The organism is Stenotrophomonas sp. K-6, from assembly GCF_056861555.1.
The window spans coordinates 967,668-1,024,343 of the sequence record NZ_JBSPUC010000002.1 but is presented as its reverse complement, the minus strand read 5'-3'; the positions used below and the strand labels follow the sequence as shown (position 1 = coordinate 1,024,343).

Annotated in this window: 49 protein-coding genes and 10 tRNA genes (2 of these 59 running past the window's edge); 40 read left to right on the top strand and 19 right to left on the bottom strand. The window is 66.2% G+C overall.

Annotated elements, in window-relative coordinates; genetic code table 11:
- The 4 genes from AC13F7_RS10195 to AC13F7_RS10180 form a co-directional block, all read left to right on the top strand.
- On the top strand, positions 1–26 hold the final stretch of the coding sequence (locus AC13F7_RS10195) for a malate dehydrogenase (protein WP_483000079.1). It extends 961 nt beyond the left edge of the window; the window shows 26 of its 987 coding nt (coding positions 962–987); its start codon lies beyond the left edge, outside the window; the stop codon is at positions 24–26.
- 162 nt (positions 27–188) lie between these two features.
- Entirely contained in the window at positions 189–2,066 is a 1,878-nt protein-coding gene (gene prpE, locus AC13F7_RS10190) for a propionate--CoA ligase (RefSeq protein WP_483000078.1), read from the top strand.
- A 213-nt stretch (positions 2,067–2,279) separates the two neighbouring features.
- Entirely contained in the window at positions 2,280–2,774 is a 495-nt protein-coding gene (locus AC13F7_RS10185; protein ID WP_481470552.1) for a hypothetical protein, read from the top strand.
- Between the two features lie 72 nt (positions 2,775–2,846).
- Positions 2,847–3,908: a suppressor of fused domain protein gene (locus AC13F7_RS10180; protein WP_483000077.1), complete on the top strand. Its 1,062-nt coding sequence runs from the start codon at positions 2,847–2,849 to the stop codon at positions 3,906–3,908.
- Positions 3,909–3,985: 77 nt separating this feature from the next.
- Here the strand turns inward: AC13F7_RS10180 and AC13F7_RS10175 are convergent, their stop codons facing one another.
- The 5 genes from AC13F7_RS10175 to AC13F7_RS10155 form a co-directional block, all read right to left on the bottom strand.
- A complete protein-coding gene (locus AC13F7_RS10175) occupies positions 3,986–4,597 on the bottom strand; it encodes a glutathione S-transferase N-terminal domain-containing protein (protein WP_483000076.1) in 612 nt (203 codons plus the stop codon).
- An 89-nt stretch (positions 4,598–4,686) separates the two neighbouring features.
- Complete coding sequence (locus tag AC13F7_RS10170) at positions 4,687–5,145, bottom strand: cell wall hydrolase (RefSeq protein ID WP_481470555.1); 459 nt, start codon at positions 5,143–5,145, stop codon at positions 4,687–4,689.
- Between the two features lie 290 nt (positions 5,146–5,435).
- Positions 5,436–7,469, bottom strand: a complete 2,034-nt coding sequence (locus tag AC13F7_RS10165; RefSeq protein WP_483000075.1) for a 2,4-dienoyl-CoA reductase FMN-binding domain-containing protein — start codon at positions 7,467–7,469, stop codon at positions 5,436–5,438.
- A gap of 105 nt (positions 7,470–7,574) precedes the next feature.
- On the bottom strand, positions 7,575–8,186 hold the full coding sequence (gene yczE / locus AC13F7_RS10160) for a membrane protein YczE (protein ID WP_483000074.1): 612 nt from the start codon (positions 8,184–8,186) through the stop codon (positions 7,575–7,577).
- Between the two features lie 98 nt (positions 8,187–8,284).
- Positions 8,285–9,310 (bottom strand): zinc-binding alcohol dehydrogenase family protein, encoded by a 1,026-nt coding sequence (locus AC13F7_RS10155; RefSeq protein WP_483000073.1) that lies wholly within the window; start codon positions 9,308–9,310, stop codon positions 8,285–8,287.
- 371 nt (positions 9,311–9,681) lie between these two features.
- Here AC13F7_RS10155 and AC13F7_RS10150 point away from each other — a divergent pair, with 371 nt between their 5' ends.
- The 4 genes from AC13F7_RS10150 (at position 9,682) to AC13F7_RS10135 (ending at position 12,950) form a co-directional block, all read left to right on the top strand.
- The gene (locus AC13F7_RS10150) at positions 9,682–10,767 is read left to right on the top strand and encodes an OmpA family protein (RefSeq protein ID WP_483000072.1); all 1,086 of its coding nucleotides are present in this window, start codon (positions 9,682–9,684) and stop codon (positions 10,765–10,767) included.
- Between the two features lie 365 nt (positions 10,768–11,132).
- Positions 11,133–11,642, top strand: coding sequence for a hypothetical protein (locus tag AC13F7_RS10145; protein ID WP_481470560.1), 510 nt, complete (start codon positions 11,133–11,135; stop codon positions 11,640–11,642).
- 20 nt (positions 11,643–11,662) lie between these two features.
- A complete protein-coding gene (locus AC13F7_RS10140) occupies positions 11,663–12,514 on the top strand; it encodes a pseudouridine synthase (RefSeq protein ID WP_481470561.1) in 852 nt (283 codons plus the stop codon).
- A gap of 91 nt (positions 12,515–12,605) precedes the next feature.
- Entirely contained in the window at positions 12,606–12,950 is a 345-nt protein-coding gene (locus AC13F7_RS10135) for a hypothetical protein (RefSeq protein ID WP_481470562.1), read from the top strand.
- 60 nt (positions 12,951–13,010) lie between these two features.
- On the opposite strand, the gene kbl is transcribed toward AC13F7_RS10135, so the two are convergent.
- The gene (gene kbl / locus AC13F7_RS10130; protein ID WP_483000071.1) at positions 13,011–14,222 is read right to left on the bottom strand and encodes a glycine C-acetyltransferase; all 1,212 of its coding nucleotides are present in this window, start codon (positions 14,220–14,222) and stop codon (positions 13,011–13,013) included.
- Positions 14,223–14,415: 193 nt separating this feature from the next.
- Here kbl and AC13F7_RS10125 point away from each other — a divergent pair, with 193 nt between their 5' ends.
- Positions 14,416–15,117, top strand: coding sequence for a TorF family putative porin (locus AC13F7_RS10125; RefSeq protein ID WP_483000070.1), 702 nt, complete (start codon positions 14,416–14,418; stop codon positions 15,115–15,117).
- A 186-nt stretch (positions 15,118–15,303) separates the two neighbouring features.
- On the opposite strand, the gene tdh is transcribed toward AC13F7_RS10125, so the two are convergent.
- A complete protein-coding gene (gene tdh / locus AC13F7_RS10120) occupies positions 15,304–16,326 on the bottom strand; it encodes an L-threonine 3-dehydrogenase (protein ID WP_483000153.1) in 1,023 nt (340 codons plus the stop codon).
- Positions 16,327–16,472: 146 nt separating this feature from the next.
- Here tdh and AC13F7_RS10115 point away from each other — a divergent pair, with 146 nt between their 5' ends.
- The 7 genes from AC13F7_RS10115 to AC13F7_RS10085 all read left to right on the top strand — a co-directional run bounded on the left by AC13F7_RS10115 (position 16,473) and on the right by AC13F7_RS10085 (position 25,456).
- Complete coding sequence (locus AC13F7_RS10115; RefSeq protein WP_483000069.1) at positions 16,473–18,635, top strand: S46 family peptidase; 2,163 nt, start codon at positions 16,473–16,475, stop codon at positions 18,633–18,635.
- Positions 18,636–19,198: 563 nt separating this feature from the next.
- On the top strand, positions 19,199–19,843 hold the full coding sequence (locus tag AC13F7_RS10110; protein WP_481470566.1) for a histidine phosphatase family protein: 645 nt from the start codon (positions 19,199–19,201) through the stop codon (positions 19,841–19,843).
- Positions 19,844–19,894: 51 nt separating this feature from the next.
- Complete coding sequence (gene folC / locus AC13F7_RS10105) at positions 19,895–21,172, top strand: bifunctional tetrahydrofolate synthase/dihydrofolate synthase (RefSeq protein ID WP_483000068.1); 1,278 nt, start codon at positions 19,895–19,897, stop codon at positions 21,170–21,172.
- Between the two features lie 98 nt (positions 21,173–21,270).
- Positions 21,271–22,299 carry an SPOR domain-containing protein gene (locus tag AC13F7_RS10100; RefSeq protein WP_483000067.1) on the top strand — a complete coding sequence of 343 codons (1,029 nt, stop codon included), beginning with the start codon at positions 21,271–21,273 and terminating at the stop codon, positions 22,297–22,299.
- 58 nt (positions 22,300–22,357) lie between these two features.
- The gene (locus AC13F7_RS10095) at positions 22,358–23,089 is read left to right on the top strand and encodes a CvpA family protein (protein WP_483000066.1); all 732 of its coding nucleotides are present in this window, start codon (positions 22,358–22,360) and stop codon (positions 23,087–23,089) included.
- Positions 23,090–23,119: 30 nt separating this feature from the next.
- The gene (gene purF / locus AC13F7_RS10090; RefSeq protein WP_019185825.1) at positions 23,120–24,586 is read left to right on the top strand and encodes an amidophosphoribosyltransferase; all 1,467 of its coding nucleotides are present in this window, start codon (positions 23,120–23,122) and stop codon (positions 24,584–24,586) included.
- Between the two features lie 9 nt (positions 24,587–24,595).
- Positions 24,596–25,456, top strand: a complete 861-nt coding sequence (locus AC13F7_RS10085) for a ferritin-like domain-containing protein (RefSeq protein WP_483000065.1) — start codon at positions 24,596–24,598, stop codon at positions 25,454–25,456.
- Here AC13F7_RS10085 and AC13F7_RS10080 read toward each other — a convergent pair.
- A complete protein-coding gene (locus AC13F7_RS10080; RefSeq protein WP_483000064.1) occupies positions 25,429–26,916 on the bottom strand; it encodes a phospholipase effector Tle1 domain-containing protein in 1,488 nt (495 codons plus the stop codon). The genes AC13F7_RS10085 and AC13F7_RS10080 overlap by 28 nt on opposite strands.
- Positions 26,917–27,152: 236 nt before the next feature.
- Here AC13F7_RS10080 and AC13F7_RS10075 point away from each other — a divergent pair, with 236 nt between their 5' ends.
- Positions 27,153–28,409, top strand: a complete 1,257-nt coding sequence (locus AC13F7_RS10075) for a zinc-dependent metalloprotease (RefSeq protein ID WP_483000063.1) — start codon at positions 27,153–27,155, stop codon at positions 28,407–28,409.
- A gap of 43 nt (positions 28,410–28,452) precedes the next feature.
- Here AC13F7_RS10075 and lpxH read toward each other — a convergent pair whose 3' ends face one another.
- From lpxH to AC13F7_RS10035, 8 genes are all read right to left on the bottom strand, one after another.
- Positions 28,453–29,196, bottom strand: a complete 744-nt coding sequence (gene lpxH / locus AC13F7_RS10070) for a UDP-2,3-diacylglucosamine diphosphatase (protein ID WP_481470573.1) — start codon at positions 29,194–29,196, stop codon at positions 28,453–28,455.
- Positions 29,197–29,242: 46 nt separating this feature from the next.
- Entirely contained in the window at positions 29,243–29,782 is a 540-nt protein-coding gene (locus AC13F7_RS10065) for a phosphatase PAP2 family protein (RefSeq protein ID WP_481470574.1), read from the bottom strand.
- A complete protein-coding gene (locus tag AC13F7_RS10060) occupies positions 29,763–30,902 on the bottom strand; it encodes a glycosyltransferase family 4 protein (RefSeq protein WP_481470575.1) in 1,140 nt (379 codons plus the stop codon). The genes AC13F7_RS10065 and AC13F7_RS10060 overlap by 20 nt, the downstream gene beginning before the upstream one ends.
- A 129-nt stretch (positions 30,903–31,031) precedes the next feature.
- On the bottom strand, positions 31,032–32,558 hold the full coding sequence (ppx, locus tag AC13F7_RS10055; RefSeq protein ID WP_481470577.1) for an exopolyphosphatase: 1,527 nt from the start codon (positions 32,556–32,558) through the stop codon (positions 31,032–31,034).
- 80 nt (positions 32,559–32,638) lie between these two features.
- On the bottom strand, positions 32,639–34,720 hold the full coding sequence (ppk1, locus tag AC13F7_RS10050; RefSeq protein WP_481470578.1) for a polyphosphate kinase 1: 2,082 nt from the start codon (positions 34,718–34,720) through the stop codon (positions 32,639–32,641).
- The gene (gene phoR / locus AC13F7_RS10045; RefSeq protein ID WP_346472727.1) at positions 34,717–36,057 is read right to left on the bottom strand and encodes a phosphate regulon sensor histidine kinase PhoR; all 1,341 of its coding nucleotides are present in this window, start codon (positions 36,055–36,057) and stop codon (positions 34,717–34,719) included. The genes ppk1 and phoR overlap by 4 nt, the downstream gene beginning before the upstream one ends.
- 98 nt (positions 36,058–36,155) lie before the next feature.
- Entirely contained in the window at positions 36,156–36,845 is a 690-nt protein-coding gene (gene phoB / locus AC13F7_RS10040) for a phosphate regulon transcriptional regulator PhoB (RefSeq protein ID WP_019185815.1), read from the bottom strand.
- 133 nt (positions 36,846–36,978) lie between these two features.
- Entirely contained in the window at positions 36,979–38,619 is a 1,641-nt protein-coding gene (locus tag AC13F7_RS10035; RefSeq protein WP_481470851.1) for a M48 family metalloprotease, read from the bottom strand.
- Between the two features lie 142 nt (positions 38,620–38,761).
- Between AC13F7_RS10035 and grxC the strand changes: the two genes are divergently transcribed.
- The 5 genes from grxC to AC13F7_RS10010 all read left to right on the top strand — a co-directional run bounded on the left by grxC (position 38,762) and on the right by AC13F7_RS10010 (position 42,700).
- Complete coding sequence (grxC, locus tag AC13F7_RS10030; protein WP_123728488.1) at positions 38,762–39,061, top strand: glutaredoxin 3; 300 nt, start codon at positions 38,762–38,764, stop codon at positions 39,059–39,061.
- Positions 39,058–39,450, top strand: coding sequence for a carboxymuconolactone decarboxylase family protein (locus AC13F7_RS10025; RefSeq protein WP_481470852.1), 393 nt, complete (start codon positions 39,058–39,060; stop codon positions 39,448–39,450). The genes grxC and AC13F7_RS10025 overlap by 4 nt, the downstream gene beginning before the upstream one ends.
- A 348-nt stretch (positions 39,451–39,798) precedes the next feature.
- Positions 39,799–40,806 carry an isocitrate dehydrogenase gene (locus AC13F7_RS10020; RefSeq protein ID WP_121042973.1) on the top strand — a complete coding sequence of 336 codons (1,008 nt, stop codon included), beginning with the start codon at positions 39,799–39,801 and terminating at the stop codon, positions 40,804–40,806.
- 208 nt (positions 40,807–41,014) lie between these two features.
- Positions 41,015–41,713, top strand: a complete 699-nt coding sequence (locus AC13F7_RS10015) for a cysteine hydrolase family protein (RefSeq protein ID WP_481470853.1) — start codon at positions 41,015–41,017, stop codon at positions 41,711–41,713.
- Positions 41,714–41,776: 63 nt separating this feature from the next.
- Positions 41,777–42,700: a LysR family transcriptional regulator gene (locus tag AC13F7_RS10010; RefSeq protein WP_483000057.1), complete on the top strand. Its 924-nt coding sequence runs from the start codon at positions 41,777–41,779 to the stop codon at positions 42,698–42,700.
- Between the two features lie 47 nt (positions 42,701–42,747).
- On the opposite strand, the gene AC13F7_RS10005 is transcribed toward AC13F7_RS10010, so the two are convergent.
- Positions 42,748–43,506 carry a Bax inhibitor-1/YccA family protein gene (locus tag AC13F7_RS10005; RefSeq protein WP_458233622.1) on the bottom strand — a complete coding sequence of 253 codons (759 nt, stop codon included), beginning with the start codon at positions 43,504–43,506 and terminating at the stop codon, positions 42,748–42,750.
- 178 nt (positions 43,507–43,684) lie between these two features.
- Between AC13F7_RS10005 and AC13F7_RS10000 the strand changes: the two genes are divergently transcribed.
- The 17 genes from AC13F7_RS10000 to AC13F7_RS09920 all read left to right on the top strand — a co-directional run bounded on the left by AC13F7_RS10000 (position 43,685) and on the right by AC13F7_RS09920 (position 54,496).
- A tRNA-Pro gene (locus AC13F7_RS10000) sits at positions 43,685–43,761 on the top strand.
- A 45-nt stretch (positions 43,762–43,806) separates the two neighbouring features.
- A tRNA-Arg gene (locus AC13F7_RS09995) sits at positions 43,807–43,883 on the top strand.
- A gap of 35 nt (positions 43,884–43,918) precedes the next feature.
- Positions 43,919–43,995, top strand: a tRNA-His gene (locus AC13F7_RS09990).
- Positions 43,996–44,075: 80 nt separating this feature from the next.
- Positions 44,076–44,151 (top strand) — tRNA-Lys (locus tag AC13F7_RS09985).
- Positions 44,152–44,311: 160 nt separating this feature from the next.
- Positions 44,312–44,387 (top strand) — tRNA-Lys (locus tag AC13F7_RS09980).
- Positions 44,388–44,598: 211 nt separating this feature from the next.
- Complete coding sequence (locus AC13F7_RS09975; RefSeq protein WP_483000055.1) at positions 44,599–44,874, top strand: hypothetical protein; 276 nt, start codon at positions 44,599–44,601, stop codon at positions 44,872–44,874.
- Positions 44,875–44,984: 110 nt separating this feature from the next.
- Positions 44,985–45,069 (top strand) — tRNA-Leu (locus AC13F7_RS09970).
- Positions 45,070–45,302: 233 nt separating this feature from the next.
- Complete coding sequence (gene tig / locus AC13F7_RS09965) at positions 45,303–46,595, top strand: trigger factor (RefSeq protein ID WP_481470856.1); 1,293 nt, start codon at positions 45,303–45,305, stop codon at positions 46,593–46,595.
- A gap of 66 nt (positions 46,596–46,661) precedes the next feature.
- On the top strand, positions 46,662–47,288 hold the full coding sequence (gene clpP / locus AC13F7_RS09960; RefSeq protein ID WP_019185804.1) for an ATP-dependent Clp endopeptidase proteolytic subunit ClpP: 627 nt from the start codon (positions 46,662–46,664) through the stop codon (positions 47,286–47,288).
- A 126-nt stretch (positions 47,289–47,414) separates the two neighbouring features.
- Entirely contained in the window at positions 47,415–48,704 is a 1,290-nt protein-coding gene (gene clpX, locus AC13F7_RS09955; protein ID WP_019185803.1) for an ATP-dependent Clp protease ATP-binding subunit ClpX, read from the top strand.
- A 142-nt stretch (positions 48,705–48,846) separates the two neighbouring features.
- Positions 48,847–51,312: an endopeptidase La gene (gene lon / locus AC13F7_RS09950; RefSeq protein ID WP_123728494.1), complete on the top strand. Its 2,466-nt coding sequence runs from the start codon at positions 48,847–48,849 to the stop codon at positions 51,310–51,312.
- A gap of 207 nt (positions 51,313–51,519) precedes the next feature.
- The gene (locus tag AC13F7_RS09945) at positions 51,520–51,792 is read left to right on the top strand and encodes an HU family DNA-binding protein (protein WP_019185801.1); all 273 of its coding nucleotides are present in this window, start codon (positions 51,520–51,522) and stop codon (positions 51,790–51,792) included.
- An 11-nt stretch (positions 51,793–51,803) separates the two neighbouring features.
- Positions 51,804–51,878 (top strand) — tRNA-Val (locus tag AC13F7_RS09940).
- A 28-nt stretch (positions 51,879–51,906) separates the two neighbouring features.
- A tRNA-Asp gene (locus AC13F7_RS09935) sits at positions 51,907–51,983 on the top strand.
- A gap of 83 nt (positions 51,984–52,066) precedes the next feature.
- Positions 52,067–52,143 (top strand) — tRNA-Asp (locus AC13F7_RS09930).
- A gap of 90 nt (positions 52,144–52,233) precedes the next feature.
- Positions 52,234–52,310, top strand: a tRNA-Asp gene (locus tag AC13F7_RS09925).
- A gap of 212 nt (positions 52,311–52,522) precedes the next feature.
- Positions 52,523–54,496, top strand: a complete 1,974-nt coding sequence (locus tag AC13F7_RS09920; RefSeq protein WP_483000051.1) for a peptidyl-prolyl cis-trans isomerase — start codon at positions 52,523–52,525, stop codon at positions 54,494–54,496.
- A gap of 119 nt (positions 54,497–54,615) precedes the next feature.
- Here the strand turns inward: AC13F7_RS09920 and AC13F7_RS09915 are convergent, their stop codons facing one another.
- Together AC13F7_RS09915 and gloB are read right to left on the bottom strand one after the other, a co-directional pair.
- The gene (locus tag AC13F7_RS09915) at positions 54,616–55,830 is read right to left on the bottom strand and encodes a lytic transglycosylase domain-containing protein (protein ID WP_483000049.1); all 1,215 of its coding nucleotides are present in this window, start codon (positions 55,828–55,830) and stop codon (positions 54,616–54,618) included.
- Positions 55,827–56,594, bottom strand: a complete 768-nt coding sequence (gene gloB, locus AC13F7_RS09910) for a hydroxyacylglutathione hydrolase (RefSeq protein ID WP_483000047.1) — start codon at positions 56,592–56,594, stop codon at positions 55,827–55,829. The genes AC13F7_RS09915 and gloB overlap by 4 nt, the downstream gene beginning before the upstream one ends.
- 11 nt (positions 56,595–56,605) lie before the next feature.
- On the opposite strand from gloB, the gene AC13F7_RS09905 reads away from it, so the two are divergent.
- On the top strand, positions 56,606–56,676 hold the beginning of the coding sequence (locus AC13F7_RS09905) for a class I SAM-dependent methyltransferase (protein ID WP_481470143.1). 574 nt of this gene lie beyond the right edge of the window; the window shows 71 of its 645 coding nt (coding positions 1–71); it begins with the start codon at positions 56,606–56,608; the stop codon falls past the right edge of the window.

The following is a 56,676-nucleotide window of genomic DNA, read 5'->3' as shown; positions in this document are numbered from 1 at the left end:
CCGGCGTCGCCCACCTGCTGGGCTGATCGCACGCCACGACAGGTGCCGGCCGCTGGTCGGTGCCTGATGGAAGAAACGCCGGGCATTGCCCGGCGTTTTTTTTGGGTCTCCCTACGACCAAGGTCGGACGGCCCGCGCCTTACCATCGGACTATGCTCGATCCCATGACTTTGTCTGGGAGGGCTGTCATGCGTTACGAAGATGTCTATCGACGTTCGGTCGATGAACCCGAGGCGTTCTGGGGCGAAGAAGCCCATCGCATCTATTGGCATACCCCGCCGCAGCAGATCCTCGACTACAGCAACCCGCCGTTCCGGCGCTGGTTCGTCGGCGGGGAAACCAACCTCTGCTACAACGCGGTGGACCGTCATCTGGTTGATCGCCCTGACCAACTCGCGCTGGTTGCCATCTCCAGCGAAACCGGCGTCACCCGCGAGATCACCTACCGCGAGCTGCACCGCGAAGTGAATGCTTTCGCCGCCGTGCTGCAACGGCTGGACGTACAGCGTGGCGACCGCGTGGTTATCTACATGCCGAACATGGCCGAAGCGGTGTTCGCGATGCTGGCCTGCGCGCGCATCGGGGCGATCCACTCGGTGGTGTTCGGTGGCTTCGCCGCGCACAACCTGGCGCTGCGCATCGATGACGCCGAACCCAAGCTGCTGATTGCTGCCGATGCTGGCAAGCGCGGTGGCAAAGTGATTCCGTACAAGGCGATGGTCGATGCCGCCTGCGCCGAAGCCGCCTCGCCGCCGCCGCACGTGCTGATCGTCTCGCGGGGGCTGGACCCGGCCGAGCCCAAAGTGCCCGGCCGCGACGTCGACTACGCCACCCTGCGTGCCGAAGTGGGCGACCAGGATGTGCCGGTGGTGTGGCTGGAATCCAGCGAACCGAGCTATCTGCTCTACACCTCCGGCACCACCGGCAAGCCCAAGGGCGTGCAGCGCGATGTCGGCGGCTACGCCGTGGCGATGGCGCAGTCGATGGAGACGGTGTTCGACTGCAAACCCGGCCAGGTGATGTTCTCCACCTCCGATGTCGGCTGGGCGGTCGGGCATTCCTACAACGTCTACGGCCCGCTGATCGGCGGCTGCACCTCGCTGCTGTACGAAGGGCTGCCGACCAATCCCGATCCGGGCATCTGGTGGGCCCTGTGCGAACAGTACGGCGTGCGCACGCTGTTCTCCTCGCCGACCGCGATCCGCGTGCTCAAGAAGCACGATGCGGACTTCATCCGCCGCCACGATCTGGCGTCGCTGAAGTATGTGTTTCTTGCGGGCGAGCCGCTCGACGAGCCGACCGCGCACTGGATCAACGACGCGCTCGGCAAGCCGATCATCGACAACTACTGGCAGACCGAAACCGGCTGGCCGGCGCTGACGCTGCTGCCGGGGGTGGACATGAAGCCGGTGCGCTTCGGCTCGCCCGGTTTCCCGAACCTCGGTTACCGGATGAAGGTCATCGACGAGAACACCGGCGAGACCGTCGCGCCGGGGCAGAAGGGCGTGCTGGTGATGATCCCGCCGCTGCCGCCGGGCTGCATGACCACCGTCTGGAAGGATGATGGGCGTTTCATCCAGAGCTACTTCAGCCACTTCACGGAGCTGCTGTACAGCTCGCTGGACTGGGCGATCCAGGACGAAGACGGCTACACCTTCATCCTGGGCCGCACCGACGATGTCATCAACGTGGCCGGGCACCGCCTGGGCACGCGCGAGATCGAAGAATGCATCGCCGGCCATCCGCTGGTGGCCGAGGCCGCCGTGATCGGGGTCAAGGATGAGCTCAAGGGCCAGGTGCCGCTGGTGTTCGTCACCCTCAAGCAGGCCCTGCAGGGAGACGGCAGTGCCGTGGCAGCCGAGATGATGCAGCGGGTGACCAATTCCCTGGGCGCGGTCGCGCGGCCAGCGCACATCCATATCGTCAACGCACTGCCCAAGACGCGTTCGGGCAAGCTGCTGCGGCGCTCGCTGCAGGCTCTCGCCGAGGAGCGTGACCCGGGTGATCTCTCGACCCTGGATGACCCGGCGGCCTTGGACGAGATCCGGCGCGCGCTGGGCACCTAGGGCGCCAGTAACCGCCTGCGCATCCCGGGCCCGCCCTCGTCGGAGAGGCGGGCCTTTTCATGCCCGCCGCGCCGACCAGCTCGTGCTGCAGCGCATTACAGCCGATGCGGAGGGTCGGGTAAGCTGCGCAGGTGATCGTTGCAAGGGGGCGCGCACGTAGCGGCGAACGGCCGGTGCCACGCGCGGTGATGCACCACGTGAAGGGGGGAGCACATGGCGTACATCCACGCCAAGACGGCCGCTGGCCGTCAGGAAATCGAGGATCGTGCACGGCGGCTGCCGCCGGCGCTGCGGTCCATGCTGCTGATGGTCGATGGTCAGCGCGATGACACCGCGTTGACCGCGTTGTTGCCGGGCTTGCGTGCACCGGACGATGCGCTGGCGCAGCTCTCGGCGATGGGCCTGATCGAGATCATCGGCGGCAGTGCGGCACCGGTGGTCCCCGCGGCACTGACCGCCGGTCGCGAGCAGGATGCGGAGCTGTACAAGCGGCTGTATGACTGGATGAGCGAATCGGTGCGCAGGCACCTCGGTCTGAAGGGGTATTTCATGCAGTTGAAAGTCGAGCGCTGCACCGATGCTGGCGGCCTGGAAAAGCTGTGGCCGGACATGGCGGCCGCGATCAGCAAGGCGAAAAGCCCGGCATTGGCCAACCGCTGGCTGGAAGAAACGCACGCGCTGCTGCAGACCGGGACCGTGATCGCCTGAGGCGATACGGCGACGCCAGCCAGACAGCACGCTGTTTAGAATGCGTGCTGTTTCGTGTGCGGGAGAATAGCGATGGTGGATGAGATCGAGGACGACGGCGCCCCTGGGTGGGATGCCATCGATGCCGCGTTGAAGGCGGTGTATCCCACGCAGGCGCCGCAGCATTACGGCCCGGTGTTGCGGTCGCTGCTGGGTGGTGACGATCCGCTGGACGGCATCAGCGCGTACTGGAACGATGCCCCACTACCGCACTGGCATTTCGTCAGCTATGGCTTCTCCGAGCTGTATGAAAAAGAGAGCGATGATCCGGCCACCAGTGGCTACGGCTTCGAGTTGAGCTTCCGCGTTGCCGCCGCGGCGGGTAGCGAGCCACCGCCGTGGGCGATGAACTTCCTGCAGAACCTGGCGCGCTATGTGTTCGCCAACGGCAAGGTGTTCCAGCAGGGCCACTACCTCAATGCCGGCGGACCGATCGCGGCCGACACCGATACGCTGCTGCGGCACATTGCCTTCATGCGCGACCCGCAGCTGCCACCGCGCGAGACGCCCAACGGTTCGCTGGAGTTCCTGCAGGTGATCGGGCTGACCGATGACGAGATGGATGCGGTGAAGCGCTGGTCGACCACCGGCGTGCTTGAGGCGCTGCTGCCGAAGATGCCGCTGTGGATCACCGATATCGCGCGTGGCTCGTTGCTTGACGACCCCGCGCTCGCTGCCGCGGTGGCGGAGGGCGCGGCACGCGAAGGCTCGCAGACGGCCTACCTGTTCCTGGAAAAGCTGGCTTGGGCAGTGCACGGCGAGGGCGCTGGGCAGCAGTTGACCCTGACGCTGGGCGCGCGCCAGGTGGAATCGCTGCTCGCGCTGCTGCCGGCGCGGTTGCTGTTCGGCCAGCCGTTGACGCTGGTCAGCAACGACCGGCAGATCACGCTGTCGCCAGCGGCGGTCAATGCCCTGGTGGTCCAGGCCGATGCGCTGCACTGCCAGTTGGCACCGGCCACGGTGCAGGCCCTGGTCGCCACGGTCATGCCCTGCCGTGGCACCTATGCGATCCCGGGCTGGCCGGCGCTGCAGGTGGTCGTGGAGCCTAGCGAACTGCGCGATGCCGAGGGCAATGTGGTCGAGGTTGTTGGCTGATCACCTCGCGCGCGCTGGAAACGAAAAAGCCCGGCACTGCCGGGCTTCTTCTTATCCGTCTACGTCAGCCGCACCGGTCAGCTCAGCCCTTCGGCCTTCAGTACCGCCTGCACGCCGGCATCTGCGTCCATCCGCTGCTTGAAGGCAGCGATGTTGTCCAGGCCGCTCAGGTCGATCTTCGCGCCCGCGGCCCAGCGCAGGGTGATGTAGAAGTACGGGTCGGCGAAGCTGCGGAACCCGGCCAGCCAGGGGCGGTTGGCCAACTGTGCATCTGCGCGCTCGAACAGGCCGCGCAGGCGCTTGCGGGCGGTGGCACGGAGCGCGTCGAACTGAGTGTCGTCTTCGATGAAGTTGCCGGGCCCGAACAGCGGCTTGAAGGCCGGGTGCAGGTCCGAGTTGACGAAGGACAGCCAACGGGTGGCTTCGGCGCGCTGCTTCGGGCTGCCGTCACCGGTCAGGCCGGCCTGCGGGTAGGTATCGGCAATGTAGCCCAGGATGGCCGCGTTCTGGGTCAGCACGAAATCACCATCGACGACGGCGGGAACGGAGCCGGCCGGATTGATGGCCAGAAAGGCGGGGGCCTTCAGCGTGTCCTTGTCGAGCAGTTCCACCTCGAACGGCTGGCCGGTCCACTGCAGGGCGATGTGGTCGGCGGTGGAGCAGGCTCCGGGCTTGCTGTACAGCTTCATGGGAACTCCGTTGCGGATGGGTGGAAGGTGAGCCGCCCACTATTCCAGAGCCGGCCCTTCATCCTCAACGGTATGGCCGTAACAGATCGTTACGACGCGCGTGGCTTGAGTTTCTGCACGCGGTAAAAGGTGTGATCGCCGATCGTGGCCACCTGGTAGGCATTGCGCCAGCTCGGGTTGGCGATCGACAGGGCGGCGAAGTGGCTCGCGCCAGGCACGATCTCCTTGCGCTCACCGGCCGGCAGGGCCCAGTTGCGCTCGGCATCGAAGGCCACCGTCATCGCTTCCTGCCAGGCATCGGCGTTGCCAAGCTGGGTGCCGGGCGCGACGATGGTCGGGGCGAACTGCTTGCGCGCGGTCACCACCTGGCACATCGAGTCGCCCCACAGGCCGCTGTCCAGGCGGCGCAGCGCCACTTCCGCGACGGCTTGCTGGCCGCGCAGGGTCTGGTCGCGCGCTTCGAGGTAGACGGTCGTGCTCAGGCACAACGAATCGGCGGCAGGCTGCGGCAACAACTGTGACAGCCAGAGAATCCAGGCCAGTTTCATAAATCTCCTTGCTCCGTGTGGGCCGCACCTGGCTGTTCCATCCGATCATGCGGACGGGGCGTGGGTACGACTTGGCGTCATGGGGAGGCGGCCATCGGGGCCGCCCGGGGGCGGACCCGAAAAGACGTGGGGTCCGCGCGCTCACTCGAACTGGGTGGTGAGCGGGAAAGTTGGCGCACGATAGGGGGGGATTTCCCAATACATCCTGAACCCTGAAACTTGACATTCAGGTTCGGAGATGGGGCTGAATCGGCGGTTCAGCCCCGTATTCAGGTCGGTTTCGACCCGGATCAGAGTGCGGCGGCGAGTCGGCTGCCCTGATCGATCGCGCGCTTGGCGTCGAGTTCGGCGGCCACATCCGCACCGCCGATCAGCTGTGCGTTGATGCCGGCGGCCTGCAGTGCCGCGTGCAGATCACGGCGCGGTTCCTGCCCGGCGCAGACCACTACATGGCTCACGGGAAGCAGCTGTTCCTCGCCGTCAACGCGGATGCGCAGGCCGCTGTCATCCACCCCCAGGTACTCAACGCCGCCCAGCATGCTCACGCCCTTGGCCTTGAGCGTGGCACGGTGGATCCAGCCGGTGGTCTTGCCCAGCCGGGCGCCAGGTTTGCCCGGACTGCGCTGCAGCAGCCAGACCTTGCGTGCCGGCGCCTCCGGTGCGGGCCTGGCGAGCGCGCCACGGCCCTCGAAGCTGGGGTCCACGCCCCACTCGGCCATCCAGCGCGCCGGGTCCAGTGCGGAGGAGGGCCCCTCGTGGACCAGGAACTCACCCACGTCGAAGCCGATGCCGCCGGCGCCGATGATCGCGACCTGCTCGCCCACCTGGACCTTGCCAAGCAGCACGTCCAGATAGGTGACCACCTTGGGATGGTCGGCACCGGGGAAATCGACCCGCCGCGGGGTGATGCCGGTGGCGATCACCACCGCGTCGAAACCGCGCAGCGCGGCGACGTCGGCAACGGTGTCCAGCTTTACCTCCACACCGGTTTCGTCCAGTTTGTGGCGGAAATAGCGCAGCGTCTCGTGGAATTCTTCTTTGCCCGGAATGCGTTTGGCGACGTTGAACTGGCCGCCGATCTCGCTGCCGGCATCGAACAGCGTCACCGCGTGGCCGCGCTCGGCAGCGACCGTCGCGCAGGCCAGCCCCGCCGGGCCGGCACCGACCACGGCGATGCGTCGCGGGGCGGTGGTGGGGCGGTAGACGAGCTCGGTCTCGTGCACGGCACGCGGGTTCACCAGGCAGCTGGCGGTCTTGTTCTCGAATACGTGGTCCAGGCAGGCCTGGTTGCACGCGATGCAGGTGTTGATCGCCTCTGGGCGGCCGGCACGCGACTTGTTGGCCCACTGCGGGTCGGCCAGCAACGGCCGCGCCAGCGAGACCATGTCGGCACCGCCAGCGGCGAGGATGCGCTCGGCCACATCCGGCATGTTGATGCGATTGGTGGCGATCACCGGCACGCGCACGTGCGGCTTGAGCTTGGCGGTAACTGCCGCGAAGGCGCCGCGCGGCACCGAGGTGGCGATGGTCGGGATGCGCGCCTCGTGCCAGCCGATGCCGGAGTTGATCAGCGTCGCGCCCGCCGCCTCGATGGCCTGCGCCTGCTGCACGATCTCGGCCCAGTTGCTGCCGTCGGGCACCAGGTCCACCAGCGAGAGCCGGTAGATGATGATGAAGTCCGGCCCACAGGCCTCGCGGATGCGGCGCACGATCTCCACTGCGAAGCGCATGCGCTGTACCGCATCGCCCCCCCAGCGATCGGTGCGCTGGTTGGTGCGCGGGGCGATGAACTCATTGATCAGATAGCCTTCCGAGCCCATCACCTCCACGCCGTCGTAGCCGGCCTCGCGGGCCAGCCGCGCGCTGCGTGCGTAATCGGCGATGTGGCGCTCCACGCCGCGCGCCGACAGCGCCCGCGGCGTGAACGGGTTGATCGGCGCCTTCAGCTTGGAGGGCGCTACCGAGAGCGGGTGGTAGGCGTAGCGGCCGGCATGCAGCAGCTGCAGGCAGATTTTGCTGCCGTTGTCGTGCACGGCGCGGGTGACCTGGCGATGCGGGCGCACCTCCCACGGCCAGGACAGCTTGCCGCCGAATGGCTTGAGCCAGCCGACCACGTTGGGCGCGAAGCCGCCGGTGACGATCAGCCCGACGCCGCCGGCCGCCCGCTCGGCGAAATAGGCCGCCAGGCGCGGGAAATCGCGCGCACGGTCTTCCAGGCCGGTGTGCATGGACCCCATCAGGACCCGGTTGCGCAGCTGGGTGAACCCCAGGTCCAGCGGGGTGAACAGGTGCGGATAGGCGGCGGATTCGGCGGCTGGCGACATGTGGATACGCTTGCGTACGGAAGCCCGCAGGGTGCCGCGAATGCCCCCGAAGAGCAAGGGGATGCGTCGCGACCGGCGCCCGACCACCAGTCGGTATCGGCCCTGTTAGGGCGCGGCGGCGACCGGGACCGGCTTGCGGATGCCGAACAGCGGCAAGGTGACACCGCACAGCGGGCCGATCAGCAACGCGAAGGCGAGAGTGCCCACGCCGACGTTGCCGCCCAGCCACCAACCGATCAGCAGCACGGTGCCTTCGATGCCGCTGCGCACGATCCAGATCGGCCAGCCGGTGCGGGCGTGCAGGCCGGTCATCAGGCCATCGCGGGGGCCGGGGCCGAAGCGCGCGCCGATGTACAGGCCGGTGGCCAGCGCGACCAGCAGCAGGCCGCAGACGAACATCGGGATCTGCCAGGCCAGGCCATGCACCTCCGGCAATAGCCACAGCCCGAACTGCGCGCTGGGGCCGATCAGCAGCACGTTGAGCACGGTGCCCAGGCCGGGCTTCTGCCGGATCGGCCACCACAGCAGCAGCACCAGCGCGCCGATCACGTTGGTGGCCACGCCAAAGGACAGCGGCGTCTGCAGCGCGATGCCCTGTGACAGCACATCCCAGGGCGCTACGCCGATCGCCGCGCGGATCATCACCGCCGCGCCGAAGCCGTACAGGAACAGACCAAGCAGGAGTTGCAGCAGCCGCAGGGGCAGGGAGGTGGGCATGGCGGATTCACCGGAAGGGCCACTGACTGTAGGCGGCACGGCGTACCGCCGACAGATACAGATACGCACGAAAGTGCGATGACACACCGGCGCGCGGTTTACGCCCAGCCGGACAGCACCAGCTTGCCGATCACGCCGCCCCCTTCCAGCCGGCGGTGTGCTTCGCGCAGGTTCGCAGCGTTGATCGCGCCCAGGTGCGTGTGTGCGGTCGTGCGCAGTTCACCGGCATCAATGAGGCTGGCCGCCCGGTTGAGAATGCAATGCTGCTCGATCATGTCCGCGGTCTGGAAGCGCGCGCGGGCGAACATGAATTCCCAGTGGATACCGATGCACTTGGCTTTATAAGGATCGCCGATGCGCAGCGCGCCGCGCGGTTCGACGATCAGCCCGACATGCCCCTGCGGTGAAAGCAGCTCACCCAGCGGTTCCCAGTAATGGTCGGTGTCGGCCAGGTTCAAGGCCACCTGCACCTGCGCAATCCCCAGTGCCTGCAACTGCGGCGCCAGCGGCTGGCGATGATCGATCACGTGGTCGGCACCCATCTGCATGCACCACGCGCGGCTCTCCTCGCGCGATGCCGTGGCGATCACCGTGAAGCCCGCATGCCGCGCGAGCTGGATCGCGATGGAGCCGACGCCGCCGGCCCCGCCGATGATCAACAGATGCTGGCCGCGATGACGGCAATCATCAAGCTGCAGTGGCATGCGCTGGAACAGCAGCTCCCACGCCGTCAAGGTGGTCAGTGGCAGCGCTGCCGCTTCGGCGAAATCCAGCGTGGTCGGCTTGCGCCCGACCAGACGTTCGTCGACCCACTGATACTGCGCATTGCAGCCCGGGCGTGTGACATCGCCTGCGTAATACACCTCGTCGCCGGGCGCGAAGGCGCTCACCTCCTCGCCGACCGCTTCAACAACGCCTGCAGCGTCATAGCCGAGCATCCGCGCAGGGTGCTCGTGTTGCGCACGCGGCGCGCGCTGTTTCGCATCGACGGGATTCACTGAAACGGCGTGTACGCGCACCAGCAGATCGCGTCCCTGCGGTGCGCCCGGCGGCGCAATATCCAGGTCCTGCAGGCTGGCGGGGTCTTCAATCGGCAGATACTGCGTCAATCCCACGGCTTTCATGGCGGCTCCTGAAGGGAGAATCACCCTCATCATACGGATCACGGCGCCGCTGTTTCTGCGCTGAATCCAGCCGTGCCGGGCATTTGAACGCTTCCGTGAAAAATGTGTCGGGACGCCGCCTGAATTGGGCAAAACCCTTGTCGCATCTGGGTCTTGCGGAATTTCATCAACCTGTATAGGGTGCCACCAGCTGGACCCGGTAGAGGTCTGGCGGTCGTCTTCACATGTTACGGGACTGTTAACATCACCTTCACTCGCCTGAGCATAATGTTCGCGGCGGTGGCGTGCTGAATCGGCAGTCTGAAAACGACGCAGTAGTGCTGGCCCATGCCTCTACCGGTTTCATACCCCCGAAATAGGAGCTGTACTCAATGAACAAGAAGATCCTTACTGCCGCGCTGCTGGGCGGTCTGGCTTTCGCCCAGGCTGCATCGGCGCAGGATTTTGACGACCGCTGGTACCTGACCGGTTCGGCCGGCTTCAACTTCCAGGATAGCGACCGTCTGACCAACGACGCTCCGTTCGTTACCCTGGGCCTTGGTAAGTTCATCAGCCCCAACTGGTCGCTGGACGGCGAGCTGAACTACCAGAACCCGAACTTCGATGCCAACCAGGATCTGAACTGGAGCCAGTACGGCGCGTCTGTCGATCTGCGTCGCCACTTCATCCAGGAAGGCCGCGGCTGGAACCCGTACCTGCTGATGGGTCTGGGTTACCAGAAGTCGGAAGAAGAGTACTCCGCGGTCAACGGCCCGATTGACCGCAAGGACGGCAACTTCGCCGCCAAGGTCGGCGTCGGTCTGCAGACCACCTTCGAAAAGCGCGTCGCCGTGCGTGCCGAAGTGGCCTACCGTGCTGACTTCGACGACAAGAGCGTTGCTGCTCCGAGCGAAGACTGGTTCGGCGACGTGCTGGCTTCGGTCGGTGTCGTGATCCCGCTGGGTCCGGCTCCGGTTGCTGCCGTGCCGGCTCCGGCTCCGGTTGCCCCGAGCTGCGCCGATCTGGATGACGACGGTGACGGCGTCAACAACTGCGACGACAAGTGCCCGAACTCGCAGCCGGGTCAGACCATCGGTCCGGACGGTTGCCCGGTCCCGGTGTCGATCGATCTGAAGGGCGTGAACTTCGACTTCGATAAGTCGAACCTGCGTCCGGACGCGGTTGCGATCCTGAGCGAGGCTTCGGAAATCCTGAAGCGTTACCCGGATCTGCGCGTTGAAGTGGCCGGTCACACCGATTCCAAGGGTACCGACGCTTACAACCAGAAGCTGTCCGAGCGTCGTGCTACCTCGGTGTACAACTATCTGACCCAGAACGGCGTCGACGCTTCGCGTCTGGTCGGTCCGATCGGTTACGGCGAGAGCCGCCCGATTGCGCCGAACGCCAACCCGGATGGTTCGGATAACCCGGAAGGCCGCGCCAAGAACCGTCGTACCGAGCTGAACGTCCAGAACTAATCCTTCTGGTAGCACAGTCTCAACAAGCAGGGCCCGGCATTGCCGGGCCCTGTTTTTTTTTGTCTTTTCTCCTTGCCACGTCGGCCTGGTCCCTGATGTTGCCCAGGGGCGTACCGGCCGCTACGAGGCTCGGCGTGCTGTAAGCCCACGTAACAACCTGGCCTTTCGGTGCAGCGCCAACTGGCTTGGCACGATGGGCCGCGCTGCGCGTGTGGGCGAACGCAAGCAGGAGGGCTCGGCCGCGGGCCTGAATCCCAAAAATCGACAATAATTCCAACAAGTTGCCGTATTCATTGAAGGTGGCGCTTGAAAGCCGTTGTGGCGCTGTTAAACTCGCCGCGTCGACCCCTTTCTGGATGCATCCCATGCAGCGTTTTGCACTGGCCGCCGCGCTTGGCCTGGCCCTGGTTCCCGCCGCCCACGCTGCCGTGGACTGTTCGGCACCTGCAAGCGCATCGCCGCTGCCGCTGCCGGCTACCGCGATCGCGCCGGTTGCCGAAGAGCTGTATATCCGCAACGTCCAGTTGGGCATGCCTGCCGGTGTGCTGACCTCCAGCTACGACCGCGAGCAGTCGCTGGACAGTGTGCTGCAGCGCCTGCGTATCGACGGCTGCCAGAACATCGCCAAGGCGATCCCCAGTGCACCGGTGATCAACCCGAACGATCCGGCCGCCTACAAGCCGCAGACCGAGTTCGACAACACGCCGTGGCGCTTTGACATGAGCCAGAACGGCAAGCGCATGACCGCCGAAGAGTTCGATGCCTGGATGAAGGCGCGCGGTGTGCGCGTGGTCAAGGCGCGCCCGGCCCCGGCAGCCGTACCGGCCGCCGCCGCCGAAGCACCGGCTGAGACCAAGCCGGCCGACAAGAAGTAAGCCGCCCTGAGCGGAGCACGATGACGACACGCCGGCCACCCGCCGCGACCGCGTCCCGACCACGCCGCCCCGAGCGGCGTGCGAGCCCCGCAACAGGCACCCGCACGACTGCGTCCAGCACCTCCCCGAGTGCACCGCGCCATGGTCTGGCGCGTGTGCTTTCCAAGGCCGGGCTGTGCTCGCGCACCGAAGCTGCGCGCTGGATCGCCGACGGCCGGGTCACGGTCGACGGCCGTGTCATCAACAATCCCGAATTTCCGATCATCGACGGTCGCCATCATGTGCGCGTCGATGGTCAGCCGCTGGATGCGCCCAAGCGCGTGCACCTGATGCTCAACAAGCCGCGCGGCCTGGTGACCACCGCGCAGGACGAGCGCGGCCGTGACACCGTCTACCGCTGCTTCGATGATGCCGGGCTGCCGTGGATCGCGCCGGTCGGGCGCCTGGACAAGGCCAGCGAAGGGCTGCTGCTCTTCAGCAACGATCCGCAGTGGGCCGCGCGCCTGACCGATCCGGCCACCGGCCCGGACAAGACCTATCACGTCCAGATCGATGCGATTCCCGATCCCTCTCAGTTACAGGCGTTGTGCGCGGGGATCGAGGACGAAGGCGAAGTACTGCGCGCGCGGCGCGCCACGCTGCTGCGCAGTGGCGACAAGACGGCCTGGCTGGAAGTCGTGCTGGAGGAAGGACGCAACCGGCACATCCGCCGCCTGCTCGCCGCGTTCGACATCAACGTGCTGCGCCTGGTGCGCGTGGCGATCGGCCAGTTGCCGCTGGGCGAGCTGGGCAAGGGCGCCTGGCGCGAGCTCAGCCAACACGATCTGGATCTGCTTTATGCCGTGGCCGACAGCGCCGCGGCCACGCCGTGACTTTGTGGCCTGCCGGCCTATGGCAGGCCAATCGACCCTGGCAATGGATGGCCTTCGAAGGGACGTTCCGTTCAACACCGGGAGTAAGACCATGCACGTCAGTATCCTCACCCGTTCCCTGTTCCGCAGCGCCTGCCTGGTGTTGCCGGCCGCACTGCTGACCGCCTGTGGCGGCCACAAACAGATTGCCAAACAGGATCCGCCGGTGACCGACAAAGTAGTGGAGATCAAGGTCCCCGAGCTGGACGGCCGTGGCAGCTACCGCTTCATGATGAGCGATGGCGACAAGCGCATGAGCGCCGATGAGTTCGATGCGTGGATGAAGGCCAATGGCATCCGCGTGGCCAAGGGCAATGGCCAGGATGGCCCGATTGCTGCACCGGTGGTGGTGGCCAGCAAGGAAGAGGCCAAGGACAAGAAGAAAAAGAAGAAATAAAAAAACGCCGGGCATGGCCCGGCGTTCTGTGGGGACGGCGCGCCAGGCGCCGCCGTCCGGTCAACCCTTGATCACGCCCAGTTCCAGACCGATCCGGGTGAAGGCATCGATGGCACGGTCCAGGTGTGCACGCGTGTGTGCGGCGCTGATCTGGGTGCGGATGCGGGCCTGGCCCTTGGGTACCACCGGGAAGAAGAAGCCGATCGCATAGATGCCTTCCTCGAGCAGGCGCTCGGCGAACTTCTGCGCCAGCGGCGCGTCGTACAGCATCACCGGGCTGATCGGGTGCACGCCCGGCTTCACATCGAAACCGGCGGCCGTCATCTTCTCGCGGAAGTAGGCGGTGTTCTGCGCCAGGGTATCGCGCAGGTCATCGGCGGCGGCCAGCATCTCGAAGGCCTTGATGCCGGCCGCGACCACGTGCGGCGGCAGCGAGTTGGAGAACAGGTACGGGCGCGAGCGCTGGCGCAGCAGTTCGATCACTTCGGCACTGGCGCAGGTAAAGCCGCCCAGCGCACCGCCCATGGCCTTGCCCAGGGTGCCGGTGATGATGTCGATCTTCTCCAGCACGCCCTTGACCTCGGCCGAGCCGCGGCCCGTGGCGCCGAGGAAGCCGGTGGCATGGCATTCGTCGATGTGCACCAGCGCGTTGTACTTGTTCGCCAGCGCGGTGATCTCATCCAGCGGGGCGATGAAGCCGTCCATCGAGAACACGCCGTCGGTAGTGATCAGCTTGGTCTTGCAGCCGGCCGCATCGGCCGCCTGCAGCTGGGCTTCCAGATCGGCCATGTCGCAGTTGGCGTAGCGGAAACGCTTGGCCTTGCACAGGCGCACGCCATCGATGATCGAGGCATGGTTGAGCGCGTCGGAAATGATCGCGTCGTGCTCGCCCAGCAGCGGCTCGAACAGGCCACCGTTGGCGTCGAAGCAGGCCGCATACAGGATCGTGTCCTGCTTGCCGAAGAAATCGGCGATCTGCTGTTCCAGCTGCTTGTGCAGGTCCTGGGTGCCGCAGATGAAGCGCACCGACGCCATGCCGAAGCCGTGGGTATCCAGCGCGTCCTTGGCGGCCTGGATCAGGTCCGGATGGTCGGCCAGGCCCAGGTAGTTGTTGGCACAGAAGTTCAGCACCGAACGTCCATCGTCCAAGGTGATCTCGGCCGACTGCGGGCTGGTGATGATGCGTTCGGACTTGAACAGGCCCTGGGCGCGGATCGCCTCCAGTTCTTCAACGTAGTGCTGGGTCAGCGAGGCGGTGGTGGCGTCGGTCATGGCAGGCAGTCTTCGGCACGGGAAACCCCGGATTTTACCTGCCGGGGGCGACGGCGGGGTTGCCGCCGGCGGTGGATGGGCGGGGTAGGGCGGAAGACGGTTGCAGACGTGATTGTTGCATCGCAATATCAATCAGGTTAAAAAACTGTAAACCGATGCCGTTCCGCCCACCCCACGTCTGGAGAGACCCCGCATGAACCACGCCACGCGCTGTACCGCCGCCGTTGTGCTCTGCGCCGCCCTGCTTGCCCCGTTTGCCGCCAGTGCCCAGGACGAGGCCGAATCGCCGTTCAGCTGGAACGTCACCGGTGTCTCGGACTACGTGTTCCGTGGTGTGTCCCAGACCGATGAAGATCCGACCCTCCAGGCCGGTTTCACCTACACCTCGCCGGTGGGCCTGTACGCCGGTGTCTGGGGCTCGGGCGTGGATTTCGGTGATGGCGGCCCGGATGCCGAGGTCGATTACCTGATCGGCTACGCCTTTGATGTGACCGACAACGTCAATCTGGATCTGCTGCTCAACCGCTACACCTACCCGGGTTCGAGCGAGCTGGCCTACAACGAGTTCATCACCAAGACCACGTTCGCCGAGCAGTACAGCCTGACGGTGACCTACACCAATGATGTGTTCAATTCGGGCACCGATGCGTGGTACTACGCCGTGGGGGGCGAGTGGGCGCTGCCGCAGGACTTTACGCTGAGCGCGAACGTCGGCCGCAGCACCTTCGAAGAAGGCATCTCCAAGGATTACACCGATTGGAATGTCGGCGTCAGCCGCCAGTTCGGCCTGTTCAACCTGGGCCTGGGCTACTACGGCACCGACGGCAACGGACGCGACAACTCCGGCAAGCTGGCCGACAACCGCGTGGTGTTCACCGTCGGCATCGGGCAGTAACCGGCGCCCGACACCGCCGGCCACCTCGCGAACCAGAAAAGGCGCCCGGATGGGCGCCTTTTCAGTGTTGGCCTCACACCGGACCCCTTGCTGGAGAGCAGCCCCCTTGTTGTTCAAGGGGCGCGCCAACGGCGCGGGGATACGGTGGAATGGACAGTTGATCATCTGTGCCGAAGGCACCGGTGATCAATTCCAGCTGAGCACCACCTTGCCGGCCTTGCCTTGTTCCATCAGATCAAAGCCCTTCTGGAAATCATCGATCCGCAGCTGGTGGGTCATCACCTTCCCCAGCGGGAAGCCGGACAGCACCAGCTGGGTCATCTTGTACCAGGTCTCATACATCTTGCGGCCGTAGATGCCCTGCACGGTCAGGCCCTTGAAGATGATCTTGTCCCAATCGCAGCCGGCGCCCTTGGGCATGATGCCGAGCATGGCGATCTTGCCGCCGTGGTACATGCAGTCGAGCATGTCGTTGAACGCGCGCGGGTTGCCGCTCATTTCCAGGCCCACGTCGAAGCCCTCCATGTGCAGTTCCTTCATCACGTCCTTGAGCGAGGTGTTGGACACGTTCACCACGCGGGTGGCACCCATGTCGGCGGCCAGCTTCAGGCGGAAATCGTTGACGTCGGTGACCACCACGTTGCGCGCACCGATGTGCTTGCAGATGCCCGCGGCGATGATGCCGATCGGGCCGGCGCCGGTGATCAGCACGTCCTCGCCGATCACGTTGAACTCCAGCGCGCAATGCGCGGCGTTGCCATACGGATCGAAGAACGCAGCCAGCTCGGAGGGGATCTGATCCGGGATCGGCCACAGGTTGCTGGCCGGCATCACCATGTATTCGGCGAAGGCGCCGTTGACGTTGACGCCGATGCCCACGGTGTTCGGGCACAGGTGCTGGCGGCCGCCGCGGCAATTGCGGCAATGGCCGCAGACGATATGACCTTCGGCCGAGACGCGCTGGCCGATCTCATAGCCGGTCACGCCCGGGCCGATCTCGGCGATGCGGCCGACGAATTCGTGGCCGATGGTCAGGCCGGGCTTGATCGTGCGCTGGCTCCATTCGTCCCACAGGTAAATGTGCAGGTCGGTACCGCAGATGGCGGTCTTTTCCAGCTTGATCAGGACCTGGTTCGGGCCGGGGGTGGGGACCGGAACTTCTTCCAGCCAGATGCCCTTGGCGGCTTCGCGTTTGACCAGGGCCTTCATTGTTTGCTGCGCCATCGGGGTGGAACTCGTCTGGGGGAAAACGCGGATTATAGAGCCGCTGGCGGTTTTCCCATGTTGCAGCGCGGGTGGTTTGGCGGCGCAGCGGCTGGGCTAGAATCGGCGGTTCTTTCACCAGGGGCTGCTCAATGCGCTCGAACCTGCTTGCCTTCTCCGTCGTCGCCAGCCTTGGGCTGGTCCAGGTCGCCCATGCCGCTGAAGGCATGTGGGTGCCGCAGCAGCTGCCGGAAATCGCCGGCCCGCTCAAGCAGGCCGGCCTGAAGCTGTCCCCGGAGCAGATCTCCAACCTGACTGGCGACCCGATGGGCGCGGTCGTGGCGCTGGGTGGCTGCACCGCCAGCTTCGTCTCCCCGCAGGGCCTGGTGGTCACCAACCACCACTGCGCCTACGGTGCGATCCAGCTGAACTCGACCGCCGAGAAGAACCTGATCAAGGATGGCTTCAACGCGCCGACCCTGAAGGACGAGCTGAGTGCCGGTCCCAACGCCCGCGTGTTCGTGCTGGACCAGATCACCGACGTGACCGACCAGGCCAAGGCCGCGATCGCCGCCGCCGGCAAGAACCCGCTGGCCCGCACCCGCGCGCTGGAGGCCTTCGACAAGGCCCAGACCGCTGCCTGTGAAGCCGATGCCGGCTTCCGCTGCCGCCTGTACAGCTTCTCCGGCGGCAACACCTACCGCCTGTTCCGCAACATGGAAATCAAGGACGTGCGCCTGGTCTATGCGCCCCCGGGCAGCGTCGGCAAGTTCGGCGGCGACATCGACAACTGGATGTGGCCGCGCCACACCGGCGATTTCTCGTTCTACCGCGCCTACGTGGGCAAGGACGGCAAGCCGGCCGCCTTCTCCGCCGACAACGTGCCCTACCAGCCCAAGCACTTCCTGAAATTCGCCGACCAGCCGCTGGGCGCCGACGACTTCGTGATGGTGGCCGGTTACCCGGGCCGCACCAACCGCTACGCCCTGGCCGGTGAGTTCAACGAGACCGCCAGCTGGACCTACCCGACCATCGCACGCCACTACAACGCCGTGCTGAAGATGATCGACGAGGCCGGCAAGGCCGATCCGGACGTCAAGGTGAAGTACGCCGCGACCGCGGCCAGCATGAACAACGTGGCCAAGAACTACGCCGGCCAGCTGGAAGGCTTCAAGCGCATCGACGCGGCCGGCCAGAAGCAGGCCGAAGAAGCCGCCGTGCTGGCCTGGTTGAAGAAGCGCGGCGCCGCCGGCAAGCCGGCCCTGGCCGCGCATGCACAGCTGGTCCAGCACCTGGATACGAGCAAGGCCACGCGTGAGCGCGACCTGTTCGTCAGCCAGTTCAACAGCACCTCGGCGGTGGGTTCGGCGATCAGCCTGTACCGCCTCTCGATCGAGCGCAGCAAACCCGATGCCGAGCGTGAAGCCGGGTATCAGGAACGCGATCTGCCCTCCATCGAGGGTGGCCTGAAGCAGATGGACCGCCGTTACGTGCCGCGCATGGACCAGCAGTTGCAGACCTACTGGCTGAGCCAGTACGTGGCCCTGCCGGCGGCCCAGCGCAGCAACGAGGTGCTCAACCAGTGGCTGGCAGGCAGCGATGCGGCCGCCGTGCAGGGTCTGGTCGGCAAGCTTTCGGCCACCAAGCTGGGCAGCCTGGATGAGCGCCTGAAATGGTTCAAGGCCGACCGCGCCGCGTTCGAGGCCAGCACCGATCCGGCGATCCAGTACGCGGTGGCGGTGATGCCGGCGCTGCTGCAGCAGGAAGAGCAGAAGAAGACCCGCGAAGGCGAGTCGCTGGTGTCACGCCCGCTGTATCTGCAGGCCGTGGCCGACTACAAGAAGAGCAAGGGCGAGTTCGTCTATCCCGACGCCAACCTGTCGCTGCGCATCACCTTCGGCAACGTCATGGGCTACGGCAAGGACGGCGTGAACTACACCCCGTTCACCACCCTGGAAGGCGTGGCCGCGAAGGAAACCGGCGAAGACCCGTTCGATTCGCCCAAGGCGCTGCTCGATGCGGTCAAGGCCAAGCGTTATGGCGGTCTGGAAGACAAGCGCATCGGCTCGGTGCCGGTGAACTTCCTGTCCAACCTGGACATCACCGGCGGCAATTCCGGCTCGCCGGTGCTGGATGCCAACGGCAAGCTGGTCGGCCTGGCCTTCGATGGCAACTGGGAGTCGGTGAGTTCGAACTGGGTATTCGATCCGGTGATGACCCGCATGATCGCGGTCGACAGCCGTTACATGCAGTGGATCATGCAGGAAGTGGCGCCGGCGCCGCAGCTGCTCAAGGAACTGAACCTCAACAAGTAAGCCGACACGTCGGTTTCCAGAACCCCGCAGCGACATCTGCGGGGTTTTTTTATGGTCCGCTATACCTCCAACGCGAGGCGTCTTGCTTTGCCCTGCGCGAGCGCGCCGGGCCGGGGTGGGCGCGAGGCGCCGCCACCCCATCCATGGGGGCTCGTACGACCGCATCCATGCGGTCGAACGGTCTCGCCCAGCCCTGCCCGACGCGCTCTGGACAGATGCCGGTGTGCGGACGGAAAGGCGAAGCGGCACTGCATTTGCCCTCTTCTCCGCGTCAGCACTGGAAACCTTGATGGATGAGGCCGGGTAGCCTCTGGCAGGACCGTTCGACGGCATGGATGCCGTCGTACGAGCCCCCAAGGATGGGTTCACGGCGCGTCCTGCCAGAGGCTACCCGGCCTCAGCCTGCGCGGGCCAGTCAGGCGCCACGCTTTACGAGCACTCCGTCAGAGCGCAAACAGCCACACAGCTTCACCGCCGCGACCGGGTATCATCCCTGTTCCGCGTGCTTTCACAGGATGTGAACGAAGCGCCGGAACCTCCTCCCCCAAGGACCCCTTGTCCGCATGCGCATCCTGCTTGCCCGTCACGGCGAAACGCCGTGGAATGCCGAAGGCCGCTACCAAGGCCAGATCGATATCCCGTTGTCGCCGATCGGCGAAGCCCAGGCCAAGGCTCTGGGGGAACGTCTGAAGTCCGTCGACATCACCCGCGCCGTTGCCTCACCGCTCTCGCGTGCCCAGCTCACCGCCCAGCTCGCCCTCGGTGCCGAACGTGCCCCGATGCTGCAGACCGAGCCGGACCTGCAGGAAATCGCCCACGGCGAATGGGAAGGCCTGCTCGCCAGCGAAATCCACGACAAGGATCCCTCCCGCCTGCGCGCCTGGCGCGAAGAGCCCGATACCGTGCTGATGCCCGGCGGCGAATCGCTGCGCCTGGTGCTCGAGCGCAGCTGGCGTGGCCTGGCGCGTGCCGCTGAAGGCCTGGGCGAGAACGACACCCTGCTGGTGGTCGCCCATGACGCCGTCAACCGCGTGATCCTGTGCCGCATCCTCGGCCTGCCGATCTCGCGCCTGTGGACCTTCCGCCAGGCCCCGACCACGCTGAACCTGCTCGAAGGCCCCGACCTCGATCAGCTCGACGTGGTCCGCCTCAACGACTGCGCGCACCACACCCCGTTCTTCGGCGAAGCCAAGCACCGCGCGCTGTAACGCACCGCGTCCCATCCTGCCGTCCGCCCCAACGATTCCGATCCAACGACCATGACCACCACCGCCCGCCCGCAGACCCTCTCAGATTGGCTCAGCTACATCGAGCAGCAGCACCCCGCGACCATCGACATGGGGCTGGACCGGGTGCGTACCGTGGCGCAGGCGATGGGGCTGGGCGCGCCGGCCGAGCGCAGCATCGTGGTCGGTGGCACCAACGGTAAGGGCTCCACGGTTGCCTTCATCGAAGCGATCGCCCGTGCCGCCGGCTGGAAGGTCGGCGCGTACACCTCGCCGCACCTGCTGCGCTACAACGAGCGCGTGCGCATCGATGGCCAGGACGCCACCGATGACGATCTGATGGCAGCCTTCAACGCCATTGAAGACGCCCGCGGCACGACCACGCTGACCTACTTCGAGTACGGCACATTGGCCGCCCTGCAGCTGTTCGCGCAGGCGGGCCTGGATCTGGCCGTGCTTGAAGTCGGCCTTGGCGGTCGCCTGGATGCGGTCAACATCGTCGATGGCGACGTGGCGGTGATCACCACCGTCGACATCGACCACAGCGACTGGCTGGGCGCGGACCGCGAAGCGATCGGGACCGAGAAGGCCGGCATCATCCGTGGCTGGAAGCCGGTCATCCTCGGCGAAACCGATCCGCCCTCGAGCGTGCTCGCGCGTGCCTATCTGGTCGGTGCCAACGCCATCCGCGGCGGCAGCGATTTCTTCGCCGAGGCCATCGATGGCGAACGCTGGCGCTGGCGCGATGTCGGCTTCCGTATCGAACTGCCGCACCCGGCGTTGCGTGGCCCGATCCAGCGCGCCAATGCCGCCACAGCGATCGCCGCGCTGCGTGCGCTGGATCGCCCGCTGCCGCGCACCGCCTTCATCCAAGGCGTTGCCGCCGCGCGTATCCGTGGCCGTCTGCAGGCCTTTGATCGTGACGGCGTGGAGGTGCTGGTCGATGTCGGCCACAACCCGCAGGCCGCACGCGAGCTGGCCGCCGCACTGAAGGCCAGTCGCGTCACCGGCGACACCATCGCGGTGTTTGCCGCCCTGCAGGACAAGGATGCCGCCGGGGTGGTCGATGCCTTGGCCGATCAGGTCCAGCAGTGGCATCTGGCCGGGCTGGAGGGCGCACGCGCGCAGAGCGCCGAGGAACTGCGGGCACGCCTGACCGGTACGGCGGCGGCCGGCGCTACACCGCATGCCACCGTCGTGGATGCCCTGCAGCAGGCCGTGAGCCAGGCCAAGGCCGGCGATCGCGTGCTGGTGTTTGGCTCCTTCCACACCGCCGCGCAGGCGCTGCAGACCCTCGATCCCGGTGCCTGATGGTGCTTTGCAGCGCCGTTCAGCCGCATCAGCCGCCGCACACGCGCACACCCGTATAATCGCCGTGGCATTCCGCCGCGCCGCCTGCCTGCCTTCACGTGGATACTCCTCTGAAACAGCGACTGATTGGTGCCATCGTCCTGGTGGCGTTGGCCGTGATTTTCCTGCCCATGCTGGTCAAGGGTCCCGCACCTGACAGTGGTGTGGCCAACGTGCCGATCAGTGCACCGGCCGCGCCGTCCGATGGCCAGTTCGAAACCCGCGAGCTGCCGCTGGTCGCACCCACCGGTGGCGCCACCGGCCTGCAGAGCGGGGCATCCAGCACCCAGCCGCTGGCCGACAGCGCTGCGGTCGCCGCCGATCCGGCGCCGGCCGATACCTCGCCGGCCGTGGCCGCCGGCAACTACGCGGTCAGCTTCGGTGCCTATGCCACCGAAGCCGATGCCGACCGCGTCATCGCCTCGTTGAAGAGCGCCCAGCTGGCCGGCTTCCGCGAGCCGGCCACGATCAACGGTCGCCAGGCCTGGCGCGTGCGCGTCGGCCCCTACGCCGATCGCGCGCTGGCCGAAGCCGGCCGCCTGCAGGCAGTGAAGGTGCGCAACGACGTCAAGGCCGAGGTCATCACCCTGGATGCCCGCGCCGATACCGCCGTTGCCGCCACGCCGGCCGCCACTGCACCGGCCCCTTCGCCTGCGCCGACTGCCTCCAGTGCCGCCGCCGCGCCGTCGGGCAACACGGTGAAAACCGAATCCCTGCCGGCCGAGCCGGTCGCGGCCGCCAAGCCGGAACCGAAGCCGGCCGCGCCCAAGCCCGAGCCCAAGCCGGTCCCGGCGCCCAAGCCTGAAACTGCTGTCGCGGCACCGGCTGCTCCGGCGGCACCGGCCGCCAGCAGCGTCGGTTTCGCCGTGCAGCTCGGTGCCTTCGGCCAGGCCGCCGAGGCCAACGCGCTGCGCGACAAAGTCCGCGCCGCCGGCTTCAGCGCCTTCGTGGAGCAGGTCCGTACCGACAAGGGCACCCTCAACCGGGTCCGCGTCGGGCCGGTCGCCAACCGCGCCGATGCCGAGAACCTCAAGGCCCAGGTGGCCGCCAAGGTCGGCGTGGCCGGCATGGTCCGCCCGCACCCCTGATGCCTGATCCACGCCGCCCCGCACCCGCAGGACGGCCCGTAGCGCCCGGCCTGCCGGCATGATCGACATCGTCCTGCTGGTCCTGATCGGGGCTTCGGTCCTGCTGGGCCTGATGCGCGGCTTTGTCGGCATCGTGGTCAGCACACTGTCCTGGCTGCTGGCCGGCTGGGCGGCGTTCCTGTTCGGCAATGACGCGGCCCACTGGTGGGCAGCGCCGGTGGAACCGGGCACCGGCCACTATGTCGCCGGCTATCTGGGCGTGTTCCTGACCGTCATGATCGCTGTTGGCCTGATCGGCATGCTGATCAAGGCCGCCGTGAAGGTCACCTGCCTGACCGGTGCCGACCGCCTGCTGGGCGGCGCGCTGGGCCTGGTCCGCGGCGCCTTCCTCAGCTGCGTACTGCTGATGCTGGCTGCCTTCACACCGCTGCCGCAGGAGCCGGCCTGGCGGACCTCGCAGGTGCGGCCGCTGCTGCAACCCGGCGTGCGCTGGATGCAGGCGCAGCTGCCCGAGATGGCGTTGCCGGAGGTGAATCTGCCGCAACTGCCGACGATGGATTTGGGCAAGCCGCTCGCGACAGGCGATAATGGCGTCCTTGGCGAAGTAGTGGCAGGGCGCGGATGGCCGCGTCCCGTTGACGAGGGGAGGGAGACGGCACCTGCCGACGCTGCGGCGCGCGGGCCAGCTTCCACACTGCCAGTCAATATCGAGCCGGCGCACCCGCGTCCGGACGACACCGTTCCGGCACGGAACGGTACCCCCGGCCAGGCACGGCCACCTTCACTGTAGATGGGCGCAGCCCAGCGGAGAGTTCGCACCATGTGTGGCATCGTCGGAATCGTCGGCAACCAGAACGTCGCCGGGCAGTTGTATGACGGCCTGACCGTCCTCCAGCATCGTGGCCAGGACGCGGCCGGCATCGCCACCGCCGACGGCACCCGCCTGCGCGTGCAGAAGGCCAATGGCCTGGTGCGCGATGTGTTCGATGCCAAGCGGATGTCCACGCTGGAAGGCCGCGTCGGCATTGCGCACGTGCGCTATCCCACCGCCGGTTCGGAGGGCATGGACGAGGCGCAGCCGTTCTACGTGAACTCGCCGTACGGCATCGCGCTGGCCCACAACGGCAATCTCATCAATACCGAAGCCCTGCGCCAGCAGGTATTCGAGCAGGACCGCCGCAACGTCAACACCGATTCGGACAGCGAAGTGCTGCTGAACGTGTTCGCCTTCGAACTGGACGCGCAGCGCCAGCTGACCCCGGAGGCGGCGATCCGCGCCGTGGCCGCCGTGCACCGCCGCGTCAAGGGTGGCTATGCGGTGATCAGCGTGGTGCTGGGCCTGGGCCTGGTCGCCTTCCGCGATCCGCACGGCATCCGCCCGCTGGTGCTGGGCAAGCGCGCCCACGCCGAAGGCGACGAATACATCGTGGCCTCCGAATCGGCCGCACTGGACGTGCTCGGCTTCCAGCGCGTGCGCGATGTGCGCCCGGGCGAAGCGCTGGTCATCACCGCGCGCGGCGAACTGTTCTCCGAAGTCTGCGCCGAGCCGGTCGAGCACAGCCCGTGCATCTTCGAGTACGTGTACTTCGCCCGCCCCGATTCGATGATCGACAACGTCTCGGTGCACAAGGCGCGCATGCGCATGGGCATCAAGCTGGGCGAGAAGATCCTGCGCCTGCGCCCGGACCACGACATCGACACCATCATCCCGATCCCGGACACCTCGCGCGATGCCGCGCTGGAGATCTCCAATACGCTCGGGGTGAAGTACCGCGAGGGTTTCATCAAGAACCGCTACATCGGCCGCACCTTCATCATGCCGGGCCAGGGTGAGCGGGTGAAGTCGGTGCGCCGCAAGCTCAACCCGATCCACCTGGAGTTCCGCAACCGCGTGGTGCTGCTGGTGGACGACTCGATCGTGCGTGGCACCACCAGCCAGCAGATCGTGCAGATGGCGCGCGACGCCGGCGCCCGCAAGGTCTACCTGGCCAGTGCCGCGCCGCCGGTGCGCTACCCGAACATCTACGGCATCGACATGCCGGCGGCCGAAGAACTGGTCGCGCACAACCGCAGCATCGAGGAAATCGAGAAGCACCTGGGCTGCGACTGGCTGATCTACCAGGACATCGAGGACATGGAAGCGGCGGTGAGCGAAGGCAACCCGGAGCTGAAGTCGTTCGATTCTTCATGCTTCAACGGCGTCTACCCGACCGGGATCGAGCCGGGCTATTTCGAACGCATCCAGCAACTGCGTTCGGACGATGCCAAGCACAAGCGTCGCGCCTGAGGGCAGGGCATGAGTGATGTGTTGGACAGCGCGGCCGCCGATCTGCTGCAGGCCGCGCAGCAGTGCCTGGCCGAGCCGGATCCGCTGCGCAAGGTTGCCTTGACCCAGCACTATGCCGTGCAGTTCCGCGCCGGTCGCCTGAAGGCACCGGCCGATGCGCCGGCACCGGAGCCTATCCGGATGCCGGGCCGCCCCGCCAAGCCGACGCTGGTCCACCCGCGCGATCTGCCGCGGCGTGGCCTGGGCAGCGTGGAGGGGCGTGCCGCGTTCGTACATGCGATCGCGCATATCGAACTCAATGCGATCGATCTGGCCTGGGATGCGGTCTACCGCTTCCGCGGCCTGCCGACGTCGTTCCATGCCGACTGGGTCAGCGTGGCCGATGACGAATCGCGCCACTTCATGTTGTTGCACGATCGGCTCCAGGCCAATGGCTATGCGTACGGCGATTTCGACGCACACAACGGCCTGTGGGAAATGTGCGAGAAGACCGCGCACGACGGGCTGGCGCGCATGGCGCTGGTGCCGCGCGTGCTCGAAGCGCGCGGGCTGGATGTCACTCCGGGGATGATCGTGAAACTGCGTGCCGGGGGCGACCATGCCACCGCCGATGTACTGGAGATCATCCTGCGCGAAGAAGTGGCCCACGTGGCGGCCGGCTCGCGCTGGTATCGGTGGTACTGCACGCGTGAAAACGTCGAGCCGCGACCGCGGTTCATGGCGCTGCTGAAGGAATACGCCGGCGGCTACCTCTATGGCCCGTTCAATCTGGAAGCCCGCCTGTTGGCCGGCTTCGACGAAGAAGAACTGGCCGAGCTGATCGAACAGACCGAACTGCGCGGTCAGGTGTTGGCCAGCACCACGCGCTGACCGCTTTCGGTGGGCCGATTGACGTAGAACAACCCGGGACCTGGTCGATACGGCAGTTCACGCGTGCCCGCATCGGCGGCATAGAGCAGTGCGGTATCGCCCAGCGCATCGAAGTTCCAGTGTGCCGACTGCATCAGGTAGTGCTGGCGCAGCGTGAGCTCCTGTGCGGCATCCAGCGGTTGGCCGGCCAGCAGCCGTTGCGCGATGGGCTGCAGCTGCGCAGGCAGTGCGAGCGCGGGCAGCGTGTCCGGCGACGCCGTCCACGCGACACCTGCCGCCGCGGCACGCTGGTGCAGCAGCCGCAAGGCGATGAACTGGTAGCGCGCGTCGATTTCGCGGCGCAGCACCACTGCAGCGTATACGCGCAAGGTGAGTTGCGGCAGGACGCTGCGGCTGCCTGCGACACGTTGCTGTTGCCACTGGTGCCAGACATCGACCCAGATCGCCTCCTCTCCCAGCCCCAGCGCGCGTTGCCAGCGCCGACACGTGGCCTGCGCGCTGCGGTACGCCGTGCTCGCGCGCAGCAAGGCCAGCGGCGGTACCTCACCTGCCGCCAGTCCGGTGCCACGCAGCAGTTGCCCCTGCGGGCGGCTCAGCAGTTTGGGCCCCTCGATGCGCTGGTCGTAGCCCCCGCCGATGTTGGCGTGCACGCCGGGCAGGACGATCTCCTCATGCTCGGGTGCCACGCTGGTCAGCGCGAAATGCTCGCGGTGTTCATCGCGTGCGACCAGCTGCACGACCTTGTCGGCGCAGCCGGCCGGTAGCGCGACCACCGGCATCTCATCACGGTGCTGGCGGCTGACCGCCACCACAGTATCGAGCAGCCCCACGAAGCGCACCAGCCGTGGGGCACCCGGGAAACCCGGTGCCAGCGACCAGCCGCACCGCACCAGCTGTTCGGCCAGCCAGGCAGCTGCTCCCGCTGCGTTGAGAAAGGCCACTGCATCGCGCGCGCTGGCCGCGCCGCGTGAGTAACCAAACAGATCCACGTGCACGCTGCTGACGGCGCGGCCTGGCTTCGCGCGGGCCAGTTGGCGCAGTGCTTCGGGCAGCAGTTGCTCCAGCGCCCGGCGCCGCTTGGCGCGCACGCCGGTGCGGCCGATCCCGAACGCCAGCCCCATCAGATCGTCGTCTTCACCCGTGCGGGTACCCACGCCCTCGACGTAGATCGACAGCGCCAGCGTGTTGTCGGCAGGCGGCATCTGGCGGTGATCCGGGTACAGCGCATGCAGCCGCGCGATGTTGGTCAGGCCGTTGCTGTAGCTGCTGGTCAAGCGGCTTTGATACGGCGATGCATCGTCGGCCATCACGGCCGGCGGCCGCGCTACGGGCGTAGTAGCGCCCCGTGGGCGGGACGCCCGTTGCAGGTTGTCGGCATTGTTGCGGGTGCCATCGAAGAACAGGCCGATGTGCAGTGACACCGTCGCCCCCGTTGTCGGTTGGGTAGCTGCCACTGTCATGTCGTCCCTGTTCCCCGAGGATGCCAGCCTAAGGTAGCGCGGAATCTGTTCGCGGCAAGCGCTGGCGGGGACCGCCGTGACGTCCCTGAACCAAGGCGCAGTCGATCACAGTTCTGAAATCCCATCTGTAATTTCTATTGAATTCACAGCACCAGGTCGCGCCAGATGGGGGGGGCCGGCCCGACGGCCGACAGCAACCACGACTCCACTCCGTTTTTCACTCAAAGAGAGGCGACATGATGTCCAGTTCGATGAGCAAGGCTGCAGGTGTGATCGCGTTGTGTCTGCTGGGGGCCGGTGGCGCTGCCGCCGCGCCGCTGTTCGAGCCGGTGACGGTGCTCAGCCGGGCCGGTACCGCAAACCAGCCGGCCTTGCAGGCGTTGATGGGTTCGCCCTCGACCAGCGCCGTGCAGGAGGTGCGGGTGGACGCAGCGGCGGTCTCGCCGGTGCAGAAACAACTGGACTTCGAACTGTTGGGGCAGCCGGTGCAGGCCCTGCAAAGCAAGGTCGAGACGCTCGCCGATGGCGGCAGCATCTGGTACGGCCAGATCGGGACGCGTGCCGGCGCGCGCCTGATCAAGGCCGGCGCACCGGATCCGATGAACGCGGTGATCCTGGTGCGCTCGGGAAACACGGTGACCGGCTCGATCCGCAAGGATGGCCAGCTGTACCGGCTGCGTCCGGTCAGCGATGGGCGGCATGTGCTGGTGGAAGTGGATGAGGCGCGCATGCCGGCCGATCATCCAGCCGACTACAACAGCCTGCCTACCATCGCGATGCCGGCGTCGGACCGGGCAGGGACCGCGGCAGCCTCGTCGGGTACGCCGGCCACCATCCGCGTGCTGGTGGTGGCCACCAACGGTGCGGTGGCAGCGTATGGCGGCAACATGCAGTCGCTGGTGCAACTGGCCGTGGCTGAATCCAATCAGGGCTACAGCAACAGCAATGTCGGCATCACCCTGCAGCTGGCCGGGTACGAGACCACCAGCTATACCGAGTCCAGCAGCTTCTCCACCGATCTGGCGCGCTTCCGCAACACCAGCGATGGGGTGATGGACAGCATCCATACCAGCCGCAACAACACCCAGGCCGATGTCGCGGTCCTGGTGATCAACAACGCCAGTTCGTGTGGGCTGGCCTCGGGCATCGGCTCCACGGCGGCCACCGCGTTCGCGGCGGTGCATTGGGACTGCGCCACCGGCTACTACTCCTTCGCGCATGAGATCGGCCACCTGCAGAGCGCACGGCATGACATCGCCACCGACTCGAGCACCTCACCGTATGCCTATGGGCACGGCTATCGCTACGAACCGACCACCGGCACCGGCTGGCGCACGATCATGGCCTACAACTGCACGCGCAGCTGCCCGCGCCTGAACTACTGGTCCAACCCGAACATCAGCTACAACGGGATTCCGATGGGCATCGCCAGCAGCGCCGACAACCAGCGCGTGCTGGTCAACACCAAGGCGGCAGTAGCCGCATTCCGCTGATCTTCAATTCCCGCGGCGGCCACTGCGGCGCCGCGGGCTCGGTTCAGTTCGCCAGGGTATCCAGCGTCCAGCCTTCGGGCGTCACGCGCAGCACCGAACCCTGCTCGTACCAGTCGCCGAGCACGATGCGGGTGCAGTCGCGGCCACCGGCCTGCAGCGTGTGGATGGCGGGGCGGTGGGTATGGCCGTGGATCATCGTGTCCACGCCGTAGCGGGCGAACGTGCTGTCCACCTCGGCCGGCGCCACGTCGGTGACGGTCTCGAACTGCGCGCGGTCGCCCTGTTTCATTTCCGACTGACGCGCCTGGCTGGCATCGCGCGCCTTCTGCGCGAAGGCGATGCGCGCGGCCAGCGGCTGCGACAGGAACTGCGCCTGGAACACCGGGTCGCGGGTCTGCGTGCGGAACTGCTGGTAGGCCACATCGTCGGTGCACAGCAGATCGCCGTGCTGCAGCAGCACCGGGCGGCCATACAGATCGATGACGCTCGGGTCGGGGAGGATCGTGAACCCGGCGCGGTGCGCGTAGTCCTCGCCGACCAGGAAATCGCGGTTGCCGCGGATGAAGTACACCGGTACCCCGGCATCGGCCACGGCATGCAGCGCGACCGCGACCGCATCGGCGGCCGGGGAGGGCGTGTCATCGCCGATCCAGGCTTCGAACAGATCGCCCAGGATGTACAGGGCATCTGCCTGCATCGCATCCTCACGCAGGAAGGCCAGGAACAGGTCGGTGATGGCTGGACGACTCGGGTCCAGGTGCAGATCGGAGATGAACAGCGTGGTCATGGCCGCATTGTAAAACGCACATGCGCGATGCGCGCGTCCCCGTTCCTCAGACCGGCAACGGCAACCACTGGAGGCTGGCAGCCGCCAGCAGTGCGGCAATGCCGGTGGCAGCCAGCACGTCACTGGGGTAGTGCAGGCCGAGCACCACCCGCGACAGTCCGATCAGCGCGGTAAAGGGCACCAGCAGCGGGGCCAGCCACGGGTAGTACGCCAGCGCCACGATCGTGAAGGACACCGCGTGGAGCGTATGCCCGGACGGGAAGCTGAACTCATCCAGCGGCGCCACCCACGCCCGGATGCGGAGATCGGCGGCGAAGGGCCGCGGGCGGCGCGTCCAGCGTTTGAGGCCCTTGTACAGCAACAGCGCCATCAGCCCGGTGGCCGCCATGTGCAGCGAGGCACGCAGGCCGTCGAAGCCGTCCAGCAGCACCAGTGCGGCCATCAGCGCGTACCAGGCCGCGCCGTCGCCAAGACGACTGATGACGGCAAAGGCGTGCCGCACCCGGCGGCGGCGGCAGTAGTGGTTGGCGCGTCGGCACCAGCGCGTTTCGCGGCCGCGCAGGGCATCAAGCAGCATGGTCGGCATGCGGCCTCCGGGCTTGGGCCAGTTCGGCGAGCAGGGCATCGAACTCGGCCACCACGTGCTGGGGATGCAGCCGCTTCATCGCGGTGGCGGCATTGCGGCCGAGCCGGTTGCGCAGTATGTCGTCGCCGGCCAACTGCACCGCCGCAGTCACAAAGTCGTTGTCATCGTTCACGGCGATGCCGTTTTCATCGGTGCGCAGGTATTCGCGGGCGGCGCCGTAGTCGAAGGCGATCGTGGCCAGTCCGCTGGCCATCGCTTCGAGGGTGACGTTGCCGAATGTCTCGGTGCGGCTGGGGAACAGGAACAGATCACCGCTGGCGAAGTGCCGCGCCAGCGCATCCCCGCGCTGCACGCCGCAGAAGATGAAGTCCGGGTTGTCGTGCGCGAGTTTGGCGCGCGACGGGCCATCGCCCACGAACACGAAGCGCGCCTTGGGCCGCACCTGCTGCAGGCGACGGAACGCCTTGACCGCCAGCCCAAGGTTCTTCTCCGGGGCGATGCGGCCGACGTAGATCGCGGCGAAGCCGTTGCCATCGATCCCCCATTCCTCGCGCAGTGCCGGGTCACGGCGCTCGGGCTCGAACTGACTGCTGTCCACGGCGCGCGCCAGCAGGCGCACGCGATCGAAGCCCTGCTCGCCGAGGAACTGCTGCAGCTCCTGGGTCGGCACCAGCGTGGCATCGGCCTGGTTGTGGAAGCGGCGCATCCAGCGCAGCGCGGCGGCCTGCAGCCAGGCCACGCCATAGTCGGGCAGGTACTCGTCGAAGCGGGTATGGAAGCCGGTGGCGACCGGAATGCCCAAACGCCGTGCGGTGCGCAGTGCCGACCAGCCAAGCGGACCCTCAGTGGCGATGTAGATTGCGTCCGGTCGTTGATGCTGCCACTGGCGCGTCAATCGCGCAGGCGCCGGCAGGCCAAAGCGCAGGCCGGGATAGCGCGGCAGGTTGGCACCGGTGACCAGCACCGTGCTGTCCACCGCGTCGGTATCGCACGATTGCCGTGGACGGACCAGATCGACCTGATGGCCGGCGGCACGCAACCCCAGTTCCAGGCCCTGCACGGTCAAGGCAACGCCATTGACTTCAGGGGGGTAGGTTTCGGTGACGATGGCATAGCGCATGGCGGGCCTCCGGTATGCCACGCATGCTGGGCCCGGGCGATGTAGCCGACATGACCGCCGTATGACGCTCGGATGACGCGCTCTCCGGCCGGCAGCATCACCGCCCGCAGGGGCGTGTGAGTCATGCGGTCAGGCGACGAAGGGTCGGAACTGCACACCCAGCCCGGCCATGCCCTCGGTTTCACCGATCAGATCGGCGCGCAGCAGCGGGCGCGCATCGATGTAGGCCTGGGGCAGTATCAGCGACAGGCGCGCATCATCGGCGGTCAGTTCCAGCGCCGGCATCGGCGCGTCTTCGTGCGCACGGTTGAGCAGGACCGCCAGCCGCAGCAGTGCGGTCATGCGCCGTGCCGGTTGCAGCAGACGCTCTGGCAGTGCGTCGAAGGCGGACTTGGAGATGTTGCGGCGGTGGCTGCGCACCAGCGCGGCGAGCAACTGCTGTTCCTGCCGCGAGAAACCGGCGATGTCCGAGTTCTCCAGCACATAGCTGCCGTGCACGTGGTAACCGCTGTGCGCGATCATCAGGCCGAGTTCGTGCAGGCGTGCGGACCAGCCGAGCATGCGCGCATCGTCCGGGTCCAGCTGCCAGCTTTCTTCCACCTGGGCGAGCAGGTACATCGCGGTGTTTTCCACGCGATCGGCCTGGACGGTGTCGATGCCGTAGCGCTGGGTCAGTGCGGCGACCGATTCGTCGCGCAGGTCGTTCTCGCTGGCGCGGCCAAGGATGTCGTACAGGATGCCTTCGCGCATCGCCGCCTTGCTGACCAGCAGCTTCTGCAGCCCCAGCGCCTGGAAGGCCGCTTCGAGCACCAGGATGCCGCCGGCGATGATCGGACGGCGATCGGCGGACAGGCCCGGCAGGTCGATGTCCTCGATGCGCTTGGCCTTGAGCAGTTCATCGCGCAGCTGCGGCAGGGCCTCGGCCGTGATCGCGCCCTTGCTCAGCTTCATCGTGGCGCAGATTTCGCTGATCGCCTTGTGCGTGCCCGACGAGCCCAGTGCTTCGTGCCAGCCCAATGCGCGGTACTTGTTGGCGAACTGCTGGAACTCCGCGCCGATCTCGGTCAGGGCGTCCTTCCAGCGCTTCTTGCTGAGCTTGCCGCCGGGGAAGAAACGCCGCGTGCTGGCGATGCAGCCGGCCTGCAGGCTTTCGCGCTCCAGGGTCTGCATGCCCTGGCCGATGATGAATTCGGTGGAGCCGCCGCCGATGTCGATCACCAGCCGGCGCTGGTCCGCCTTGGGCGGTTGCGCATGGGCCACGCCCAGGTAGATCAGGCGCGCCTCTTCGCGGCCGCTGACCACTTCGATCGCATGGCCGAGCGCGGTTTCGGCCGGCATCAGGAAGGCCTGCGGTGAGCGCAGCTGGCGGACGGTGTTGGTGGCCAGTGCACGCACCCGCACCGCGGGGATTGCCCGGATGCGCTGGCCGAACCGGGCCAGACACTCCAGTGCGCGCTGTCGGGCTTCGGCGGACAGGCCGCCCTTGCCATCCAGGCCATCGGCCATGCGCACGGTCTCGCGCAGGCGGTCGACGACCCGCAACTGCCCGAGCGTGTATCGCGCGATGACCATGTGGAAGCTGTTCGATCCAAGGTCGATGGCGGCGAGCAGGTCGCCATCCTGCAGAGCGGGCGGAGTCGTGGAGGTATGCGGCATGGACGAATGTTAGCCGAAGGGCGGGGCCGCGCGTCACCGCGCGGACTTCACATCATCACGCTGCGACCTTGGGTCGCGGTTCAAAGGCCCTGCAGCAGGGCCATCTGCGCCGAGTGCGGCGGCTCGTCGTGCCCCGGCGTGCACTTGATGTAGCTGCCGTCGGCCTGCAGTTCCCAGGCATTGAGGTTGTCGTCCAGGTAGTTCTGCAGCACGTCGCGGTAGACCTTGCGCGCCAGTTCCGGATCCAGGATCGGGAAGCAGGTCTCGACCCGGCGCAGCAGGTTGCGCTCCAGCCAGTCCGCGCTGGCGCAGAACAGCTCCGAGGCGCCGTCATTGCCGAACCAGTAGACCCGGCTGTGTTCCAGGAAGCGGCCGACGATCGAGCGCACCCGGATGGTGTCCGAAACGCCGGGGACGCCCGGGCGCAGGGTGCAGGCGCCGCGCACGATCAGGTCGATCTGCACGCCCGCCTGCGAGGCCGCGTACAGGGCACGGATCACCTGGGGTTCGTTGAGGGCATTCATCTTGGCGATGATCCGCCCCGGACGGCCACTGGCAGCCAGGCGCGTTTCGCGCTCGATCCGCTGCAGCAGGCCCGGGTGCAGGGTGAAGGGTGACTGCAGCAGGCGCTTGAGCTTCATCCGCGGGGCCAGCCCGGACAGCTGCTGGAACAGCAGGTGCACATCGTTGCCGATGTCCGCATCGGCGGTGATCAGGCTCAGGTCGGTGTAGGCCCGCGCGGTGCCGCTGTGATAGTTGCCGGTGCCCAGGTGCACGTAGCGGCGCAGCTTGCGGCCTTCGCGGCGCACGATCAGCAGCATCTTGGCGTGGGTCTTGAAGCCGACCACGCCGTAGACGACCTGGACGCCGGCCTCCTGCAGGCGGTCGGCCAGGCCGAGGTTGGCTTCCTCATCGAAGCGCGCGCGCAGCTCGACCACGACGGTGACGTCCTTGCCGTTGCGGGCGGCCTGGATCAGCGCATCGACGATCAGCGAATCCTTGCCGGTGCGGTACAGGGTCTGCTTGATCGCCAGCACATTCGGGTCGACGGCGGCCTGCTTGATCACATCCAGCACGGCGGTGAACGCATCGAAAGGATGGTGCAGCAGCACGTCGCGGCGCGCGACGATTTCGAAGATGCCATCGCTGTCGCGCAGCACGCGCGGGCTCAGCGAGGGATACTTCAGGTCCGGCCGCTGGATCACGTCGTACAGCTGGACCACGCGGTTGAGGTTGACCGGGCCGTCGATGCGGTACACCGCGTTCTCGGTGAGACCGAAGTTCTGCAGCAGGGTGCGCACGATGTCGCGCGGGCAGTCCTGTGCGATCTCCAGCCGCACGGCCGGGCGGTAACCCCGGTCGACCAGCTCATCGCGCAGCGCCAGGGCCAGGTTCTCGACTTCCTCCTCGTCCACCACCAGCTCGGAATTGCGGGTCACGCGGAACTGATACGCGCCCTGGACTTCCATGCCCGGGAACATCTCATCGACGAAGGTCGACAGCACCGAGGACAGGAACACGAAGGTCTGCGGGCCGCCGAGTTTTTCCGGCAGCTGGATGATGCGCGGCAGCGAGCGCGGCGCGCGCACGATCGCCAGATGGCCGGCACGGCCGAACGCATCGGTGCCCTTGAGCACCACCACGATGTTCAGCGATTTGTTGAGGATCTTCGGGAACGGGTGCGACGGATCCAGGCCGAGCGGGGACAGCACCGGCATGATCTCGTTGCGGAAATACGCCCGCAGCCAGCGCTTCTGGCGATGGTTCCAGGAGTGCCGGCCAAGCACATCGATGCCGGCCTCATGCAGTGCCGGGCGCAGGGTCTCGTTCCAGCAGCGGTACTGCTGGTCGACCAGCTGTGCAGCGCGGTCGTGGATGGCGTTGAGGATCGCCTGCGGGGTCATGCCGTCCGGCGCCGGCGGCAGGCCGTACTCCTGCGCATGGCGCACCGCGGCCGCGCGGATCTCGAAGAACTCATCCAGATTGGTGCAGGAAATGCACATGAAGCGCAGACGCTCCAGCAGCGGTACCTGCGGGTCCATCGCCTGGGCCAGCACGCGGAAGTTGAAATCCAGCTGCGACAGCTCGCGGTTGATGTACAGCGCCGGATCGCGCAGCGGATCGCCGTCCACAGGCACGGCGGCGGGAACAGGAGTGCTCATGCGGAAAAGTCTTCAGAAGAAGGAAGGGAGACGACCTCGTTGCGCGCGCGCACCTGGTCGGCATCGAAATGGCACGAGAACGTGCTGCCTTTACCGACCTCGCTCTGGATGTCCAGGCGGGCATGGTGCAGGCCGAGAATATGCTTGACGATCGACAGCCCGAGCCCGGTGCCGCCGCTCTCGCGCGAGCGGCTGCTGGAGACGCGGTAGAAGCGTTCGGTCAGGCGCGGCAGATGGTTGGCCGGAATGCCGTAACCGGTGTCGCGTACCGACAGCACCACGCCATCGCCTTCGCGCGCGAACTCTACTTCCACGCGGCCGCCGGCCGGGGTGTAGCGCACCGCGTTGGTGACCAGGTTGGAAAACGCGCTGTGCAGTTCCTTGTTGGAGCCCTGCAGGTCCACGCCGGCGGTATCGATGATGCTGATCTGGTGGCGGCCCTGGCTGTGCGCCTCGGCCTCGCGGCGCAGCGTGGCCAGCATCGGGGTCATCGCCACGGCTTCGGCTTCGGTGTGTTCCTGTGATTCCAGACGCGACAGGGTAAGCAGGTCTTCGACCAACTGCGCCATGCGCTGGGATTGCTTGCGCATCTCCTCCAGCATCGGGCCGGTGCCGGGGAAATCTTCCGGATCCATCATGTCCAGATAGCCGTGCACCACGGTCAGCGGGGTGCGCAGCTCATGCGAGACGTTGGCAACGAAATCACGGCGCACCTGTTCCAACCGCAGCAGCTTGCTGACATCGCGTGCGATCAGCAGCCAGTAGTCCGGCGAGTAGGGAATCAGGCGCAGGTTGAGGCGGATCGCTGGATCGACCGGGGAGGGGACGTCCAGGATCGGTTCGGCATTGCGGCCGCCGGCCAGCCAGTGCGCCAGCGGCATCGGCTGCAGGCGTTCAACCAGCGCCTCGCCCAGATCACCGGGGTGGTGCAGGCCGAGCAGCGAGGTGGCCGCTTCGTTGAACCACTGCACGCGCTGGCTGTTGCGGTCGACCACCACCACGGCATCGGGCAGGGCGGCGGCCGCGGCGCGATAACTGCGCAGCATGTCCAGCAGGCGCCGCTTGCGCGTGCGCATTTCCCACTGATTGCGGTAGAGCAGGCGGTCCAGCTCGTTCCATACACCGGTGCCGTCGCCCATGTCCCAGCGATGGCGTGCGGTCAGCCCGCGCAACACCCGGCGCAGCCGCCAGTAATGCCAGGTCAGCGCGCCGATCGAAGCCAGCGCGATGCACATCCAGACGTGGCCGACCGCCAAGCCCAGCAAGCCGGCCGCGAGCAGCAGGGCGGCGAGGGTGGCCAGCGTTTTCAACCAGGCAGAACGGATGTGGCGGGGCATTGCGGTCTCGCAGAAAGTGCGGGCCTCGGAATCGATCCAAGGTTATAGCAGGAGTGGCCGGCACCGGGCATGCGCGCCCGGTCCCGGCCCGACGAGACTCAGGTCGAGGTGGAGAACCGGTAGCCGGCACCGCGTACGGTCTGCACCATGTTCTCGGCACCGAACGGCTCCAGCGTCTTGCGCAGGCGGCGGATGTGCACGTCGATGGTGCGCTCCTCCACGTACACGCTGCCGCCCCACACGTGATCCAGCAGCTGGGCACGGGTGTAGACGCGTTCGGGGTGGGTCATGAAGAAATGCAGCAGGCGGTATTCGGTCGGACCGATCGGCACCGGCTGGTCGCCGGCGAAGACGCGGTGCGCGGCGCCATCGATGCGGATCGTACCCACCGCGACGCTGCCATCTTCGTCGTCGTCGCGGGCGCGGCGCATGACCGCACGGATGCGGGCCAGCAGTTCGCGTGCCGAGAACGGCTTGACCACATAGTCGTCCACACCGGCTTCAAGACCACCGACCCGATCGTTTTCCTCGCCACGTGCGGTCAGCATGATGATCGGCACCTCGCGGGTGAGGGCTTCTTTGCGCCAGCGCCGGGCCAGGTCCAGGCCGCTGGTGCCCGGCAGCATCCAGTCCAGCAGGATCAGGTCCGGGACGCGATCGGCGATGGCGGTCTGCGCCTCGCGGGCGTCGCCAGCATGGATCGGGTCGTAGTCGCCCTTGCGCAGGGCAAAGGCGACCATTTCGCGGATCGCGGGTTCGTCATCGACGATCAGGATGCGTTTCTGCACGTGCCCACCGTATTGCTCATCAGATCGGGATTGAGCTCAGTAGACTACGGTTTCATGACAGGTTTGTGACGAGCTGGCCGTTCCCGTCGGTCACCGCCATCTGGCGGTCATGAGCGGACGGGCGCCGCGCCCCTCAGCGGCGGTCCAGATCCGGGTCGTCGATTCCCTGCCGGCGCATTTCCAGCACGGTCGGGGTGATGCTCTCGATCCGGGCGTCGACCCGGGCACGACCTACGTAATCCAGGCTCGGCTGCTTCTTCAGTGCCTGCAGCTGGATCAGTGCCTGTTCCGGGCGACCGCTCAGGAAGGCGGCCTCGGCGTAGGCCTCGCTGGCCCGGGTGGTGTCGCCGGCCAACTCGCTGGCGCGGGCGAACCGTTGCTGGAAGACCGGATCATTGCCGCTTTGCGACAGCATCGGGCGCAGCATTGCCTGCGCGCGCTGGCCGGCTTCGCGCCCGCCCTGTTCGTTGAGGATCGACGCATAGGTCAGGGCCACCGGACGGCTGCCCGGGTGCTGGCGCATGAGCGTTTCGAAGCGGGCGTTGGCCTGCGCCTGCTGGCCCGAACGCGACTCGGCCTCGCCCAGGGCCAGGGCCACCCACAGGTTGTCGGGATGGTCGCGCAGCAGCTCGGTGAGGTCGCGGGTAGCCTGTGCCGCCGCACTGTTGCGCAGCCGCCCCAGCGCAAGCCCATAGCGTTGCGGTTCGGTCAGCCCGTTCTTCTGCGCGCGCTGCAGGCGTTCATACTCGCCGATCACATCGGCGGGGGTATCGGCGCTGAGCACGCGCAGGCGCTCGCGCGCCCACTCGAACTGGCCCGTGCTGCCGCGGCTGAGCGAATTGACCGAGATCTGCATCGAGGCCGGGAGCAGGGGGTTGCTCCGCCGTACCAGCGGATCGGACAGTGCCGGGTCGGCCGGGTTCACCCGCTCCTGGCGGACCCCGCCGGGCACCTCGGTGGTGAGCAGCACGGTGTCTTTCTTCATCTGCTCGGCGCGCGCCTTGGCCTCGCTGATGCGGGTGGTGGTGACCGGGTGGGTCTGCAGGAAATCCGGCACGCTGTAGCCGCCCTGGTTGCCCCGCATCGAGGCCGACATGCGCTCGAAGAACCCGGCCATCGCATCCACGTCGTAGCCGCTGCGGGCCAGGGTGCGGATGCCCAGCCGATCGGCCTCGGACTCATTGGAACGGGTGTAATTGATCTGGCGCTGCTGCATCAGTCCCATGCCGGAGGTGATCGCGGCCATGGTGGCATCGCCAGAGGAATTGCCCCCGGCCTGCTGCGCGGCCACGACCGCGGCCAGCATGCCCAGCAGGATGGGAATCTGGTCGCGCTGGGCGCGCTCCACCCCGCGCAGCACGTGCTGCTGGGTGACGTGGGCGATTTCGTGGGAGAGCACCGCTGCTACTTCGTCCTCGCGCTCGGCGGTCAGCACCAGGCCCGCATTCACGCCGATATAGCCGCCCAGGGTGGCGAAGGCGTTGATCTGCCGGTCCTTGAGCATGAAGAAGGTATACGACTGGCGCGGCTGGGCACTGTTGGAGCCCAGCCGGGCACCCATGGTCTGCAACCAGTCATCGACCAGCGGGTCGTCGAGCAGGAAGCCGTAGTTGCGCAGTTCGCGCAGCATCATCCCGCCGTACTCGGCCTGCCGGGCCGGGGTCAGCAGCTCGCCAGCCGAGGACCCGATGTCCGGCAGCTTGCTTTCCTGGGCGCCGGCCAACGGCACCGCCAAGGCCAGGGTCAACGCGGCAGAGAGCAGCAAAGGGCGCAAACGGAGCTCCTGGGGGAAAGGCGGACGACAGCGTGACAGGGCCAGTGCAACCTGCGGTTAAACCACAGTGTTGCGGCGGTGACGTGGAAAATCCAGCAGACCGCTACCATATACAGACCAACGTTCCGCTGTGGAGTTTCCCGTGAGCCAAGATGCTGTTACCCCCCCGGGTGGTGCGCCCGCCATCACCATCTACTCGACCGCGGTGTGCCCGTACTGCGTGGCCGCCAAGAACTTCCTGAAGAGCAAGGGCCGGGAGTGGACCGAGGTCCGGATCGACCTGGACGCTGCCGAGCGCGAGAAGATGATGGCCAAGACCCGCCGCACCAGCGTGCCGCAGATCTTCGTCGGCGAGGTCCACGTGGGTGGCTACGACGACATGATGGCGCTGCACCGCGCTGGCAAGCTGGAGCCGCTGCTGGCCGGGCAGGACCCGGCATGAGCGCGTCCGACGACGGCAGCAAGGACCGCATCGCCGAATTCACCGAGTTCCGCCAGCGCATGAACCAGCGCATCCTGGGTGAGCCGAACCAGGTGGTGCGCCGCTTCTTCGCGCTGGACACCCAGACCTACCAGGCGGGCGCGCTGGATGTGAAGACCAAGGAACTGCTGGGTCTGGTCGCCTCGATGGTGCTGCGTTGCGATGACTGCATCAGCTACCACGTGGCCCAGTGCAAGGACGCCGGCGTGACCCGCGAGGAGTTCTTCGAGACCTTCTCGGTCGGTCTGGTGGTCGGCGGTTCCATCGTGATCCCGCACCTGCGCCGCGCGGTGGACTTCCTGGATCAGCTCGAAGGTGGCGCTCAAGCGCCGGCCGTGCACGAACATTGAGGTCGGGGCCATGATGGCCCCACCGCGGTAGGCGCCGACCGTTGGTCGGCTGCTCCGGCACCCCGGCAATGGCGCCGCCCCCGGTGGCGCACCGTTCAGGTGCGAGGCCACGTTCAGCAACCCGGATAGCAATGCCTCTGGAGGAAAGCCCCTTCTGTTGAAGGGGCGCGCCGACAGGCGCGGGGTAGAGGAGGCATGCGCGGGCAATTCTGCCTTACCCGCCTTGGACCAATGGCCTATTTGGGGTCCATTGGGCGCGTAAGGCATAATTGCCGATGAAACTTCCCTTGCGCCCGCGCTTCGCGCACCTCACGGATGGCGCTCCCCCTCGGTTCGGAATACACATCAATGACGCAGAAAATCACGGTCATCCGCGGTGACGGCATCGGCCCGGAGATCATGGACGCTACCCTGTTCGTGCTCGGCAAGCTGGACACCGGCTTTGAATATGAAGACGCCGACGCGGGCCTGGTCGCGCTGGAAAAGCACGGCGATCTGATGCCGGCCTCCACCCTGGAGTCGATCGCACGCAACAAGATCGCGCTGAAGAGCCCGCTGACCACGCCGGTCGGTGGTGGCTTCACCTCGATCAACGTCAGCCTGCGCCGCCACTTCGACCTGTACGCCAACGTGCGTCCGGCGGTCTCGTTCCCGAACACCAAGTCGCGTTTCGGCGATGGCGTGGACCTGATCACCGTCCGTGAGAATACCGAAGGCGCGTACCTGGCCGAGGGCCAGGAAGTGTCGGCCGATGGCGAGACCGCCTTCTCTGGCACCCGCATCACCCGCAAGGGCTCCGAGCGCATCGTGCGCTACGCTTTCGAGCTGGCCCGCAGCACCGGCCGCAAGAAGGTCACCGCCGTGCACAAGGCCAACATCATCAAGTCGACCTCGGGCCTGTTCCTGGCCGTGGCGCGCGAAGTGGCGGCCAAGTACCCGGACATCGAGTTCCAGGAAATGATCGTCGACAACTGCTGCATGCAGTTGGTGATGCGTCCGGAACAGTTCGACGTGATCGTGACCACCAACCTGTTCGGCGACATCATCTCCGACCTGTGCGCCGGTCTGGTCGGCGGCCTGGGCCTGGCCCCGGGCGCCAACATCGGTGAGAACGCGGCGATCTTCGAGGCCGTGCACGGCACCGCGCCGGACATCGCCGGGCAGGGCAAGGCCAATCCGTGCGCGCTGCTGCTGGCCGCTGCGCAGATGCTGGACCACGTCGGCCAGGTCGAGAACGCTGAGCGCCTGCGCAAGGCCATCGTGGCCACGCTGGAAGCCAAGGATTCGCTGACCGGCGATCTGGGCGGCACCGGCAACACCATGGGCTTCGCCCAGGCCATCGCCAGCCGCCTGTAAGCGCGCGGGTCGGTTGTCCAGAAAGCGGGGCGCTTCGGCGTCCCGCTTTTTTATTGCCTGCTCGATGGCGGGGGGAAGGCGATCCCGACGGGAGGGGATTCATCAATCTGTGCGAGAAACGCACAGATGCTGTGTGCGTAACTGGCTGTTGGTGCACGGATCCGCCGCGCACCATGTACGCCATCCCAACCATAGCAGGAGCTTTCCCATGCACTTTGCCTCCCTGATCGGCCTGGCCGGCATCCTCGGTGTCGCTACCGCGTCCGCCCAGCCCGCCGCCGAGCCGGCTCACCCGACCATCCGCCACATGGCGGGCGCGCAGGACGCGAGCGCATTGCCGGCTGGCAAGACCGCGTTGCTGGTGATCGATTTCCAGAACGAATACTTCGCTGGTGGCCGCATGCCCATCCCTGACGGCGATGCCGCCTTGGCCCAGACCCGCCGCCTGGTGGACTTCGCCGATGCCCACAAGATCCCGGTCATCCACGTCCAGCACGTTCTTCCGGCTGGCGCGCCGCTGTTCGCCGAAGGCAGCCGCACGGTCCAGTTCCACCCGCAGATGCAGCCGCGCAAGGGCGAGCAGGTGATCGCCAAGGACAACGTCAGCGTGTTCGCCGGTGCCTCCGGCCCGGTGCTGGAGCAGGCGCTCAAGGAGGCCGGAATCGACACGCTGATCATCGCCGGCCTGCAGACCCATGCCTGCGTCGCTGGTGCCGCCCGCGACGCCGCGCCGAGGGGCCTGAACGTGATCGTCTCCTCCGATGCCACCGCGAGCCGCGATCTGGACCTGCACGATGGCAGCCAGGTCGGCCACGCCCTCCTGCACGCCGCAGCCCTGGCCAGCATCGAAGACACCTACGGCACCGTGCTGGGCACCGATCAGATCCTGGCGCTGCCGGTCCGCTGAGCCGCGCCGGCCTTGTTATGCTGCCGGCACCGCCACAGGTGCCAGCCGCTGCACGGGAGCGAGATGGACCAGTTTTCCGCCATGAGGGCATTCCGCAGCATCGTCGATGCAGGCAGTTTCACCGCGGCCGCCGAGCGCCTGGACACGACCCATTCGTCGATGTCGCGGCAGTTGCGCCAGCTGGAGGCGCATCTGGGTTCACGCCTGCTCGACCGCAACAGCCGGCGCCTGATGCTGACCGAAGCAGGGCGGGCCTACTACCACGATTGCGTGGACATCCTGGACCGGGTGGAGATCGCCGAGCAGCGGCTGCAGGCCGATCAGGACTCACCCAGTGGATTGCTGCGCGTCAGCGCGCCGTTGGTGATCGGCACGCTGGAACTCGCTCAATGGTTGCCTGCCTTTCTGGAGCAGTACCCCGGCATCGCGCTGGATCTGTCCTGCGATGATCGCCAGGTCGATCTGATCGGAGGCGGTTACGACATGGCCCTTCGCATTGCCGGGCCGTTGGCTGACAGTGCGTTGGTGGCGCGCGAACTGGCTGTTACCGACATGGTGCTGGTGGCGTCGCCGCGCTACATCGCGCAATGGGGGCTGCCGCGCCAGCCAACGGATCTGGCCCGACATGCGCTGATCGGGTTTGCCGGCGCACGTGGGCCGGCGGCATGGTCACTGACCTCCGCACGCGGCGTGCAGAGCGAGATCCAACCGCAGGGCCGGCTGCGCGTGGATGCGATCCCGGCGCTGTACGCGGCCGTGCTGGCGGGGCAGGGCATCGCCGCGTTCACTCGCCTGACCGTGCAGGACGATCTGCTGCATGGGCGCCTGGTGCGTGTTCTGCCTCAGCATCACGCCGGGCGGCGGCATTACTACGCGGTGTACCCGCACGCGCGCCAACTGGCGCCCAAGGTGCGCGCGCTGGCCGACTTCATGGCCCGGCACTACACCACGCTCCAGCAACGGCGTGCGGCCGTGCCGGAGGCATGAAGAAGGCGCCTTGCGGCGCCTTCTTCATGTCACTGCGGGTGCGTGGATCAGCGCTGCTGGATCTTGGACAGCAGGCGCAGGAATTCCACGTACAGCCACACCAGCGTGACCATCAGGCCGAACGCGCCGTACCACTCCATGAACTTCGGCGCGCGCGCTTCGGCACCGGTTTCGATGAAGTCGAAATCCAGCACCAGGTTCAACGCCGCCACCACGACCACGAACAGGCTGAAGGCGATGCCCATCCAGCCGCCTTCGTGGATCATCGGGATGTTGATGTTGAAGAAGCTCAGCACGAACGAGGCCAGGTACAGCAGCGCGATGCCGCCGGTTGCCGCCACCACGCCCAGCTTGAAGTTCTCGGTGACCTTGATCAGGCCGCTGCGGTACACCGCCAGCATCACGAACATCGTGCCGAAGGTCAGCATCACCGCCTGCATCACGATGCCGGGGAACTTGGCATTGAACATCGCCGAGATCGCGCCGAGGAACAGGCCTTCGACCAGTGCATACATCGGTGCGGTGACCGGCGACCATTCCTTCTTGAACACGGTCACCAGGGCCAGTACCAGGCCGCCGATCGCACCAACCAGCGTGTACAGCATGGCGCTGGAGGTGGGCAGGCCGTTCGCATCGACCGACTGGCTCCACGCGAAGGCGGCCGTCAGTACGGTCAGCAACAGCAACACGCCGGTCTTGTTGACGGTGCCGTTGATGGTCATCGCCTGATCGGGACGGGCCACGACCGAGCCGCTGGCCAGGTCGAGGAAGGTGGACTCGGAAAGTGCGGGATTGCCGCTGCGCATTGCCAATCTCCTTGATGGGGTAGGGGTTCGGCCCTCCGGCCGCTGCACCGAGCATAGCTGAAGCGGCCATCGGCCATCACGACATGTGAATTGATGTGTGAAAACCGTTGACAGATGCCATGCCGATTCCCACAATAGGCGGCTCTTTCGGGGGGAACCCCGGAGGGAAACAAACCGCCGGGGTATAGCGCAGTCTGGTAGCGCGCCTGCTTTGGGAGCAGGATGTCGGGGGTTCGAATCCCTCTACCCCGACCAAGCCCGCTGCTCAAATCGGGATTGGAGTGCGACAATCCGGATCGAGCGCCCGTAGCTCAACTGGATAGAGCACCGGCCTTCTAAGCCGGCGGTTACAGGTTCGATTCCTGTCGGGCGCGCCATTCGGTGCAAGCGGTAGGAAACAAGGTTTTCAGTGGTGGCTGTAGCTCAGTTGGTTAGAGTTCCGGATTGTGATTCCGGTGGTCGGGGGTTCGAGTCCCCTCAGCCACCCCACTGATTCAAGCTGGTTCACCGAAAGTGAATCAGGGTTGCAAAAGGCAGCACACACGCTACAATGTGCGCCTGAGTTTTCAGGGCTGTTAGCTCAGTTGGTAGAGCAGTTGACTCTTAATCAATAGGTCCAAGGTTCGAATCCTTGACAGCCCACCAAGACAGAAGCTGCCTGGTCCGCCAGGCGGCTTTTTTCTTGTTCGAGACACGCGTTGAATGGTCTGGCAGCTGCGCGCCCACGGAAGCCCTTCGCCATCCATTCAAACAAAACCCTTGCGTCGCGTGCAGGAAACCCTGCATAATTCGCCTCCCGATTTTCGGGCTGTTAGCTCAGTTGGTAGAGCAGTTGACTCTTAATCAATAGGTCCAAGGTTCGAATCCTTGACAGCCCACCAAGACAGAAGCCGCCTGGTCCGCCAGGCGGCTTTTTTCTTGCCTGCGACGAACGACGTCGCCGCGGCGGGCATAGCTGAAAGCCCCCTGAAACCAGGGCCGATCGCGTCATGTCACATCCCCAGGTTGCGCCCCAGTGCACGGATCGCAGGCCGCAATCGCGTTCCACTGATGTCTCCCGCGCCATCGGCGCATATCGAGAGACGTTCCGCCATGAAGTCCATGTCCCTGGCCGCGCTTGTCGCGTCCGCAGTGGCGATCACCGCGAGCGCAGCACCGTCCCACGAACCGCCTGCACTGCATCGCGCGGGCATTGCCGATCACGCCGGTCATGCCACCACCGTCGCGCGTCGTGATCTGGGCCCCGGCGAGTTCCGCCCCGCGCTTCCGCTCGCCAGTGCGCAGCTCGAGGTGCGCCTGCCGACCGTCATCCACACCGGCACGCGAGAGCCGGAACTGACGCCGGCGCGTCCCGTCGGCGCGCGTTGACGGGTGGGCGGAGAGCGGCAACGTGCCGCTCTCCGCCTCGTTAAGCAACATGACGACCTTCCGCTTTCCGGCCGCGCCTGCAACAATGCGCGCCTGAGGTGATCAGACCAGCGAAAGTGGCGGAATTGGTAGACGCCCTGGATTTAGGTTCCAGTGCCGCAAGGCGTGGGGGTTCGAGTCCCCCCTTTCGCACCAGTGCAGGGCATTTTTGCCGGCACCATGACCATGGACACGCCCCCGATCGGGGAGACGGCCACATGCTGGCCCCCTGGCGGCCCCGAGCGTTCTCGGCCCGCGCTGGCGGCGCTGGCGTTTATCGGCGAAACTACAGGGCTGCGGCGGGCATGCGCGTCCACGACCCCGCGTCCAAAACCCGTTTCATCCATCACATCGTGCCGGGGCCCATGCCGCCGGTGGCAGGAGTCAACATGCAAGCTTCGATCGAATCCACTGGCAATCTGGAACGCCGCCTGACCTTCTCGCTGCCGGAAGACCGTCTGCAGACGCACATCAGCGGCCGTCTGGGCGAAATCGCCCGCACCACGCGCATCAAGGGCTTCCGCCCGGGCAAGGTGCCGGCCAAGGTGATCGAGCAGCGTTTCGGCCAGCAGGTCCGCAGCGAAGCCGTCGACGGCCTGCTGCGTGAGACCTTCGATGCCGCCCTGCGCGAGCACGAGCTGCGCATCGCCGGCACCCCGCGCATCGACAAGGGCGAGGGCGAGCTGTCCTTCGTGGCCACCGTCGAGCTGGTGCCGGACTTCGGCGACGTGGACGTCAGCAAGCTGACCGTGATCCGCCACACCGCCGAGATCAACGACGCCGACATCGACCAGATGATCACCAACCTGCGCGAGCAGCGCCGCAGCTGGAGCCCGGTCACCCGTGGCGCCCAGGACGGTGATCTGGTCGCCCTGGAAACCTGGTCGCAGGCCGGCGATGAGCGCCTGCCGGCCGAAGGCACCGAAAAGGGCAGCGTGATCGTGGGCCAGGGCATGATGTTCGAGCAGATCGAACAGGGCCTGGTCGGTCTGACCGCCGGTGAAGAAAAGACCCTGGACGTCGAGTTCCCGGCCGATTGGCGCGTCCCCGCGCTGGCCGGCAAGCAGGTCAAGGTCACCGTCAAGGCGGTGGACGTGTCCGCGCCGGTGCTGCCGGAAGTCGATGCCGAGTTCATCAAGAGCTTCGGCGTGAAGGGCGGCGACGTGGAGCAGTTCCGCAAAGACATCCGCGCCAACCTGGAGCGTGAGCTCAAGGGTGCCCTGATGAACCGCCTGCGCCGCGAAGTCGGCGAGCAGCTGATTGCCGCCTACGCCTCGGTGGAAATGCCGCCGCGCCTGGTCGAGAACGAAGCCCGCGCCATGCTGGCCCAGCAGATCGATCAGATCCGCCGCAGCGGCCGCAACCCGGGCGACGTCCCGGCTGATGCCCATGAAGGCTTCAAGGACGCCGCTGCCAAGCGCGTGCTGGTCGGCCTGCTGGTCGGTGAAGTGGCGCGCAGGAATGACCTGCGCCTGGACCCGAAGCGCCTGAATGAAACCATGCGCCTGATCGCCTCGACCTACGAAGAGCCGGAGCAGGTCATTGAGATGTACCGCAATGACCCCCAGCTGATGACTGGGCTGCAGAATCGCGTCATGGAAGAGCAGGTGATCGATTGGATCGCCGAGCGCGCCCAGCACACCGAAGAGAAGCTGTCGTTCCAGGACGCGATCCGCCAGTAAGCGGCCCGCGTTTTACGCCCCGCGCCCCGGCGCGGGGTTGTTCCCCCCAAAATAGGTGCCTCACTAATGGACAACCGAACCACAGCCCTGAACATGGTTCCGATGGTGGTCGAACAGACCAGCCGCGGCGAGCGCGCCTATGACATCTATTCGCGCCTGTTGAAAGAGCGTCTGATCTTCCTCGTGGGCCCGATCGACGATCACATGGCCAACGTGGTGGTGGCGCAGCTGCTGTTCCTGGAAGCGGACAACCCGGAAAAGGACATCAGCATCTACATCAACTCGCCCGGTGGCGTGGTCACCGCCGGCATGGCGATCTACGACACCATGCAGTACATCAAGCCGGACGTGAGCACCATCTGCGTCGGCCAGGCCGCCTCCATGGGCGCCCTGCTGCTGGCCTCGGGTGCGGCCGGCAAGCGCTATGCACTGCCGAACTCGCGCGTGATGATCCACCAGCCGCTGGGCGGCTTCCAGGGTCAGGCCACGGACATCGACATCCATGCCCGCGAAATCCTGACCCTGCGTTCGCGCTTGAACGAAGTGCTGGCCAAGCACACCGGCCAGTCGCTGGAGACCATCGCCCGGGATACCGAGCGCGACAACTTCAAGAGCGCGGCCGATGCCGTGGCCTACGGCCTGGTCGATCAGGTCCTGGAGCGTCGTCCGGAAGAGTCGATCCAGCCGGCGTAAGGTTGTGCCAGGCTGGGAAACCGGCTTGTTTCCACCGGGTCGGGCAGGACTGGCGTCCTCCTGACCCTGTGCTATTCTCGAATCGAACCCCCGTTCAGTCGGGTGGGGTAACTGGGTAAGCGAAGCATGAGCGAAGACCGCCAAGGTCGTTCCACGGACACCGGCAAGATCCTCTACTGCTCTTTCTGCGGAAAGAGCCAGCATGAGGTGCGCAAGCTGATTGCGGGTCCGAGCGTGTTCATCTGCGATGAATGCGTCGAGCTGTGCAACGACATCATCCGTGAGGAGCTGGAGGAGAAGGCGCAGTCGGCCCGCAGTTCGCTGCCCAAGCCGCGCGAGATCCTCGAGGTCCTGGACCAGTACGTGATCGGGCAGAACCGCGCCAAGCGGACCCTGGCCGTGGCCGTATACAACCATTACAAGCGCATCGAGAGCCGCCAGAAGAACGACGAGGTCGAACTGGCGAAGTCGAACATCCTGCTGGTCGGTCCGACCGGTTCGGGCAAGACGCTGCTGGCCGAAACCCTGGCCCGCCTGCTCAATGTGCCGTTCACCATGGCCGACGCCACCACGCTGACCGAAGCCGGTTACGTGGGCGAAGACGTGGAGAACATCATCCAGAAGCTGCTGCAGAAGTGCGACTACGACGTCGAGAAGGCACAGCAGGGCATCGTCTACATCGATGAAATCGACAAGATCTCGCGCAAGAGCGAGAACCCGTCGATCACCCGCGATGTGTCCGGCGAAGGCGTCCAGCAGGCCCTGCTGAAGCTGATCGAAGGCACCGTGGCCAGCGTGCCGCCGCAGGGCGGTCGCAAGCACCCGCAGCAGGAATTCCTGCAGGTGGACACCAAGAACATCCTGTTCATCTGTGGCGGCGCGTTTGCCGGCCTGGACAAGGTGATCCAGCAGCGTTCGAACGATTCGGGCGGCATCGGGTTCGGTGCCAAGGTGAAGAGTTCCGAGCGCAAGCAGGAAGTGGGCAAGATCCTGGCCGAAGTCGAGCCGGAAGATCTGATCAAGTTCGGCCTGATTCCGGAGTTCGTCGGCCGCCTGCCGGTCGTGGCGACGCTGGAAGAGCTGGACGAGGCCGCCCTGGTGCGCATCCTCACCGAGCCGAAGAACGCCATCACCAAGCAGTTCAAGAAGCTGTTCGAGATGGAGCACGTCGAGCTGGAGTTCCGTCCGGACGCACTGGCCGCCATTGCCCGCAAGGCGCTCAAGCGCAAGACCGGTGCCCGCGGCCTGCGTACGATCGTCGAATCGGTCCTGCTGGACACCATGTATGACCTGCCCTCGGCAGAGAACGTCAGCAAGGTGGTGGTGGACGAATCGGTGATCGAGCACAAGTCCGAACCGTACCTGATCTACCAGACGCCACCGGCGCCTGAACAGAAGGCGGCTGGCGCTGAATAATCAGTTCAAGTAATTGAATTGATAGAATTTTTTCAGAACAGCTTGCATCTAGAAGCCGATGGCCCCATAACGAGGCCATCGGCTTTTTTTGTATCCGGGCGAGGCGCCCGGAGGCCATCCCCACTGTTCCACTGGAGCCCACATGGCCCGTTCCCCAACTGAGACTCTCGACCTGCCGGTACTGCCGCTGCGTGACGTGGTGGTGTTCCCGCACATGGTCATTCCGCTGTTCGTCGGCCGTGACAAGTCCATGCATGCGCTGGAGCAGGCGATGGAAGCGGACAAGCGCATCCTGCTGCTCGCGCAGAAGTCCGCCGAGACGGATGATCCGTCCGCCGCCGATCTGTACCAGGTCGGCACGCTCGCCCAGGTCCTGCAGCTGCTGAAGCTGCCCGATGGCACCATCAAGGTGCTGGTCGAGGGGCTGTCGCGCGTCAACGTCACCGACGTGACCGAGCGCGATGGCTCGCTGCACGGCGTGGGCATGGAAATCGAATCGGACGAATCGCGCGAGCCGCGCGAGATCGAGGCGATCGCCCGGTCGTTGATGTCGCTGTTCGAGCAGTACGTCAAAACCAACCGCAAGCTGCCGCCGGAGCTGCTGCAGACCTTGGCTGGCATCGATGAGCCCGCGCGCCTGGCCGATACCATCGCCGCGCACATCAGCGTGCGCCTGGCCGACAAGCAGCGCCTGCTGGAAACGCTGCAGATCGGTGACCGCCTGGAAATGCTGGTCGGCCTGGTCGACGGCGAGATCGACGTGCAGCAGATGGAAAAGCGCATCCGCGGCCGCGTGAAGTCGCAGATGGAAAAGAGCCAGCGCGAGTACTACCTCAACGAGCAGATGAAGGCCATCCAGAAAGAACTGGGTGACCTGGATGACGCACCCGGCGAGATGGACGAACTGGCCCGCAAGATCGCCGAGGCGGGCATGCCCAAGCCGGTCGAGACCAAGGCCAAGGCCGAGCTCAACAAGCTCAAGCAGATGTCGCCGATGTCGGCTGAAGCCGCCGTGGTGCGCAACTACCTGGATTGGCTGCTGGGCGTGCCGTGGAAGAAGCGCAGCAAGGTCCGCAAGGACCTCAAGGCCGCGCAGGACACGCTGGATGCCGATCACTTCGGTCTGGACAAGGTCAAGGACCGCATCCTGGAATACCTGGCGGTGCAGTCGCGCGTGAAGCAGATGAAGGGCCCGATCCTGTGCCTGGTCGGCCCGCCCGGCGTGGGCAAGACCTCGCTGGGCCAGTCCATCGCCAAGGCGACCAACCGCAAGTTCGTGCGCATGAGCCTGGGTGGCGTGCGCGACGAGGCCGAGATCCGCGGGCACCGTCGTACCTACGTCGGCTCCATGCCGGGCCGCATCGTGCAGAACCTCAACAAGGTCGGCAGCAAGAATCCGCTGTTCGTGCTCGATGAGATCGACAAGATGTCGATGGACTTCCGTGGGGATCCGTCGTCGGCGCTGCTGGAAGTGCTCGATCCGGAGCAGAACAACGCGTTCAACGATCACTACCTGGAAGTGGATCTGGACCTGTCCGAAGTGATGTTCGTGGCGACCTCCAATTCGCTCAACATCCCCGGCCCGCTGCTGGACCGCATGGAAGTGATCCGCATCCCCGGCTACACCGAGGATGAGAAGCTCAACATCGCCATGCGCTACCTGGTGCCCAAGCAGATCAAGGCCAACGGCCTGAAGCCGGAAGAGCTGGAGATCGAGGCCGACGCGATCCAGGACATCGTGCGCTATTACACGCGCGAATCCGGCGTGCGCAACCTCGAGCGCGAAGTCGCCAAGATCTGCCGCAAGGTGGTCAAAGAGATCGCGCTCGCCGGTCCGGTCGCCCCGGCCAAGCCGGCCAAGGCCACCAAGAAGGCCAGTGCGAAGAAGAAGGCGCTGGTGGTGGTCAACGGCAAGAATCTGGACAAGTACCTGGGCGTGCGTCGCGTCGATTTCGGCCGTGCCGAAGAGCAGAACGAAGTGGGCCTGGTCACCGGCCTGGCCTGGACGGAAGTCGGCGGCGACCTGCTGCAGATCGAATCCACGCTCGTCCCGGGCAAGGGCCAGCTGATCCTGACCGGCCAGCTCGGCAACGTCATGAAGGAATCCGCCTCGGCGGCCCTGTCGGTGGTGCGTTCGCGTGCCGAGCGGCTGGGCATCGACAACGAGTTCCTGCAGAAGCACGACGTGCACGTGCACGTACCCGATGGCGCCACGCCCAAGGATGGCCCCAGCGCGGGTATCGCCATGGTCACCTCGCTGGTGTCCACGCTGACCAAGGTGCCGATCCGGGCCGAAGTGGCGATGACCGGCGAGATCACCCTGCGCGGTCGTGTCACCGCCATTGGCGGCCTCAAGGAGAAGCTGCTGGCGGCGCTGCGTGGCGGCATCACCACGGTCATCATCCCCGAGGAGAACCGCAAGGATCTGGCCGATATCCCCGCCAATGTCACCCGTGATCTGAAGATCGTGCCGGTGAAGTGGATCGAGGAAGTGCTAGACCTGGCCTTGGAGACGCCGCTGACTGCACCGAAGCCCAAGAAAGATGGGCAGCGTGTCACGGTACGTGGCAAGTCCAAGACAGCTTCCACCACGCGCGTCAAGCATTGACGCGCGCTGTCCAAGTGCCCGAAACCCGCGTCGTTATTGGCTTTTCAGCTTGCGCGGGTAGGGGGGCACTGGTATAAAAGCACCACTCGTGAGTCAGCGTCATGCTGAATTCGGCGAACAGAGAACTTCACTGGCATCCGGCGGCGTATCGTCCTCGGGTGTCTCAATGTTGAATCCGCGGAATCCCCGCCAAAGGAGCTGTAGAGAATGAACAAGACCGAATTGATCGACGCTGTTGCTGAAGCCGCCGACCTGACCAAGGCCGAGTCCAGCCGCGCCGTTGATGCCGTCATCGCTTCCGTCACCAAGGCCCTGAAGGGCGGTGACGCGGTGACGCTGGTGGGCTTCGGCACGTTCCAGGTCCGCGACCGCGCTGCCCGTACCGGCCGCAACCCGAAGACCGGCGACACCATCAAGATCGCTGCGTCGAAGAATCCGTCGTTCAAGGCTGGCAAAGCCCTGAAGGATGCCGTAAACTAAGCGGCTTGCTGGGGTGCTTAGCTCAGCGGTAGAGCGTCTCCTTTACACGGAGAGGGTCGGGGGTTCGAAACCCTCAGCACCCACCAGGCACTGCCAGTAAAAGTTTTGAAATGTGGAGCGGTAGTTCAGCTGGTTAGAATGCTGGCCTGTCACGCCGGAGGTCGCGGGTTCAAGTCCCGTCCGCTCCGCCAGTTTCAATAGGGCCCCTGAGCGATCGGGGGCCTTGTTTTCTCCAGCGACGCAGGTCGCGGTGGAAACAAAAGCGGTTTAGTGCGGAGCGGTAGTTCAGCTGGTTAGAATGCTGGCCTGTCACGCCGGAGGTCGCGGGTTCAAGTCCCGTCCGCTCCGCCAGTTTTAAAAAAACCTCGAAAAAAGCAGTATTTCGGGGTGGGCAATCTGAATATCTTCGGATAGAATGAGCGCCTGCAAAGTTTCAAGTGCGGAGCGGTAGTTCAGCTGGTTAGAATGCTGGCCTGTCACGCCGGAGGTCGCGGGTTCAAGTCCCGTCCGCTCCGCCAATCTTTGAAGAGCCCTTGGTGAAAACCAAGGGCTTTTTTTTGTTTTCAATTCAGCGCATCGATCAACGGCGCGCGACTGACCGTGCATCCGTTGCCATGACCGGGCGTGGGACACTGTGGATCGGGCCGGGGCGGCCGATGCGGGCACTTTTGGAGCCTGCCGCGAAGCGGGTTACACTGCCGGGCTCGCCAATCAGGCCTTGATTTTTCCCATGCTGCAGAAACTTCGCGACAAGACCTCGGGCTGGATCGTTACCGTGATCCTGGGGCTGCTGATGATTCCGTTCCTGTTCGTGATCGACTCCAGCTACCTCGGTGGCGTCGGCTCGCAGAACGTGGCCAAAGTGGCCGCCCCGCCGACCTGGTGGAAGTCCGCCCCGTCGTGGTGGCCGGTCTCGTTCCTGTGGCAGCACCACGAAATCAGCTCCAACGATTTCCGCGTGCGCTTCGAGCAGGCGCGCCAGCAGGCACGCCAGGAACAGGGTGAGGATTTCGATCCACGCCAGTTCGAAAGCACCGAAAGCAAGCTGGCCGTGCTCGATCAGATGATCGATGAGCAGGTTGTGCGTCTGGCCGGCGAACAGTCCGGCATCGTGATCGGCGATGGTGCCGTGCGCGAGTACATTGCCTCGATCCCGGCCTTCCTGGACGCGGACGGCAAGTTCAACCAGGACAACTACCGCATCGCCCTGGCCAGCGGTAATCCGCCGCGCACGCCGACGCAGTTCGAAGCGCTGGTGCGCGAGAGCATCCAGCAGTCGATCATCCCGTCGGCCCTGCAGCGTTCGGGGTTCACCACCCAGAGCGAAGCCGAGCGCCTGATGAAGCTGCTCGGTGAAACGCGTGACGTGGAGCTGGCCGCGCTGCCGGAAACGCCGGCCGATACCGCCGAAGTGACCGACGCGCAGATCAAGCAGTGGTACGACAGCCACACCAAGGATTTCCGCCAGCCGGAAACCGTGTCGCTGGAATACGTCGAGATCAACGGCGCGAACCTGCCGGCTGCAGCGCCGGCCGATGAGGCGACGCTGCGCAAGCGCTACCAGGATGAGAAGGCACGCTTTGCCACGCCGGAACAGCGTCTGGCCTCGCACATCCTGATCACCGCAGATGGCAACGATCCGGCCAAGCTGAAGGCGGCCGAAGAGAAGGCCACGCGTATTGCTGCGGAAGCCAAGGCGCCGGGTGCCGATTTCGCCGCGCTGGCCAAGGCCAACTCGGAAGACCCCGGTTCCAAGGACGCCGGCGGCGATCTGGGCTGGGTGGAACACGGCGCGATGGTCAAGCCGTTCGAAGACGCGCTGTTCGCCATGAAGACGGGCGACGTGGTTGGGCCGGTGAAGACCGAATTCGGTTTCCATGTGCTCAAGCTGCGCGAGACCAAGGGGGGCGAAGGCCGCGCGTTCGAGGACGTGCGTGACCAGCTGGCTGCCGAACAGCTCAAGGCCGATACCGATCGCGTGTTCACTGAACTGAGTGGCCGCCTGGTGGATCTGGTCTACAAGAACCCGACCTCGCTGGAAGGCCCGGCCAAGGACATGAGCCTGCCGGTGCAGACGATCGGTCCGTTCACCCGCGCCACCGCCAGTGGCATCGCGGCCAACCCGGCGGTGCTGCGTGCGGCGTTCTCCGACATCCTGACCCAGGATGGCACGGTGAGCGACCCGATCGAGCTGGGCCCGAACCACAACGTGATGATCCGCGTGACCGAGCACAGCCCGGAGCAGGCGCTGCCGCTGGCCAAGGCCCGTGAACAGGTCATCGCCGCGATCCATGCTGACCGCACCCGCCAAGCCTCCGAGAAGGCCGTGGATGCCGTGCTGGCCAAGCTGAAGGCCGGGCAGACTCTGCAGGCGCTGGCGACCAGCGACAAGCTGCAGATCAGCCCGCTGCCGGGCCTGCCGCGCACCCAGCCGGTGCCGACCCCGGAGATCAACCGCGCGGTGTTCAGCGCGCCGCTGCCGGCTGAAGGCAAGCCGAGCTACGGCAAGGTCGCCGTGCAGGGCCGCTACGTGATCTACGCGGTGACCAAGGTCACCCCGGGCAACGTGGCTGAAGTGGACGCCGCCCAGCAGCAGCAGCTCAAGGAGCAGCTGAGCCAGATCGACGGCATGGCCGCCGCCAAGGCCTACGTCGAAGCGATGCGCAAGCACTTCAAGGTGCAGACCGAAGAAGCCAACCTGTAACCGGGTCGGCGTCTGCTGAACAATAAAAAGCCCGGCCATGCCGGGCTTTTTGTTGTTGAAAACGACACTGCCCGGCGGAACCGGGCAGTGTCGTTACCAGCAATAGGATCCGCCCGCGCTCAGTCTTCGACGCGCAGCACCGCTCCCGGCTTGAGCACGCTGCTGCCACTGAGCCCATTGAGCGACAGCAGCGCCTTCAACGGCATCCCGTAACGGCGCGCGATGGTCCAGGGCGACTCGCCATCGCGTACGGTGTGGCGGCGGCTGCGCGGGCGGTCCGCGCTGGCCACGGTGCGCGTGGCTACCGGGCCGGGCGCCGTACGCGCCGCCGTGGTGTCGGCCGGTGCGCTCGGTGCCATCGCAATGGCGGCCACGCTGGCGCTGGCATCCACCGGCGCATGCGCGGTCGGGGCCAGAACCGTCACCTGGCCGCTCGGGCGGCCCTTGCCGGTGGCCAGGGCCGGATTGAGCCGGGCGATGCGGGCCGGATCCAGATCGCGCTGCTGGGCCCACTGCTGGACGCTGGTGCCGGCCGGCAGGGTGTGGCCCTTCAGCACCGGCACGGTGCGGTCCAGCGAGGCCATCACCGCCGGCTCGGTTTCCGCGTCTTCCAGGACGCAGGCCAGCGCATGCAGCTTCTCGACATAGGCATAGGTGACCGGCGACAGCCCCGGCAGCTCGGCCGGGCGCGCGTTCTGCGCATTCATGCCGGCCTTGCGCAGCGACTGCAGCACCCGGTACTCACCGGCGTTGTACGCCATGGTGGCCAAGCGCCAGTCGCCGCCGAACATGCCGTGCAGGGTCTTGAGGTAGCGCACCGCGGCTTGGGTGGAATCCACGGCCGAGAGGCGGCCGTCATAGCCCGGGGTCATCTGCACGCGGTGGTTCTTGGCGGTGGTGGCGATGAACTGCCACAGCCCGGCCGGGCCGCTGCCATTGCGGGCGTTGGGCCGGTAGCCACTTTCCACGAAGGGAATCAGCGCGAATTCGGTCGGCAGATCGGATTTGCGCAGCTCTTCGACCACGTAGCCGAACAGCACCAGCGCATCATCGTCCTGGTTGGCCAGCCGCGAGGGGGCATGTGCGAACTGCTTCTGCCAACGCGGGCTGGTCGCCTCGGCGTCGCAGGTGGGTTCGGCCAGGCCATCGCGGAAGCTGGCAAAGATCTCCTGCCCGTTGCGCACCGAGGCCGGCGGCAGGGCCGCAGCGGTCAGGGGAAGGGAGGACAGGCCGGCCACGTTCTGCGACATGCCGGCGGTCAACGACTGGGCGCCCGCGCTGCCGGCCACGGCGATCGCCAGGCCCAGCGCGAGCGGCAACAATCGCCGACTCATGTTCGGAATCCGTCTTTCCAGTGTCGCAGGCCTGCGACAACATCGACTTCATCGGTTACGGGACGCCCAAGATGGGCGCTGACAGCCGCCTGGATGGCGGGGGTGTTCGTACGCAGGAACGGATTGCATTCCAGCTCGCTTGCCAGTGAAACCGGCAGCGTGGGCAGGTCATCGCGGCGCATGGCCAAGGCCTCCTCATGGCGCTGCGACAGCGCAGCGTTGGTGGGGTCTACATGCCGCGCGAAGACGGCATTGGACAGGGTGTACTCATGGGCGCAACAGACCATCAGTTGCGCTGGCAGGGACGCCAGCTTCCGCAGAGATGCCAGAAGCTGGGGAGGCGTACCTTCGAACATGCGCCCACAGCCCAGGCTGAACAACGCATCGCCGCTGAAAAGGTGTTCAGCGGTGTGAAACGCAATATGGCTCCGGGTGTGCCCGGGCACGGATACTACGTGGAACCCGAGCCCCAATGCCTGAACGCATTCACCTTCAGCCACCCGGTCGGCGGGGACCGCGATGCGCGGTTCCACCGGTGCGTAGACCTCCACCGCGGGAAAACGGGCCTGCAGCTCGGCCACGCCGCCGATGTGGTCGTCGTGGTGGTGGGTCAACAGAATGCTGTGGGGAACCCATCCCTGCTGCGCTGCGGCGGCCAGAACGGGGTCGGCCTGGCCGGGGTCGATGACCACGGCGCGGCCGTCGTCGGCGACCAGCGCCCAGATGTAATTGTCCGCAAACGCGGGTAGGGCAGTCAGTCGCATAGAATTGGACCATGCCCCCCGCGTTGAGCCCCCGTCAAGCGATAGTCGCATCCTGGTTTGATACTGAACCGGCACACGCCTT

Excerpts from the sequence above, each read along its gene's own strand:
- AC13F7_RS10060 (WP_481470575.1), bottom strand. The coding sequence starts at position 30,902 with ATGCGCTATGCCATCGTCACCGAAACCTACCCCCCTGAAGTCAATGGC.
- gloB (WP_483000047.1), bottom strand. The coding sequence starts at position 56,594 with ATGCGACTGACTGCCCTACCCGCGTTTGCGGACAATTACATCTGGGCG.
- prpE (WP_483000078.1), top strand. The coding sequence starts at position 189 with ATGCGTTACGAAGATGTCTATCGACGTTCGGTCGATGAACCCGAGGCG.
- AC13F7_RS10170 (WP_481470555.1), bottom strand. The coding sequence starts at position 5,145 with ATGAAACTGGCCTGGATTCTCTGGCTGTCACAGTTGTTGCCGCAGCCT.
- AC13F7_RS10085 (WP_483000065.1), top strand. The coding sequence starts at position 24,596 with ATGAGTGATGTGTTGGACAGCGCGGCCGCCGATCTGCTGCAGGCCGCG.
- AC13F7_RS10115 (WP_483000069.1), top strand. The coding sequence starts at position 16,473 with ATGCGCTCGAACCTGCTTGCCTTCTCCGTCGTCGCCAGCCTTGGGCTG.
- AC13F7_RS10110 (WP_481470566.1), top strand. The coding sequence starts at position 19,199 with ATGCGCATCCTGCTTGCCCGTCACGGCGAAACGCCGTGGAATGCCGAA.
- ppx (WP_481470577.1), bottom strand. The coding sequence starts at position 32,558 with ATGCCGCATACCTCCACGACTCCGCCCGCTCTGCAGGATGGCGACCTG.
- AC13F7_RS09920 (WP_483000051.1), top strand. The coding sequence starts at position 52,523 with ATGCTGCAGAAACTTCGCGACAAGACCTCGGGCTGGATCGTTACCGTG.
- AC13F7_RS09945 (WP_019185801.1), top strand. The coding sequence starts at position 51,520 with ATGAACAAGACCGAATTGATCGACGCTGTTGCTGAAGCCGCCGACCTG.
- purF (WP_019185825.1), top strand. The coding sequence starts at position 23,120 with ATGTGTGGCATCGTCGGAATCGTCGGCAACCAGAACGTCGCCGGGCAG.
- AC13F7_RS10155 (WP_483000073.1), bottom strand. The coding sequence starts at position 9,310 with ATGAAAGCCGTGGGATTGACGCAGTATCTGCCGATTGAAGACCCCGCC.
- ppk1 (WP_481470578.1), bottom strand. The coding sequence starts at position 34,720 with ATGAGCACTCCTGTTCCCGCCGCCGTGCCTGTGGACGGCGATCCGCTG.
- AC13F7_RS10015 (WP_481470853.1), top strand. The coding sequence starts at position 41,015 with ATGCACTTTGCCTCCCTGATCGGCCTGGCCGGCATCCTCGGTGTCGCT.
- AC13F7_RS10150 (WP_483000072.1), top strand. The coding sequence starts at position 9,682 with ATGAACAAGAAGATCCTTACTGCCGCGCTGCTGGGCGGTCTGGCTTTC.
- AC13F7_RS10010 (WP_483000057.1), top strand. The coding sequence starts at position 41,777 with ATGGACCAGTTTTCCGCCATGAGGGCATTCCGCAGCATCGTCGATGCA.
- AC13F7_RS10025 (WP_481470852.1), top strand. The coding sequence starts at position 39,058 with ATGAGCGCGTCCGACGACGGCAGCAAGGACCGCATCGCCGAATTCACC.
- AC13F7_RS10145 (WP_481470560.1), top strand. The coding sequence starts at position 11,133 with ATGCAGCGTTTTGCACTGGCCGCCGCGCTTGGCCTGGCCCTGGTTCCC.
- AC13F7_RS09975 (WP_483000055.1), top strand. The coding sequence starts at position 44,599 with ATGAAGTCCATGTCCCTGGCCGCGCTTGTCGCGTCCGCAGTGGCGATC.
- lpxH (WP_481470573.1), bottom strand. The coding sequence starts at position 29,196 with ATGACCACGCTGTTCATCTCCGATCTGCACCTGGACCCGAGTCGTCCA.
- AC13F7_RS10020 (WP_121042973.1), top strand. The coding sequence starts at position 39,799 with ATGACGCAGAAAATCACGGTCATCCGCGGTGACGGCATCGGCCCGGAG.
- phoR (WP_346472727.1), bottom strand. The coding sequence starts at position 36,057 with ATGCCCCGCCACATCCGTTCTGCCTGGTTGAAAACGCTGGCCACCCTC.
- AC13F7_RS10185 (WP_481470552.1), top strand. The coding sequence starts at position 2,280 with ATGGCGTACATCCACGCCAAGACGGCCGCTGGCCGTCAGGAAATCGAG.
- AC13F7_RS10080 (WP_483000064.1), bottom strand. The coding sequence starts at position 26,916 with ATGACAGTGGCAGCTACCCAACCGACAACGGGGGCGACGGTGTCACTG.
- kbl (WP_483000071.1), bottom strand. The coding sequence starts at position 14,222 with ATGACCGACGCCACCACCGCCTCGCTGACCCAGCACTACGTTGAAGAA.
- yczE (WP_483000074.1), bottom strand. The coding sequence starts at position 8,186 with ATGCCCACCTCCCTGCCCCTGCGGCTGCTGCAACTCCTGCTTGGTCTG.
- AC13F7_RS10165 (WP_483000075.1), bottom strand. The coding sequence starts at position 7,469 with ATGTCGCCAGCCGCCGAATCCGCCGCCTATCCGCACCTGTTCACCCCG.
- AC13F7_RS10135 (WP_481470562.1), top strand. The coding sequence starts at position 12,606 with ATGCACGTCAGTATCCTCACCCGTTCCCTGTTCCGCAGCGCCTGCCTG.
- AC13F7_RS10005 (WP_458233622.1), bottom strand. The coding sequence starts at position 43,506 with ATGCGCAGCGGCAATCCCGCACTTTCCGAGTCCACCTTCCTCGACCTG.
- AC13F7_RS10175 (WP_483000076.1), bottom strand. The coding sequence starts at position 4,597 with ATGAAGCTGTACAGCAAGCCCGGAGCCTGCTCCACCGCCGACCACATC.
- tdh (WP_483000153.1), bottom strand. The coding sequence starts at position 16,326 with ATGAAGGCCCTGGTCAAACGCGAAGCCGCCAAGGGCATCTGGCTGGAA.
- AC13F7_RS09915 (WP_483000049.1), bottom strand. The coding sequence starts at position 55,830 with ATGAGTCGGCGATTGTTGCCGCTCGCGCTGGGCCTGGCGATCGCCGTG.
- AC13F7_RS10075 (WP_483000063.1), top strand. The coding sequence starts at position 27,153 with ATGATGTCCAGTTCGATGAGCAAGGCTGCAGGTGTGATCGCGTTGTGT.
- AC13F7_RS10140 (WP_481470561.1), top strand. The coding sequence starts at position 11,663 with ATGACGACACGCCGGCCACCCGCCGCGACCGCGTCCCGACCACGCCGC.
- AC13F7_RS10125 (WP_483000070.1), top strand. The coding sequence starts at position 14,416 with ATGAACCACGCCACGCGCTGTACCGCCGCCGTTGTGCTCTGCGCCGCC.
- clpP (WP_019185804.1), top strand. The coding sequence starts at position 46,662 with ATGGACAACCGAACCACAGCCCTGAACATGGTTCCGATGGTGGTCGAA.
- folC (WP_483000068.1), top strand. The coding sequence starts at position 19,895 with ATGACCACCACCGCCCGCCCGCAGACCCTCTCAGATTGGCTCAGCTAC.
- clpX (WP_019185803.1), top strand. The coding sequence starts at position 47,415 with ATGAGCGAAGACCGCCAAGGTCGTTCCACGGACACCGGCAAGATCCTC.
- AC13F7_RS10095 (WP_483000066.1), top strand. The coding sequence starts at position 22,358 with ATGATCGACATCGTCCTGCTGGTCCTGATCGGGGCTTCGGTCCTGCTG.
- tig (WP_481470856.1), top strand. The coding sequence starts at position 45,303 with ATGCAAGCTTCGATCGAATCCACTGGCAATCTGGAACGCCGCCTGACC.
- lon (WP_123728494.1), top strand. The coding sequence starts at position 48,847 with ATGGCCCGTTCCCCAACTGAGACTCTCGACCTGCCGGTACTGCCGCTG.
- AC13F7_RS10065 (WP_481470574.1), bottom strand. The coding sequence starts at position 29,782 with ATGCCGACCATGCTGCTTGATGCCCTGCGCGGCCGCGAAACGCGCTGG.
- AC13F7_RS10180 (WP_483000077.1), top strand. The coding sequence starts at position 2,847 with ATGGTGGATGAGATCGAGGACGACGGCGCCCCTGGGTGGGATGCCATC.